The sequence below is a fragment of the Citrobacter sp. Cu233 genome, from assembly GCF_030332225.1.
GTDB lineage: Bacteria > Pseudomonadota > Gammaproteobacteria > Enterobacterales > Enterobacteriaceae > Citrobacter.
This window is the reverse complement of record NZ_JAOWIF010000040.1, coordinates 114996-172666: the sequence shown is the minus strand read 5'-3', so window position 1 is coordinate 172666 and position 57671 is coordinate 114996. Positions and strand designations below refer to the sequence as shown.

Sequence of the window (57671 nt, the reverse complement as noted above, 5' to 3'; positions counted from 1 at the left end):
ACTGACTATCGATTTAATGCCCTTGAAGCCGTACTTCCAGGGGACGGTCAGGCGTATCGGCGCCCCGTTTTGCGGTGGCAAAGCTTTGCCATACACGCCCACGGTTAGCAGTGTTAGCGGGTGCATAGCCTCATCCAAACGCAGACCTTCAACATAGGGATATTTCAACCCTCCGCCAATGAAGCGATCTTTCTGGCCGGGCATTTCATCAGGGGCGTAGCGAGTTTCAAAGGCGACGTATTTGGCGTGACTGGTTGGCTCAACCAGAGCTAATAATTTATGCAAAGGAAAACCCACCCACGGTATAACCATCGACCAGGCCTCAACGCAACGCATCCGGTAAATACGCTCTTCTAATGGAAAACGCGTGGTCAGCGCATCATGATCCAACGTTAAAGGTTTGTTCACCTCACCGCTGATGGTCAACGTCCAGGGATCGGTTTTCAGGCTACCGCCATTGGCGGCTGGATCGGCTTTATCCAGACCAAATTCATAGAAATTGTTGTAGCCCGTCACCTTATCTTCCGGCGTCAGGGACAGATTGTTTTGCCAGCGCTCAGGCTTTATGAACTCGAGCGTTTTGCCCGCCGGTGCAGGCGGACGATCGTTGCCTTTAAACCAATTCAACAAACTGGCCTGTGTCGGGGCAGGCAACGACGCCGCCGCCGCGCCTATCCCAAGGGCTTTGAGGATCTGTCGTCGTTGCATAAAAAATACTGACTCGGCTGTAACATCAGCTTCCCGAAGTGGACGTTTTTTCTGCATAACGTTTCCTTTTTATTTTCATGTTAGGGAAAACAAAGCGGCGTTTCCCTGTTGATGCCTGACGTGTCGATAACAACATACTGCGCGCCTGCGTATCCCTGGATCCTCACGAAAAGTTAAAAATTTTGTGATAACTTCCGCCCCTTGCCTGAGGTAAGCTTTCAGCACGACGAGAGGGGGGATGACACCGATGGCAGGCGCAAAAAAGATATTTTTGGTGGAAGATGACAGTGATATTGCCGCACTTTTGCAACTGAGCCTGAAGGATGAGGGGTACGAAATTATTCATGAGGCTGATGGAGCACGAGCGCTTGAGCAACTTGAGAAGCACGTCTGGGATGCTGTTATCCTCGATTTGATGCTGCCGGGCGTGGACGGTCTGGAGATTTGTCGTCGCATTCGTCAAATGAGTTTCTATCTCCCTGTCATCATTATCAGCGCCCGCACCAGTGAAACTCACCGCGTATTAGGACTGGAAATGGGGGCCGATGATTATTTAGCCAAACCTTTCTCGGTGCTGGAATTGATGGCTCGGGTGAAGGCACTGTTTCGCCGTCAGGCGGCTATGAGTCAGAATTTACGTGTGGAGGCGGGGATTATTACCGTCCATGGCGTGCAGATTGATCCCTTAGCCCGGGAAGTCCGCCAGCATGGTACATCCCTCGATTTAACGCCGCGTGAATTCGATCTGCTCTATTTTTTTGCCCGTCATCCAGGGGAGGTCTTTTCGCGTCAGGCGCTGTTAGATCAGGTGTGGGGTTACCAGCATGAAGGGTATGAGCATACGGTGAACAGTCATATCAATCGCCTGCGGACCAAAATTGAAAAAGATGCTGCGGAGCCGGAAATTATTCTCACGGTTTGGGGACGAGGCTATAAGCTTGCTGCGGTTAACGCGGAGCATCAGCCATGATTTATCGCCTGTCGCTGAGCCAGCGTCTGACCCTTGTTTTTACCGCCATTATGCTGATTTGCGCGGTTGCCGTCAGCGCTGTCCAGATCCGCAGCAGTAAACAGTATGGCGACGCCATGGTGCAAAGGCTCTCGCTGGAACTGGCGAGCAAGATTGTCAAAAGTGAGTCGCTTATTGATGCCCGTGGGCAGGTGAATCGCCAGACGTTAAAAGAACTTTTTAATCACCTGATGACGCTCAACCCAAGCGTGGAGCTGTATCTGGTTTCACCGTCAGGTGAAATACTCGCCGATGCCGCTCCGCCTGGACATATTCAACGCCAGAAAATTAGCGTACAGCCGATCCAGGTTTTCCTTAATTCGGACGAACTTCCCGTATACGGCAACGATCCGCGCAGCAGCCAGCAAAAAGTATTCAGCGCCGCGCCAGTCTTATTTAATGGTGAGCTGCATGGCTATTTGTACATCATTCTGCAGGGCGAAGACGTGAATATGCTGGCGAATACAGCCTGGCAAAAAACGCTCTGGAATACCGTTGCCTGGACGTTAATACTGGTTTTATTAGCCGGTGCAATCGCGGGGGGACTGGTGTGGCGATGGGTGACGAACCCGGTGAAAAGGCTAACTGGTCAGGTGGTCAAGCTGGAGCAGGACAGCATTAGCGTCATCAAACAGCTGGCGCAAAAAAATCCCGAACCGGCCCCGGCGAATGAAATAGCGTTGCTGAACAATGCGTTTATCGAGTTAGCGCAGAAAATTGCACAGCAGTGGGATCTATTGGCTGACAGCGATCGTCAGCGCAGAGAGTTTATAGCCAATATATCGCACGATTTACGTACACCGCTGACTTCACTGCTGGGGTATCTGGAAATGCTGTCGCTGAAAGCCGATACAATGACGCCGGAGGAAAACCGACATTATCTTGGCATCGCGCTGCGCCAGGGACATAAGGTTCGCCATCTGTCACAACAGCTGTTTGAGCTGGCAAGGCTTGAGCATGGCGGTATAAAACCGCAGCGTGAACGATTTGCTATTGGCGAGCTAATCCAGGATGTGGCGCAGAAGTTTGATCTCCCTGTTGCCACGCGTCATTTACAGTTGCACCTTGACGTAATGGGGCCACTACCGTTGGTGAATGCTGATTTATCGATGATGGAAAGAGTTGTGACGAATTTGCTGGATAACGCTATCCGCCATACACCTGACGGGGGCGAAGTGCGGCTAAAAGTCTGGCGTGATGCAGACCGCTTGTTAGCTGAAGTGCAGGACAACGGGCCGGGGGTAGAAGAGGCTGTACGAGAAGTATTATTTCAGCGCCCGACCGCGTTAATTCCCCGTGAGCAGCGGGCTGAGCGAGGCGGACTGGGCTTACTGATTGTGCGCAGAATGCTCGAACTGCATGGGGGAGATATCAGCCTGGTTAATTCAACGGCAGGGGCCTGCTTCCGTTTTTCGTTGCCGCTGATGGATTCTTCACTGAGTCGCTGACCATGATGTTCCGGCGTACAGGGTTTATAACGCTTTCTGGCATTGTAACCCTGGACATGGCGTAAAAATTGGTAGGTTGTCAGTGATAATGAGAATTTTTATCGTATATTGATAATTCATCAACTTATCTTTGATAAGCGTAAGGAGATCGTATGTCACAGGATGCCGACAACCTGTATCTCGTCAGAACCAAAGCGGTTGCTGGCTGTTTTTCAATGTTTTTGCTGATGTTTAGCCTCACGTTCATCCCGTTATTTTTCCCCGCAAGCCAGACTCTGCTTGCCAAAGGGCTACTTTTTCCGCTGCTGTTTATACTGGAATTCGTCGTCCTGGTGCCGTTGTATTACGTTTTCTTTAGAAAAAGAGACGGTCTGGGAAAAGGAACATTCAACGCCCGGTGGTTTGCCATATTGTTTGTTGCGCTGCTGATTGTGCAACTCGTCCTGCCCTGGGTACTGGGGATCAGAAAGACCGAAGAATGGGTGACAAGTCAGGTCTCACTGAACAGCTACGCGCTCTGGTTATCCTGTGTCACGCTGATATTTATTGCACCCGTGTATGAAGAAATCATCTTCAGGGGCTGCCTGTTTAATGCCTTTCAGTACTGGTTCAATAATAAAACCGGATTGTCGTCCGTTATGGTGTCGGCTATTTTCGCCGTGATGCATACACAGTATGTGGATCTGAGAACGCTATTGATGTTGTTTATTGTGTCCCAGGTTTTGATCCTCGCGAGGCTGAAAAGTAACGGTTTACTGATGCCGATGATGCTACATATTTTGATGAACGGTACGGTAATTGCCCTGCAAATTAGCGCCCAGACGTTTATGTTACCGTGAAGTGTTTATGATGCCCGGTTTTCGGGCATCATTGATTATGCGTGCAGACGATGGTGCAAACGGGCACCAACCAATAGCGCCAGCACCAGCATCAATGCGATAAACCCGCCCACGCCGTTCCAGCCATAGCTATGCCAGAAAACACCCCCTAATGTACCGGCAATGCTTGAGCCCAGGTAATAGCTGAACAGGTACAGTGAAGAGGCCTGGCCTTTCGCGCGTTTGGCTCGCGGCCCGATCCAACTACTTGCCACGGAATGCGCCGCAAAAAAGCCGGCTGAAAAAAGCAACATACCGGCAAAAATCAGCCATAACGAGGTAAACAGGGTCATTATTAGCCCGAACAACATCACGCCTGTCGAGAACAACATCACCGGGCCGCGTCCATAACGGGTGGTCATGGAACCGGCTTTGGGTGAGCTCCAGGTCCCGGTTAGATACGCTACGGACAACAGGCCGACCACCGCCTGGCTGAGTTCCCACGGAGAGAGCATCAGACGGTAGCCGATGTAATTAAACAGGGTGACAAACGAACCCATCAGCAAGAATCCTTCTGCGAACAACAGCGGAAGTCCTCTGTCACGCCAGTGCAAACGGAAGTTGATAAACAGCGTTTTAGGCCGTAACGATGTCGGTCTGAAGTGCCGTGATTCCGGTAAGATCTTCCAGAACATTAGCGCGGAGGCAAGGGCAAAGCAGCCAATCGCCGCCAGTGCGATTCGCCAGTTGAAAAAGTCGGTAAACACGCCGCTAATCAAACGACCACTCATACCACCAATCGAGTTCCCGCTGATGTATAAGCCCATTGAAAAGGCAACAAAACTCGGATGAATTTCCTCACTCAAATAGGTCATTCCCACGGCCGCCACGCCGCTGAGCGAAAGGCCTATCAGCGCACGCATGATTAAAATACCGTGCCAGCTGGTCATCATTGTCGAAAGCAACGTACAGCAGGAGGCCAGCAGCAACGCGGTGACCATCACCGGTTTACGGCCTATGGCATCGGAAAGTGGGCCGGTAAACAGTAAGCCGATCGCCAACATGGCCGTTGAGACAGAAAGCGAAATACTACTGCTGGCAGGCGATACGCCAAACTCATGCGACAGCACGGGCAGTATGGGCTGTACGCAATAGAGAAGGGCAAATGTCGCCAGACCGGCAGAAAAAAGCGCCAGCGTGACGCGCATAAAAGGGGATGTACCGCGTTTAATAAAACCATCCGGCGGAGTGACTATCTGTTCATCAACATCGCTCGCCGGGGCGGTATCGACAGTAGTTGTACGGCTCACTTAAAATCCTTGCTCAATCATTTGCATCTATACCCAGCGTTTTTCAAGCCACGTACTGCGACGTGAAATCCATTGGGTCTACAGGACCAGCTTTAAGAGTATGAAAATCACAATATTCTGTCTAATATATTAATAATCTCAAATAATATTTTAAAAGTATGAATATTGAACTGCGTCACCTACGTTACTTTGTGGCAGTTGCGGAAGAGTTGCATTTTGGTCGCGCAGCGGCACGACTGAATATTTCGCAACCGCCGCTGAGTCAGCAGATCCAGATCCTCGAACAGCAGGTTGGTGCACGGCTACTGGCGCGGACTAACCGCAGCGTGGCGCTTACCGCTGCCGGAAAACAGTTTCTGGCGGACAGTCGGCAGATCCTGGGGCTGGTAAATGAGGCTGCCGCCCGTGCCGAGCGATTACACCTGGGAGAGTCGGGGGAACTGCGTATCGGTTTTACGTCATCAGCCCCGTTTATTAAGGCTGTGTCCGATACATTGTCTCTTTTTCGCCAATGCTATCCTGCGGTGCATATGCAAACCCGTGAAATGAATACGCGCGAGCAAATTGCCCCGCTCAACGAGGGAACACTGGATTTAGGGCTCCTGCGCAATACGCAACTTCCGGACACGCTGGCGCGGGAGGTCATTTTGCATGAGCCGCTGATGGCGATGATCCCACGCGCACATTCTCTGGCGCAAAAACCAGTGGTTACGCTGGCGGAGCTGGCAAACGAGCCGTTTGTCTTTTTTGATCCGCATGTTGGAACGGGGTTGTATGACGATATTCTTGGCCTGATGCGCCGTTATGATCTGAAGCCAACCATCGCCCAGGAAGTCGGTGAGGCGATGACCATCATTGGACTGGTGGCCGCAGGATTGGGGGTTTCCATTTTGCCAGCCTCTTTTAAACGGGTGCAATTGTATGAAATGTGTTGGATCCCCATTGCGGAAGACGATGCGGTCTCCGAAATGTGGTTGGTGTGGCCGAAGCATCATGAACAAAGCCACGCAGCGCAACGTTTTCGCCAACAGCTTTTAGCCGCGGTGCAGCGCGGTTAATTTAGTTTAAAAATGGTCGAAAATGTGCAGTAAATCACAAGGCTAAGTAAAAAGTTGACGGAAACCATTGAAGTGCTTCACCATAGTCCACAGATTATTTCGGAGCGCGAAAATAAAGGGAGTAAGTGGTGGTTGCTGATAGTCAGCCTGGGCATATCGATCAAATTAAGCAGACCAATGCGGGCGCGGTTTATCGTCTGATTGATCAGCTGGGACCGGTATCGCGTATTGATCTCTCTCGCCTGGCACAATTGGCGCCTGCCAGTATTACCAAAATTGTCCGAGAAATGCTTGAAGCGCATTTGGTGCAGGAGCTGGAAATAAAAGAAGCCGGTAACCGTGGACGTCCGGCTGTCGGACTGGTGGTTGAAACAGAAGCCTGGCATTACCTGTCTATTCGTATTAGTCGAGGCGAAATTTTCCTGGCGCTGCGCGATCTAAGCAGCAAACTGGTGGTCGAGGATTGTCTTGAAATGGCGCTGGTCAGCGAGACGCCGTTACTTGAACGGGTTGTTGCACAAGTCGATCAGTTTTTTATCCGTCACCAGCAAAAACTCGAACGCTTGACCTCTATCGCGATTACCTTACCCGGCATTATTGATACAGAGAACGGTATCGTACATCGTATGCCGTTCTATGATGACGTCAAAGAGATGCCGCTGGGCGAAACGCTGGAGCGGCATACCGGCGTGCCGGTGTACATTCAGCACGATATCAGCGCCTGGACCATGGCAGAAGCGCTGTTCGGTGCATCACGCGGGGCGCGTGATGTTATTCAGGTGGTCATCGATCACAACGTGGGTGCAGGGGTGATCACTGATGGTCATTTACTGCATGCAGGCAGCAGTAGCCTGGTTGAAATAGGTCATACGCAGGTGGACCCTTACGGCAAACGGTGCTACTGCGGTAACCATGGGTGTCTGGAAACGATCGCCAGCGTCGACAGCGTGCTGGAACTGGCGCAAGTGCGATTGAAGCAGTCAATGAGCTCCTCTCTGCACGGACAACCGTTAACGGTAGACGCACTGTGTCAAGCGGCCATGCAGGGCGATTTATTGGCGAAAGATATTATTAGCGGCGTTGGAACACATGTCGGTCGTATCCTGGCCATCATGGTGAATTTGTTCAACCCGCAAAAGATATTGATAGGATCTCCTCTCAGTAAAGCCGCTGACATTTTGTTTCCGACCATTGCTGACAGCATTCGTCAACAGTCGCTTCCGGCCTACAGCCAGCACATTGTTGTCGAAAGTACGCAATTCTCTAATCAGGGAACGATGGCGGGGGCTGCCCTCGTTAAGGACGCGATGTATAACGGTTCTTTGTTGATTCGTCTATTACAGGGTTAACATTTTTTAACTGTTGTACGAAAAATTGCGCTATCTCAAGCTGGTTCTGGCCGTCATACCTTAGACTTTCTCCACTGTTTTATTTTCCTGACTTATATTTTCATAGCATACGGTGGAGTTAGTGATGCTGAAGCGTTTCTTTATTACAGGTACAGACACTTCTGTTGGGAAGACCGTGGTTTCCCGCGCATTACTACAAGCGTTAGCGTCAGGGGGTAAAAGTGTGGCGGGTTACAAACCCGTCGCCAAAGGCAGCAAAGAGACACCGGAAGGTATGCGCAATAAAGATGCGCTGGTACTGCAAAGCGTGTCATCCATCGAACTGCCGTACGAGGCGGTTAACCCTATCGCGCTGAGCGAAGACGAAAGTAGCGTGGCACATAGCGGTCCGGTTAACTACACCCTGTTATCCAATGGACTTGCAAGCCTGAGTGAGAAGGTTGATCACGTTGTTGTTGAAGGCACTGGTGGCTGGCGTAGTCTGATGAACGATCTGCGTCCGCTATCGGAGTGGGTGGTACAGGAGCAACTCCCGGTTCTGATGGTGGTGGGTATTCAGGAGGGCTGTATTAACCATGCCATTCTTACTGCACAGGCGATTGCCAGTGACGGGCTGCCGTTGATTGGCTGGGTAGCAAACCGTATTAACCCAGGATTGGCGCATTATGCTGAAATCATCGACGTGCTAAGCAAAAAATTACCGGCGCCGTTGATAGGTGAATTGCCTTATTTGCCACGTGCAGAGCAGCGCGAGCTTTCTCAGTATATTCGTCTGTCAATGCTCGGCAGCGTGTTGTCTGTAGATAGAGTCATGGCGTAACGTTCGCGACAGCACTGACGCCACGACGCAAGCAATCAACAGGCCGGGGAGCAGTCGATACTCCCCGGTCATTTCACAGACCATCAATGTCGACATAATGGGGGCATGGGTAGTCGCCGCCAGCAGTGTAGCCATTCCTGTTAAGCCCAACAGTACCGCAATTTCATCCGTACCCGGAAGCCAGAATCCCCATACCCGACCCAGCAACATACCGATCGATAAACCGACGAACAGTGTTGGTGTAAACACGCCGCCGGGTGCACCTGACCCGCTACTGGCGAGTACGGCCAGTAACTTGCAGATGAAAATTCCACTGATGACGGCGAGCAAGGGTGGAGAGAGTAAATACGACTGTACCACGCTGTAGCCGTTGCCCCAGACCGCAGGAGTAAGTAGCGACAACAGGCCAACAATCAGCCCGCCAAGGGCTAACTGGCCTGGTGGTGCGAGTTTTAAGCGCAAAAAACCGTTGTGGCTGGTGGTCATAAGCCACATAAAAAGAGGTCCGCAGAGACCAGCTAACAGGCCAGTGCTGATAATCATCAAGTATTCCAGCACATGCAGTTCCCGTGTCAGATGAACGGTATACAGCAGCGCGTTGCTGTCGCTAAGCGCATTGGTTGTTAACAATGCGACGACGGCGGAGACAACCACCGGTCCTAATGAGGCGAGGATCAACGTGCCAAACAGCACTTCGGCAATAAATAAGCTACCCGCCAACGGAGCGTGATACGCACCAGCCATACCTGCGGCAGCCCCACAGGCAATCCATAATTTCCATTCCGAACGCGGTGTGAAGCGTTGCGCGAAGCACGAGGCCGCCAGTGCTGCCAATAAAATCATTGCGCCTTCACGACCAATGGCGCTGCCGCTTGCCACGACGATCAAAGAGGCCAGTGATTTCACCAGACTTGCGCTGACGTCGAACTGTCCGTCAGTCTGCAGGGCTTCCATATAATCTGTGGGGGCCTGTGGGCGTAAACGATTAAATTTTTGCCAGCCCCAGAGCAAAAGCCCAGCCGCCAGGCCACCGAGCGCAGGTGTCAGCATGCGTCTGAACGGCGGCAGATTTGTCGCGGCGTTGACCAGGCTTCCCGTATCGTTACTCAGGAACAGCCACTCAAGCAATTGCATCGCATGACGAAATCCGGCAACGGCCAGGGCTGCAAGGATACCAATCAGTGCGGCGAACAGTAGACGCCGAAACAGGGTTCGCAGGTCAGGATAAGCATGTAAACGATGCATGGGTTGCCAGACAGGAAAATTCAGACGGCCTATTTTGCGGGTAATTTGCAGCAGAAGCAAAAGCTCAGCATGCGAAACCCAGCGGTAAATGGGCAGGGAATATCCTGCCCATGGGCGAAATTAACGGAACAATGGTTTATCTGCCACCGGAACTAATAACTGTGACTGCCATTGTGCCAGCGTCAGGCGTGCCAGTTTACCCAACGCCTGGTAGAACGGATGGTCTGCCTTCTCGATAAAAACGTCGAGGAAGCGAGTCGACCACGGCAGTAGATGCCAGGCCAGCAATTGCTCACATTCGGTGTGGCGGCCATTTTCGGCAAGCCAGGCTGTCAGCAGTAACAACGAACCAAAGTGATCTTCTGGCTCATTCTGTTGCAGTGCAAACTGAATGCCGTTGTCGCGCATCCATTGACGTAACGCCAGAGTGGATTCACCAAATAACACGTTTTCGCGATCCAGCCAGACCGAACCCCAGGGCGGGGATGGCAATGCGTAGGGACCGATAAATAAACGTTGCCAGGCTTGCGGGAGCGTTTCATCGCTATCCGTTTGCATCAGCGCAGCCAGTGGCGACAACGTAGCTTCCGGCAGCGGCCACTGTGCTTGCCAGCCATCAGCTTTTAACGCACTGACCATCGCAGATGCTTCAGCGCTATCTGGCGCATAGTAGAACAAGGCGCCCAGAACGCGCGCAGCGGTTGAAAAGTTGTCACGTTGTGAAAAATGGGTCATGCAAACAATCCTGAACAGTGCGGGTTGCCCCGCACCCGAGAGTTAACCTGCAACAGCCATTCCGACTGTCATATGCAAACCATAAAACAAACCACGACCAATGATTTCACCGGCCAGGACTAAAATTAAACCTAACGCCAGCCCAGCAGCATGCGGATCTTTACGGCGGATAAGCGGGCATATCCAGCACCCCAGACCCGCGGCCAGTAAGATGATGCGCCACACCTGTAAGCGGCCGTAGTCAGGTACCAGTGCATTGGCGAATTGCACCGAACTGTGGATGGTGCCGAGGGAAAGTCCCTGCAGGACAATCACACCCGCACTAACCAGCAACGCCAGCACACTGATCCCCGCGAACACGTTGGCATTAAAAGAAACACCAGCAGCACGCAGTAGCAGGGCGGCAAAGAGTGGCCCGCTCAGAAGCATGGTCATGAAAAAGGCCACCGTAGTGTAACCATTATACCAGGTCGGTACGGTATCTATCTGGTAGACGTTGGTCATCGCCCAGACAAACACCACGCCCAGCAGTATGCTTACCAGCAGCCATATTTTACCTAATGCAGCAGGCATTTTACCGAGAAAAGCGACCAGCCACCATAAACCACCGACGGCAAAAAACAGCGAACCGCTGGCAATTTCATTACTTAGCGCTGACTCACCGATTCTGTTCAGCGAGTTAAATGCGCGTAACGGAGACCCCAAATGCATAACCGAGGCCAGGAATGCGATGCCCATTACCAGCCAAAGAAAAAACATACTGCGAACAATGCGCTGCCTTATAACATCATCTTTGGCGGTAAACCAACCCAGCCCACTGACGATTAGCGCGCCTGCCACACATTGGCCCAGAACCGTGAACAGTACCAGCGGCCATTCATGCCATCCACTTCCCATTTTAGACCTCCTTCGGATTAGCCAGATAACCCGTGGTATCCCCGGTCGGGCGGCTATTGGCATTTGGTTTGATGACGATGCTCGGTTTGGTAAAGTGCGCGCCAGGTAACGGCGCAACCGCAGCCAGGGTGCCGTGTTTTTTACGCAGTTCCTCTATCGGGCCGAAGTCCAGTGCACGTAGCGGGCAGGATTCGACGCAGATGGGTTTCTTACCCTCAGCAACGCGTTCATGACAGCCATCGCACTTGGTCATGTGTCCTTTGGCCGCATTGTATTGCGGTGCGCCATACGGGCAGGCCATGTGGCAATAGCGGCAGCCAATGCACACGTCTTCATCCACGACCACAAAACCATCTTCACGTTTGTGCATCGCGCCGCTTGGACAAACCTTGGTACAGGCCGGGTCTTCACAGTGGTTACACGCAATGGAGAGGTAGTAGGCGAAAACGTTCTGGTGCCAGACACCGTTATCTTCCTGCCAGTCACCGCCAGCGTATTCGTAAATACGGCGGAAACTGACGTCCGGCGTTAAATTTTTGAAGTCTTTGCAGGCCAGTTCGCAAGTTTTGCAACCAGTGCAACGGGCGGAGTCGATAAAAAATCCGTATTGAGTCGTCATGGGTTACACCTTACGCCTTTTCAACCTGAACGAGATTACTGTGGGATGGATTCCCCTTCGCTAACGGAGAAGGACGATGTGACGTGAGAATGTTAATAGAACCACCGTGATCGATCTGGTCACCAAACATATCAGCATTGAGCCATGCGCCTTGGCCGATGGCTGTCACGCCGGGCAAAATACGCGGTGTGACTTTCGCAGCGATCAGCATCTCACCATTGCTGTTAAACACCCGTACCGTATCGCCGTTATGAATGCCACGTGAACTCGCATCGACGGGGTTAATCCAGATTTCCTGCGGGCATGCCTGTTGTAAAACATCAATGTTGCCGTAGCTTGAGTGAGTTCGCGCCTTATAGTGGAATCCGGTGAGCTGTAGCGGATACGTTTTGCGTTTGGGGTCGTCCCAGCCGTCAAAACCTGGCGCATAAGCCGGTAGCGGATGCACAATCTCGTCTTTTTTGAGTTCCCATGTTTCGGCAATGGTGGCCAGTCTTTCAGAGTAAATCTCAATTTTCCCTGATGGAGTTTTCAACGGGTTTGCAGCAGGATCGTCGCGGAATGAACGGAAGGCGACATAGTGTTCTTCCGGGCATTTTTTCTTGAAAATACCGGTCGTTTTCATCTCTTCGTAATCCGGCATTTCCGGGTTACGTTCTTTGGTTTTAGCATGCAGATATTTCACCCACTCGTGTTGGGTGCGGCCTTCCGTGAATTTTTGATAGACGTCCGGGCCCAGGCGTTTAGCGACTTCACTTAACATCCAGTAGATGGGTTTTCGCTCAAATTTAGGTGAGGTAGCGGGTTGTCCGAGGATCACATAGCCCATATTCCCGGCGGACTCATGTGAAATGAGGTCTTCCTGTTCAGTAGGCATCAGGTCCGGCAGCAGGATGTCGCAGTACTTCGCTGATGCGGTCATAAAATGCTCAATGCCGACAATCATTTCGCATTTACTGTCATCCTGTAAAACGTCATGAGTATGAGCAATATTGCCATGCTGGTTGATGAGCGTATTGCTGGCATAGCACCAGATAAACTTGATAGGCACATCCAGTTTATCTTTGCCGCGTACACCGTCGCGGGTGGCTGTCATTTCTGCGCCATGATCGATAGCATCCGTCCAGGTGAACACCGATATCTGTGTTTTGACCGGGTTCTCTAACATGGAGAACCATTCAACGCCCAGATCCCACGTCCCTTCACGCATACCGGAGTTACCGCCGTTTATTCCCACATTTCCTGTCAAAACAGAGAGCATAGTGATTGCTCGGGCTGTCTGTTCACCATTGGAATGGCGTTGCGGTCCCCAGCCCTGACAGATGTAAGCCGGTTTTGCCGAACCTATTTCACGCGCTAACTGGATGATTTTGTCTGCAGGGATACTGGTAATCTGAGATGCCCATTGCGGTGTTTTGGCCATTCCGTCCGGGCCGTCACCTAATATATAGGCCTTGTAGTGCGCATTACGCGGTGCGCTGGCAGGGAGAGTGGTTTCATCGTAGCCGACGCAGTATTTATCAAGGAAAGGTTTATCAATCAGATCTTCTGTGATCAGCACCCAGGCGATTGCGGCGGCCAGTGCAGCATCCGTTCCTGGGCGAATAGGCAGCCATTCATCTTCACGACCTGCGGCGGTGTCGTTGTAGCGTGGATCGATAACGATCATTCTGGCATTTGACCGCTCACGTGCCTGCTCGACATACCAGGTTACGCCACCGCCGCTCATACGCGTTTCGGCTGGATTATTACCAAACATCACAACCAGCTTTGTGTTGGCGATATCGTCGGGGCTGTTACCGTCGTTAGCACCGAACATATATCCCATGGCGGCGCTGATTTGTGCGGTGCTGTAACTCCCGTAACGGCTTAAATAGCCACCACAGGAATTCATCAAACGGTAGGGGACGTTGGAGTTCGTGATATTACCGCCATCCACACCGGTACCGTAAAGAACGTGAACGGCTTCATTACCGTAATCATGCAAAATACGCTTCAGATTTCCGGCAACGGTATCCAGCGCTTCATCCCAACTGATACGCTCAAATTTACCTTCACCGCGCTTACCAACGCGTTTCATCGGGTATTTGAGGCGGTCAGGGTGATTCATACGACGGCGAATCGAACGACCACGCAAACAGGCGCGAACCTGGTGATTACCGTAGGTATCATCGCCGGTCGTGTCAGATTCAACCCAGTAGACCGTATCATCTTTCACATGCAGACGTAAAAGGCAACGGCTGCCGCAGTTAACCGTACAGGAACTCCAGACAGCTTTATCTTCAACAGGTTGCACTGATTGCTGTACTGCAGCAGCAGCGGCACGAATACCAAAGGGTAGTGACAGGCCTCCGGCAGCAAATGCCAGTGAACCTATAGCCGAGGATTTCACTAACGTCCTGCGGCTAATACCTCCATATTGCTCATCTTCAGACATAACCCACTCCATTGCAATTGTCGTTATATATATTGTTTTATAACGAAATAACTAGCTTGCTAACAATGAAGTTGAGTCTACCTATTTATAGGTAAATCTTATTAATGCATATCAAACAGGAGTGACCCTCCGCGAACGGAGGGTAAAAATTTATTGCGGCTCAGCCACATGACCGTCCTGAGAAGGACTACTGTTCGCGGGAGCGTTACCGCTGTTAGTGCGGGTATAGAGGATTTTGTGTGTATCATTGGCACAATGACCAACCACCAGTGAATCAGGCTGATCGGCCTGGTCATTAGGAACAATATTCAGCGTGAAACTGGATTCCGTGACACCATTATTAATAATGCGCTGTTCGATATCACTCTTCACGCGCTCACATGACGCAGGCGCCGCGAGGATCTGCGGGGAAGCGACCAGTAATAAGCTCGCGGTAATTCCTGTTATGTATTTCATCATCAACTCCTTTCGTGATCGACATAAACTAAGATTAGCATTTCTGGTGTAAATAACTGTATTTGCTAATATGATTGAGAATTATCTTCTTATCCCGGTGAAAAATGTGAAGAAACAGACCCTGTTAGGTTTCCTGTGTATTGTGTTGGTTGGGTGTGATAACGCCAAAGGGCTGGTTTCCTTTACGCCGGAAATGGCCAGCTTCTCCAATGAATTTGATTTCGATCCGCTACGTGGCCCGGTGAAAGATTTTAGTCAGACACTGCTCAATGACAAAGGCGAAGTGACTAAGCGCGTCACAGGTACGCTGTCGCAGGAAGGCTGTTTTGATACGCTGGAATTGCATGATGTCGAAAATAATACTGGAATGGCATTAGTGCTGGATGCGAACTTCTATCGGGACGCCGAAACGCTGGAAAAACGGATCCGCTTACAGGGGAAATGCCAACTGGCGGAACTGCCTTCTGCGGGCGTAGTGTGGGATACCGACGATAACGGTTTTGTTGTGTCCGCTACGGGAAAAGAGATGAAGGTGCAGTACCGGTATGACGCGGAAGGCTACCCGCTCGGCAAAACCACCATCAGTAAGGACAATACGCTGCAGGTTGATGCTAGACCGTCAGGCGATCCATTGAAAAAACTGGATTACACAGCAGTAAGTATGCTGAACGATCACCCTTTAGGTAACGTCAAACAAACCTGTGAGTATGATTCGTATGCTAATCCGGTCAACTGCCAGCTGGTTATCGTTGACGAAAGCGTAAAGCCGGCAGTTGAACATCATTATTCGATTGAAAACACCATTGATTACTACTAACCGTTTTTACTGAGCGGTAGGTTGTAACAGGTTGGAACCCGGTGTTTTGTGATCGGCCAGATATTGCTGTTGGAAGATACACATGCGAATGGTGTTACGGTATTGGCCGTTAATAAAGAACTCATGAATCAGTTCACCTTCCACCATAAAGCCAAGTTTGCGGTAGATGTGAATTGCTTTTTCGTTCTCTTTATCAACGATCAGATACAGCTTATATAAATTAAGCACGGTAAAACCGTAATCCATCGCCAGCTTTGCCGCGCGCGTTGCCAGACCTTTGCCCTGGTAATCCGGGGAAATGATGATCTGAAATTCAGCGCGGCGGTGCACATGGTTAATTTCAACCAGCTCCACCAGCCCGGCTTTCTCACCGTCACACTCGACCACAAAACGGCGTTCACTTTGGTCGTGAATGTGTTTGTCATACAGGTCTGACAGCTCAACAAACGCTTCGTAAGGTTCTTCAAACCAGTAGCGCATGACGCTGGCGTTGTTATCAAGCTGATGGACGAAACGTAAATCTTCACGCTCCAGCGGGCGCAGCTTTACACTGAGGGCGCTTGCCATATCGTATCCTTTCAATATCTTCTGGTGAGCACAATGATTATGGGGCAACGACGCGGCCAGTGCGACGATCGAGACAACGCAGGGTGTTAGGCTCCCAGTACGCGTTCAGGTTAGCGCTTTGTTCGCATTTATCACGGCTATCAAAAGCAGCGTCGGCTTTGTCCCACTCTTTCTCTGTACGCTTGTTGACTTTCTGACGCAACTGACGCGTATCGTTCCATTGTTCCTTTTCCATTGCAGCCTGTTGACGACTTTGCGCACTGTCCCCGGACTCTATGACCAGTTTACTGGTTTCAGCAAATGCGGAAGAGGTGTACACAGCCGCCGCCAGAGTCAGCATCGCCGTCAGGCACAGGCGTTTGGTCAGTGTAATTTTCATGGCGAATTCCTTTAATGAGAAAGGGGAAAAAAACGATAAAACAGGGTTAAATTCTACACTATTCCTGCGCCAGGGCATACCCACTGGGCGCATATGGATACGTTGGACATATTCTGTCGTATCATGGTTAAACCGAAGGTAACTGAATAACTTCAATGCTTAAGACAACATTACTTTTTTTCGTCACCGCGTTATGCGAAATCATTGGCTGCTTTTTACCCTGGCTCTGGCTTAAGCGTGGGGCGACGGCCTGGTTGCTGGTTCCCGCTGGGGTGTCATTAGCTCTGTTCGTCTGGTTGCTGACGCTACATCCGGCGGCGAGCGGGCGGGTATATGCCGCGTATGGTGGCGTCTATGTGGTGACTGCATTGCTATGGTTACGCATTGTAGATGGCGTAAAACTGAGCCTGTACGACTGGTCCGGCGCGTTAGTGGCACTGTGTGGGATGTTGATCATCGTGGCTGGATGGGGGCGCGCATAGCGCCTTTTTTGTGATCAGTGAGCGTTTTTTTGATCTTCATACTTGTATGGTAGTAGCTCAGTTGGGTAAATTTCCTGCATCACAAGAAGAGATGTAAGGATTAAAAAATGAAGATTGTCGGGGCTGAAGTTTTTGTTACCTGTCCAGGACGTAATTTTGTCACGCTGAAAATCACGACAGACGATGGGATCACCGGATTAGGGGATGCCACGCTGAACGGGCGTGAATTATCCGTGGCGTCCTACCTGAAAGATCATGTGTGTCCGCAGCTAATTGGGCGTGATGCGCAGCGAATTGAAGATATCTGGCAGTTTTTCTACAAGGGGGCTTACTGGCGTCGCGGCCCGGTAACGATGTCAGCGATTTCCGCGGTGGATATGGCCCTGTGGGATATCAAAGCGAAAGCGGCGAATATGCCGTTATACCAGTTGCTGGGTGGTGCATCGCGTGAAGGCGTCATGGTGTACTGTCACACAACGGGTCATTCCATTGATGATGTGCTGGAGGATTACGCGCGTCATCAAGAGATGGGGTTTAAAGCGATCCGTGTGCAGTGTGGTGTACCGGGGATGAAGACCACCTACGGTATGTCTAAAGGTAAAGGCCTGGCCTACGAACCTGCGACCAAAGGCCAGTGGCCGGAAGAGCAGCTGTGGTCGACGGAGAAATATCTCGATTTCACACCGAAATTGTTTGAAGCCGTGCGCAACAAATTTGGTTTTGATGAACATCTTCTGCATGACATGCATCACCGCCTGACGCCAATTGAAGCGGCCCGTTTTGGCAAGAGCATTGAACAATACCGTTTATTTTGGATGGAAGATCCTACCCCGGCTGAAAATCAGGCATGTTTCCGCTTGATCCGTCAGCATACGGTTACACCAATTGCAGTAGGGGAAGTCTTCAACAGTATCTGGGACTGCAAGCAGCTTATTGAAGAACAGCTGATTGACTATATTCGCACCACTATTACCCACGCTGGCGGTATCACCGGCATGCGTCGTATTGCTGATTTTGCCTCACTTTATCAGGTACGCACGGGTTCTCATGGACCTTCCGATTTATCGCCAGTTTGCATGGCTGCCGCGCTGCATTTCGATCTGTGGGTACCAAACTTCGGTGTGCAGGAATATATGGGGTACTCAGAACAGATGTTGGAAGTGTTCCCGCATAACTGGACCTTTGATAACGGCTATATGCACCCAGGTGACAAACCCGGGCTCGGTATCGAGTTTGACGAAAAACTTGCCGCGAAATATCCGTACGATCCCGCATATCTGCCGGTCGCCCGTCTTGAAGATGGCACGCTGTGGAACTGGTAAGGAGTGATTTGTTATGAAGAGTATTGTGATTGAAAAACCGAATACGCTTGTTATCGCACAGCGACTGCTACCAGAACCTTCAGCAGGAGAGGTCCGGGTAAAAGTAAAACTGGCGGGGATTTGCGGTTCAGACAGCCATATTTATCGTGGACATAATCCATTTGCGAAATATCCGCGAGTTATTGGCCATGAATTCTTTGGTGTAATTGATGCTGTAGGTGAAGGGGTTGAGCGTTCGCGTATAGGTGAACGTGTGTCCGTTGATCCGGTTATCAGTTGTGGACACTGCTACCCTTGCTCAATTGGTAAACCAAACGTTTGCACATCGCTGGTGGTATTGGGGGTTCATCGTGATGGCGGTTTTAGTGAGTACACCGTTGTACCCGCGAAAAATGCCTGGTTAATCCCTGATGCCGTGAAAGATGAGCACGCTGTTATGGTGGAACCTTTTACCATCGCGGCGAACGTGACCGGACAAGTTAAACCAACAGAGAACGATATCGCACTGATTTACGGGGCTGGCCCGATGGGGCTCACGACTGTTCAGGCACTTAAACATGTCTACAACGTAAAAACGGTAGTGATTGCAGACAGAATTGACGAACGTCTGACGATGGCAAAACAGTGCGGTGCTGACTGGACAGTCAATAATGGGCAGCAATCATTGCAGGATTTTCTTGCTGAGAAGGCGCTGAAACCTACGATTATTGTGGATGCGGCTTGTCATCCATCCATTTTACAGGAGGCTATCACGCTGGCATCACCGGCTGCGCGAATAGTTATAATGGGATTCTCCAGCGAGCCTTGCCAGATTGTACAGCAAGGTATTACAGGGAAAGAGCTTTCAATCTATTCTTCAAGATTAAATGCAAATAAATTCCCGGTTGTTATTGATTGGTTGGTCAAAGGACTTATCGACCCCAATAAACTCATTACCCATACTTTTGACTATCACCACGTTACCGACGCAATTGAATTGTTTGAGAAAGATCAGCAGCACTGCTGCAAAGTTTTACTCACCTTCACTGAATAATATTAATAACTGCGAGTAAGTGGTACGCATCTTACCTCTAGAGATAGCCAATATGAATCAAGAAAAACACGAAAGGTCAACGAAAGATCTGGTGAGAGCAGCCATTTCAGGATGGTTAGGGACAGCTCTCGAATTTATGGATTTTCAATTATATTCACTGGGTGCCGCACTGGTATTTCATGAAATATTTTTCCCGGAACAATCTGCCGCGATGGCGCTCATTCTGGCAATGGGTACATACGGGGCAGGGTATATTGCACGAATAGTTGGAGCATTTATTTTCGGTAAAATGGGGGATAGCATTGGTCGAAAAAAAGTACTGTTTATTACAATAACTATGATGGGGATCTGTACAACATTAATTGGCGTGTTACCGACATATGCGCAAATCGGAATTTTTGCTCCTGTGTTGCTGGTTACGCTGCGTATTGTGCAGGGACTCGGTGCAGGAGCCGAAATCTCTGGGGCTGGTACAATGCTCGCAGAGTACGCACCAAAAGGGAAACGCGGCATCATTTCCTCTCTTGTTGCAATGGGAACTAACTGTGGCACATTAAGTGCTACTGCAATCTGGGCCGTGATGTTCTTTGCCCTTGATCGTGAGGAATTGTTAGCCTGGGGTTGGCGAATTCCGTTCCTGGCGAGTGTAGTGGTTATGATTTTTGCCATCTGGTTGCGAATGAACCTCAAAGAAAGTCCAGTATTTGAGAAAGTTAATGATGAGGAGAATGCGCCCGCATTGAATAATCCGACAGAAAATACGCTGGGTGCAATGTTTACCAGTAAGTCTTTCTGGTTGGCAACCGGCTTACGTTTTGGACAGGCGGGTAACTCAGGTTTAATTCAGACTTTCCTTGCCGGATATTTGGTGCAAACATTGTTGTTTGATAAATCAATACCGACAGATGCCTTAATGATTAGTTCTGTGCTTGGGTTTATTACAATACCTTTGTTAGGGTGGTTGTCAGATAAATTTGGTCGCCGTTTGCCATATATCATTCTGAATATATCTGCAATTATTCTTGCTTATCCAATGCTATCGATTGTTGTAGATAAAACATATAGCCCTGGCGTCATTATGACAGCGCTGATTGTTATTCATAATTTTGCGGTACTGGGATTGTTCGCTCTCGAAAATATTACCATGGCTGAAATGTTCGGCGCGCGTAATCGCTTCACCCGAATGGCAATCTCAAAAGAGGCCGGTGGATTGGTGGCTGTTGGTTTTGGTCCTGTTCTGGCCGGTATTTTCTGCAACATGACTAATTCCTGGTGGCCGATTCTGGTGATGGTTATGGCTTACTCGCTCATTGGTTTGGTTTCAGCACTGCTAATGCCTGAAGTGAAAGACCGTGATTTGAGTGTCCTGGAGGATGCTGCGGAAGTGAGCAAAACCGGGAAGGTTCGTGCTGGAGCCACTCAGGCTGGCTAGTATGGACAGGGTATGGTCAGGCCTGAACTGATGGCCTGATCATGCTATTACACAGCTTTAGATGATGTCATACCAATCATAGAAAGCTTAATGCAAATCAAAACATACAACCATACAGGCGTTACTCTGAGACAGTCCTGATTTCATTGATAAGTAGGTCATACAATGCAAAACAAGCTCTTAGCGGCAAAGGCTGCACTTCCTGGCTACGATCGTACAAAACTGGTTCCACGTATTGTTCACCTCGGGTTCGGTGCTTTCCACCGCGCACACCAGGGGGTATACGCTGACATTCTGGCAGCAGATCACCATAGTGACTGGGGATATTGCGAAGTAAACCTGATTGGCGGAGAGCAGCAGATAGCTGATTTGAAACAGCAAGATAACCTGTATACCGTAGCGGAAATGTCTGCGGATGCCTGGACAGCAAGAGTTGTTGGCGTGGTTAAAAAGGCGTTGCATGCGCAGGTTGATGGTCTGGAAGCTGTACTGGCTGCGCTGTGCGAGCCGCAGGTGGCGATCGTTTCCCTGACCATCACTGAGAAGGGGTATTGCCATTCTCCGGCGACCGGGCAATTGATGTTGGATAACCCGATGATTGCCGCCGACCTGCAAAACCCAAAACAGCCGAAGACCGCGCCGGGTGTGGTGGTTGAAGCACTTGCACGCCGTAAAGCCGCAGGTTTAGCTGCGTTTACCGTGATGTCCTGTGACAACATGCCTGAAAACGGTCATGTGATGCGTAATGTTGTGACTGCATATGCACGCGCGGTGGATGCTGAGCTGGCTGCATGGATCGAACAACATGTGACGTTCCCGTCAACAATGGTTGATCGTATTGTCCCGGCGGTAACCCCAGATACGCTGGACAAAATTGAACAGCTTACCGGGGTACGCGATCCGGCTGGTGTGGCATGCGAACCGTTCCGTCAGTGGGTCATTGAAGATAACTTTGTCGCTGGGCGTCCAGAGTGGGAAAAGGCCGGAGCTGAACTGGTGGCAGATGTTATCCCGTTTGAAGAGATGAAGTTGCGCATGCTCAACGGCAGCCACTCTTTCCTTGCTTACCTCGGCTACCTGGCAGGATATCAACACATCAACGACTGTATGGGGGATGAGAACTATCGTGTCGCCGCCCGCGCGTTGATGCTGCAGGAGCAAGCTCCAACATTGAAAGTGAAAGGGGTGGATCTCCAGCATTACGCCGACATGCTGATTGATCGCTATAGCAACCCGGCGTTGCGCCATCGTACCTGGCAGATTGCCATGGACGGTAGCCAGAAACTGCCGCAACGTATGCTTGACTCTGTGCGCTGGCACATTGTGCACGGTAGTGGTTTTGAGCTGCTTGCACTCGGTGTGGCGGGTTGGATGCGCTATGTCGGGGGCGTGGATGAGCAGGGACAAGCAATTGAAATTAGCGATCCGCTGCTGCCTGTGATCCAGAAAGCGGTACAGAACAGTCACGAAGGTGAAGATCGTGTGCAGGCGCTATTGGCTATTGACGCTATTTTTGGTGACGAATTGCCACAGATTGAACGGTTTAAAAAGCGGGTGACAGAAGCATACCTGACTTTGCTGGCAGAAGGCGCGAAGGCAACGGTTGCGAAATATGCTGCGAAATTACAGTCAGTAAGATAACTCTCTATGTCGCCATCCGGCTTTAACGACAGCCAGATGGCGCATTGTTTTTGGCATTCACACCAATCAGTTCATGCCTAAACGAATCAGTTCGAGGGGGGCATATTTGCCTTCGCATCCTTCGATTTCCACTGTTTTACCGCGGCGGATTTGCTCAGCGGTCAGGCCATCGGTGTCAATGGCTGTAATACGGCCGGTGAGTCCGGTGTCACTAATCATGACGCGGCTGCCAGTGGTGATTGCGTTGCGGTTACGATCGTATGTTTTCATGGTGTTTTCTCCTTTCCAACTTACCGTCAAAGCCCGTGGGCTTTTAGTCCCACGTAACGGGCGCAATATAAATACGCTTCTCGTTAATGATTTTTTTTGTTTTCGATCAAAATCACAGCTTTTTTTATGGGGATATGCAGGAGAGGGGGCAGTACGGGGAAACTCACCTCAGTGAGAGGTGAGTTACGTATTAGTCTTCGCTAAACCAGTCGCTATTTTCCTGACGAATAAGCTGAACAGATTCACTAATTTCCTGTAGATGCAGCATCATTGCATGCTCGACGGCATCGCCATCATGCTTTACCAGCGCCGCAAAGATATCATGGTGCTGACGAAGTAGCATTTCAGGCGGGGAGACGTGATCCAGACTCATATAGCGCACACGGTCAATCGTGGCTTTAATATTCTCGACGGTGTCCCAGGCAAGCTGGCAATCAGCGATTAATGCCAGTTTCTGATGAAACTCATCATCAAGCTGAAAGAAATCGTTGAGCTGCTTACGGTCAATTGCAATGCGTTGCTGATGCAGGTTTTGTTCAAGTTGATAACACTGGTTGTCGGTGATCGTTGAGGCGGCGCGGCGGGCCACGGCACACTCAATGGCCTGACGGACAAAACAGCCATTTTGCACCTGCGACAGCGAGATCTTATTCACGTAACTGCCACGTTGTGGACGGATCTGAATCAAACCGTTTTCTGCCAGTTTGATGAATGCTTCTCGTACCGGCTGGCGAGACACGTTAAAGCGTACGGAAACCTCTTTCTCCGACAATGGCGTACCGGGCGCAATCAGACAATGCACGATATCGCTGCGAAGAATACGGTAAATCTGTTGATTTACCGGCTGTGTAGGATTGAGCTGCGTTTCTACGGTCATTCATTCTTACTTATTAGAGAGTTAACCCGGATATTTTATCACTTATCGAGCGCTTTCTATACCCGGCACAAGGCCGGGTATCTCATTTAGCTTCGATGCACGCTGAGCCCGGCAAAAGACTGGGTGACAGGCATCATCTCAAGGGTATTGATGTTGACATGAGCCGGTAACGAAGCTACCCACCATACGGCTTCAGTGACATCCTGCGGAGTCAGTGCAGTTGTATTTTCGTAGGTTTTACCTGCTTTATCATCATCGCCTTTGAAACGCACATTAGAGAACTCGGTACCGCCAACCAGTCCGGGTTCAATGTCGGTAACGCGGATCGCTGTGCCGTGTAAGTCTGTTCGCAGGTTCAGACTAAACTGACGAACAAACGCTTTGGTTGCACCATACACGTTCCCGCCAGCGTACGGCCAACTACCGGCGGTAGAGCCGATATTAATAATGTGGCCGCGGTTACGCTCGACCATGCCAGGCAGAACGGCACGAGTCATATAAATCAGGCCTTTGTTGTTAGTATCGATCATGGTTTCCCAGTCATCGACATTCGCTTTGTGGGCTGGTTCAAGACCCAGCGCCAGACCGGCATTGTTGACCAGGATATCGATATTGCGCCATTCGGCAGGCAGGGCGTCCAGCATCTCTTCAATGGATGCGCGATTGCGTACGTCAAGCTGGGCGATATACAGATTGTTACCCAGTTCATCTTTCAGTTCCTGCAGACGTTCCTGGCGGCGTCCGGTGGCAATAACTTTATGCCCATTCTCAATAAAACGACGCGTAATGCACTCACCAAAACCTGCTGTTGCTCCGGTTACTAAAACGATCATCTCACTGTTCCTCAACGCTTTTTATGTAGTACTACCATAGCACGTCATTTCTGTTCAGAGCTATTCCTGCTTAACGAGATTGCGGTCGAATCCTGGTAGGCCTACTCTATGAAACAAATCGTTTTCAGGAGGAAAAGATGTCGTTAACAAATCCTTTTTTGCACCACAGCACATTACCTTACCAGGCACCGCAATTTGATCAGATTGAAGATTGCCATTATCGGCCCGCGTTTGATGAAGGTGTGAAACAAAAACGCGCTGAAATAGCGGCGATTGTGCAAAACCAACAGGCTCCTGATTTCACAAATACGTTGCTGGCGCTTGAGCAAAGTGGGGCGTTGTTGACGCGCGTCACCAGCGTTTTCTTTGCGATGACAGCCGCGCATACCAACGATGAACTTCAGCGTCTTGACGAGGCGTTCTCCGCCGAACTGGCCGCGCTGGCCAATGATATCTACCTTAATGACGCACTTTTTGCGCGTATAGATGCCGTCTGGCAGCAACGCGCTTCGCTGGAGCTGGAAGGTGAATCATTGCGTCTGTTGGAGGTGGTTCACCAACGCTTTGTGTTGGCAGGTGCGCGTCTTAATGACGCCGACAAAGCGCGCCTGAAAGCGCTAAATACGGAGTCGGCAACGTTAACCAGCCAGTTCAATCAGCGTCTGCTGGCGGCGAACAAAGCGGGTGCACTGGTCGTGGATGATGTCCGGCAACTTGACGGATTCAGCGCAGAGGAAATTGCCGTTGCGGCGGAAGCCGCCAGCAACAAAGGACTTGAGGTACGCTGGGTTATTTCACTATTGAACACCACACAACAACCGGCACTTGCTGCGTTACGCGATCGACAGACACGAGAAAACCTGTTTACCCAGGCATGGACGCGGGCGGAAAAAAATGATGCCAACGATACCCGCGCCATAATTAAACGGCTGGTGGAGATCCGCAGAGAGCAGGCAACATTACTGGGCTTTGCGAATTTTGCGGCCTGGAAAATTGCCGATCAGATGGCGAAAACGCCAGAAGCGGCACTTTCATTTATGCGGGAGATCGTGCCCGCTGCACGTCAACGCGCGCTGAATGAGCAGACTGAAATTCAGAAAGCGATTGATCAGCAACAGGGCGAATTCGAGGTTGAGGCCTGGGACTGGGCATTTTATGCCGAGCAGGTGCGTCGTGAAAAATATGCGCTTGATGAAGCTCTGCTTAAACCTTACTTTGCCCTGGACACGGTGCTGAATGAAGGTGTTTTCTGGACAGCAAACCAACTGTTTGGCATTAAATTCATCGAGCGCTTTGACATCCCTGTTTATCATCCGGATGTACGGGTTTGGGAGATTTTCGATCATGATGGCGTAGGACTGGCGCTATTTTATGGTGATTTCTTTGCCCGTGAATCAAAAAGCGGTGGTGCCTGGATGGGGAATTTTGTTGAGCAATCGCTGCAAAATGAAACCAGACCGGTAATTTACAACGTCTGTAACTATCAGAAACCTGCTCAGGGCCAAGCCGCCTTGCTGCTGTGGGATGATGTTATCACGTTGTTCCATGAGTTCGGACACACGCTACATGGTCTGTTTGCCAGCCAACGGTATGCAACGCTGTCAGGCACGAATACCCCGCGTGATTTCGTCGAGTTCCCGTCGCAGATTAACGAACACTGGGCGAGTAATCCGCAGGTTTTCGCGCGTTATGCTCGTCATGTTGAAACGGGTGAAAAAATGCCCCAGTCATTGCTGGAGAAGATGCAACGGGCCAGCTTATTTAACAAAGGTTATGATATGACGGAGCTTCTCAGTGCCGCATTGCTGGATATGCGCTGGCACAGCCTGGAGCAGAGTGTGTCATCGCTGTCAGTCGATGAATTTGAGCGGCAGGCCCTGGCTGCGGAAGGACTGGATCTGCAGGCTGTACCACCGCGTTATCGCAGTAGCTATTTTGCCCATATCTTCGGCGGTGGCTATGCCGCAGGATATTACGCCTATTTGTGGACGCAAATGCTGGCCGACGACGGATATCAGTGGTTTGTAGAGCAGGGGGGATTGACCCGTGAAAACGGGCAGAAATTCCGCGACGCGATTTTGTCCCGTGGTAACAGCACTGATTTAGCTGAACTTTATTGCCAATGGAGTGGCCGCGCTCCCAAAATGGAGCCAATGCTTAAACATCGTGGTTTGAGCGCTTAAGACATTGTCAGCGAAAAAAACTGAACCGGGCGTGATGCCCGGTTTTTAGCTGGATTTTTTCTTCCTCAAAATGTGTAATGGACGAATGCTGGTATGGGCGGGCAGATTCTTTTGGCGGTATTTTTTATTTTTAGGTTTACGGGAATTTCCGCTACGTCAGGGATCACTTTCACCACGATGTTCATGGCCGGTGTGTTTTTTAATTTGGAAACCATAGCAGTAATTTCGACATGACTCCGTCAAGGTGGTGGTTGATTCTTAATCACATGTCATGCGGATAATATTATCGTCTTTCTTGCGATTTAACTCAGCAGTGTTTTGTTTCATTTAATATAAAACAAGAATAATTACATCAACTCTATCGTATTGATTATCATGACCATTTTAACTTAATAATAATTTATTACCATGCGAAGTAATCTTTGGTAGCTTTCCATAATATTAATTACTATTAAAAAGTTTACATAAATTTTCCTTTTTGGCGATAAAATACCCGTGTCTAAATGTTCATACAGGGAAGGAAACCGAGATGATCAGAAGAACAAAGGAAATAGATGCAATTTTAATCGAACTTAACAAATCAATTGATGCTCATTATAAGTGGCTAGTGAAAATGTTCCGCTGTGTCGTGTCATCAGACGTTACTCAGCCTGATATTACGGGCGATGACGCTCACTTTGTTTGTCAATTTGGGCAGTGGCTTAAAGACCATCCACAGCACGATGATGATGAATGTCGTTATGTCAGCAAGATTAACGCGACACATGAGAAAATGCATTTGTTAGGCAAGGAATTGCTATTGGCAATCGTGGAAGCGCGTAGCCATTCATGGCATTTCGACAGTTTCCAGGATGCGTTACTGGCATTTACGTCTGCGGTCATGGACTACAAAATTTATTTACTGACTATTCGCAGTAATATTGATGTCTTAACAGGTTTGCCTGGCAGAAGAATGCTTGATGAGACGTTTGACCAGCAGTTACTCGATGCTGAGCCGCTTAACCTGTACATATTGTTGCTGGATATCGACCGTTTTAAACATGTTAATGATACCTACGGACATCTGGTTGGCGACATGGTGTTGCGTAGCCTGGCGTCAAATTTATTATCATGGACTCGATATGATGAGGTTGCCTATCGCTATGGTGGTGAGGAATTTATTGTCATCATCCGAACCAAAACGGACGAGCAGGCCTGCCAGGCGGGGTTGCGTCTTTGTCATCTGATTGGCCAGAAAAAAATCCCTTTTCCAGAAGGCGAAATAGGCATAACGGTAACGGCAGGCATTACCAGAGTTCAACAGGGTGAAACGCTGGACAACGGTCTTGGACGTGCTGACAGAGCCATGTATGAGGGAAAACAGACCGGCAGGAATCGCTGCATGTTTATGGGTGAAAAAGAGAAAATCACGTTAGTTGGCACCAATGATCAACTTACAACGCGCGTCAGAGCGTGAATTTTATCAGCGCAGAACGGCTGTAGTTACGTTTCGTTTAACTTCCATTGGGGTTGTCGATGATATGTTAGCCGACTATTCGTTATCTTCGCAGGGAATTGCCAGATAACGTATAAAGCAAAACACAAATCTATCCATGCAAGCATTTACCGCTGGTTTCTCCGGCGGTTTTTTTTACCTGTAATTCAGAGAAATGATTCAGGGAAGGGAAGCAGGTAAAAAAATGGCCCCTTGTGCAGTTACGCTACAAGGGGCCGGTTCGGTGCAGGACTATCTCCGTTCATCAATCATCCCATCTGTGGCTAAAATACGCGGCCAGGAAACCGGAAAATAAAATAATTCCCAGAACAGCCATAAAAATATTCATATTACCCAGCATAGTAAATGCTCCTTTATCTATGAGTTTCCTCTCTTACCTTAATTTCACCTCGTCAATGACTATAGTAGCAATTCGAACTTAAACAAAGAGTGAACTGTGTGATTATTTCGTCTGAAATGTAAAGTTTTGGCTTTTTCACGTCGAAGAAAATAAATAATAGTGACGAAACAGGCGGCCCCATCTGCAAATAATCATAATTTTATCCTGTAATCCGTTGCAGTTATCGGGTTGGCCGGACACAAGATGTTGCACGTTTATAATGCAACACCGTGTCATGGTGGTTCATTTCTTCTCTCTTGCCGTCATGACGACGCATTATTTTTACCTGCATTTCTTTGGTGTTATTTATAACTTATTGAATTTAAATAATGTTTTATAACTGGCACTGTTTTTGCCTTATCACTTCTGAACACCCTTAATTTGCACCGTTTTGTCTGCCCGGTTGCACCGGAGCTTTCAGCAAGTCTATTTTCAGGAGTGAAACTATGCAGCGTCGCACATTATTAAAAGCCTTTACTCTTTCAGCCTCTGTTGTGGCTATGGGGATGAGTTTTAGCGTTCAGGCTGCCGACACCATTAAAGTTGGCATCATGCATTCGTTGTCCGGGACAATGGCTATTTCTGAAACACCGCTAAAAGATGTGGCGTTGATGACCATTGATGAGATCAACGCCAAAGGCGGTGTACTGGGGAAAAAACTGGAGCCGGTAGTGGTCGATCCGGCATCAAACTGGCCGCTGTTTGCCGAAAAAGCCCGTCAGTTGCTAAGCCAGGACAAAGTGGCGGTGGTTTTTGGTTGCTGGACATCGGTTTCGCGCAAATCTGTACTGCCGGTATTTGAAGAGTTAAACGGCCTGTTGTTTTATCCCGTGCAGTACGAAGGTGAAGAGATGTCACCTAACGTTTTCTATACCGGCGCCGCGCCCAACCAGCAGGCCATTCCGGCGGTTGAGTATCTGATGAGTGAAGACGGTGGCAGTGCAAAACGTTTCTTCCTGCTGGGCACCGACTACGTCTATCCGCGAACAACCAATAAAATTCTCCGTGCCTGGCTGCATTCAAAAGGTGTTGCGGATAAAGACATTGAAGAGGTTTATACCCCGTTTGGCCACAGCGATTACCAGACCATCGTCGCCAGCATCAAAAAATTCTCCGCAGGGGGGAAAACGGCGGTGGTATCAACCATTAATGGCGACTCTAACGTTCCGTTCTATAAAGAGTTGGCAAACCAGGGCCTGAAAGCGACCGATGTTCCGGTCGTTGCGTTCTCTGTTGGAGAAGAGGAGTTGCGCGGTATTGATACCAAACCCCTGGTAGGCAATCTTGCGGCCTGGAACTATTTTGAATCCGTTGATAATGCCACCAATAAGCAATTTATCGCGGATTACCGCGCCTACGCGAAAACGCACAAACTGCCGAATGCTGATTCTGTGGTCACGAACGATCCGATGGAAGCAACGTATGTTGGCCTGCATATGTGGGCGCAGGCCGTTGAAAAAGCCGGGACGACGGATGTGGATAAAGTTCGCGCAGCCATGGCGGGGCAATCATTCGCTGCACCTTCTGGCTTTACGTTGACAATGGATGCAACGAACCACCACCTGCATAAACCCGTCATGATTGGCGAAATCGAAAGCAACGGTCAGTTTAACGTGGTATGGCAAACGGATGCCACGGTCCGTGCCCAACCGTGGAGTCCGTATATCGCCGGGAATGATAAAAAATCTGAGCAGCCCGTCAAAACCGCCAGCAACTGATCTTACGCCCTCCTGTGGGAGGGCCCAATTTTGGAGAACGCTATCATGAAAGCCATGCGCTTTATTCGTGGTGTGTTGCTGCTGACGTGGCTTTTGCCGTGGATAGCGCAGGCAACAGATGCCGATACCTTCGCTGCGTCCAGTCGGGCACAGCAGGCGACATTACTGGAACAATGGGCGATTAACCCCGATGTTCAGCGTTTACCTTTGCTTAATGCCCTGAGTGGTGAAAACCTGCTGGCCGATGACGCTAAAAATGCGTTCACGATGAATGGCTCACGTGTGCAATCACTGGGGGCGTCCGGCTTTCCCAGTGGCGAATTAAAAAAAATCCGCTTGACTAACCGCCTGCGTAATCTGGTGGCTGGCACATTGGCTATTCATCAACTTTTAAGTGACAGTGTCACTTTAAGGATGACTGCCGCGAAGACATTACAACGTGAAGCACTGCCAGTGATGCTGCCATTTTTGCAGCAAAGGCTGCTGCAGGAGACGGATGCTGGCGTGAAATCCACCCTCGCGGCTGCACTGGCAAACCTGCAACTGAACAGTACTTCGCCCGACGTCAGGCGTCAGGCCATCGAATTGCTGGGCGCATCCAATGATCCTGAAACACAAGCGCGATTACAGCCTTTCACCCACGTGGAACATGAACCCGATGCGCGCGTACGCGCTGCCGCCAGCGAAAGCCTGAATACCATCGGACATCGAATGAAGGTTGGAGAGCTGCTTGGCCAGGCGTTTATGGGGTTATCGCTGGGGTCTATTTTATTGCTGGCGGCGCTGGGGCTTGCCATCACCTACGGGCTACTCGGCGTCATTAATATGGCACACGGTGAAATGCTGATGCTTGGCGCTTACTGTACCTGGATAGTGCAACAGCTGATGAGCCAGTTTTTCCCACAGTGGTTAGCTTTTTATCCGCTGGTTGCGCTGCCGGTTGCCTTCTTGCTGACCGCCGCTATTGGAATGCTGCTGGAACGCGGAGTGATCCGCCATTTGTACGGACGCCCACTTGAAACGCTACTGGCAACATGGGGGATTAGCCTGATGCTGATCCAGTTGGTGCGTATGACCTTTGGTGCGCAAAACCTGGAGGTCGCTAACCCGGCGTGGCTGTCGGGTGGTATTCAGGTCTATGCCAATCTGATTTTGCCCTGGAACCGGATTGTGGTGCTGGGATTTGCCATTCTGGTGCTGTTCTTCACCTGGCTGTTGCTGAATAAAACCCGTCTGGGTATGCGCGTGCGTGCGGTGACGCAAAACCGCAGCATGGCGGATTGCTGCGGGGTTCCCACGGGGCGCGTGGATATGTTGGCATTTGGGCTCGGCTCCGGCATTGCCGGACTTGGGGGCGTGGCGCTATCGCAGTTGGGCAACGTGGGACCAGAACTGGGGCAAAGCTACATCATTGATTCATTTTTGGTGGTGGTACTGGGGGGGGTTGGCCAGCTTGCCGGGAGCGTCGCGGCGGCGTTTGGTTTGGGGATTTTCAACAAAATTCTCGAACCGCAGGTTGGGGCCGTTCTCGGTAAAATTATGATACTGGTGCTGATTATTCTGTTTATTCAAAAACGTCCGCAGGGGCTGTTTGCGCTAAAAGGGAGGGTCATTGACTGATGACGATGCCAATGACATTAACACTGGCGCGCAAAGCGCCGCGTATTACCTGTGTGCTGGGACTGACTTTACTGCTGGCGCTGATTATTCTGCCATTTCTCGCGCTGCTGCCTGTGGATCATCCTCTGGCGATATCTGTCTGGACATTGACACTGGTCGGGAAAATTCTCTGTTATGCCATTGTGGCCGTTGCTCTGGATCTGGTGTGGGGATATGCCGGAATGCTGTCGCTGGGCCACGGTATTTTCTTTGCGCTGGGCGGTTATGCGATGGGGATGTACCTGATGCGCCAGGCATCTGGTGAAGGGGTTCCCGCTTTTATGTCGTTCCTGTCGTGGACTGAACTGCCGTGGTTCTGGTGGGGAACGCAGTATTTTCTTTGGGCGATGGTGCTGGTTGTTATGGTGCCTGGTTTGCTGGCGTTGGTGTTTGGCTGGTTTGCCTTCCGCTCAAAAATCAAAGGCGTCTATTTCTCCATCATGACGCAGGCGCTCACCTTTGCCGGAATGCTGTTGTTCTTCCGTAACGAAACCGGGTTTGGCGGTAATAACGGATTTACCGGTTTTACCACCATTCTGGGATTTTCGGTGACGGCGACCACGACACGTATCGCGTTGTTCCTGGCGACAGTGCTGCTGCTGGTTCTGGCGCTGTGGATCGGGTGGGCGCTGGCTCGCAGTAAATTTGGCCGTATTTTGACGGCCGTTCGCGACGCTGAAAATCGGTTGATGTTCTGCGGATATGACCCTAAGGGCTTCAAACTACTGGTGTGGACGCTCTCTGCCGTCCTGTGCGGGCTGGCGGGGGCGTTGTATGTTCCGCAGGTGGGCATCATTAACCCCAGTGAAATGTCACCGACCAACTCAATTGAAGCCGCAATTTGGGTCGCACTGGGTGGGCGCGGTACGTTGATTGGCCCGGTGTTTGGCGCGGTGCTGGTGAACGGCGCTAAAAGTTGGTTTACCGTCATCATGCCGGAATACTGGCAGCTGTTTCTCGGCCTGATTTTTATTGGTGTTACGCTGTTTTTGCCTCGCGGCGTGATTGGTCTGTTTCGCAAGGGAGACAAATAATGCAGCCAGATGAAGGGCTTTTTACCCGCCAGATGCCAGGCGATCGTTTTCGCAATCAAACCGATCCTGTGCTCCAACTGGAAAAAATAAACGTTAACTTTGATGGTTTCCAGGCGCTAACGGATTTGACGCTTAATATTGGGGTTGGAGAGTTACGCTGCGTTATTGGACCCAATGGCGCGGGAAAAACCACGTTGATGGATGTCATCACCGGGAAAACGAAGCCGCAAAGTGGGCAGGCGATTTACGATCAATCCATTGATTTAACATCACTCGACGCCATCGCCATTGCTCGCCAGGGCATTGGTCGCAAATTTCAGAAACCGACCGTATTTGAAGCGCTGACGGTGGAAGAGAACCTCGAGTTGGCGATGAAAAATGATAAGTCTGTTTGGGGTTCCTTACGGGCGTGTTTGTCGGGAGAACAGCGGGATCGCATCGATGACATGTTGACGCTGTTGCGACTGAGTAATGAACGCGCCCGTCGTGCCGGACTCCTTTCCCATGGACAGAAACAATTTCTGGAGATTGGAATGTTGCTGGTGCAGGAGCCGCATTTGCTGCTACTGGATGAACCGGCTGCCGGGATGACGGATGCCGAGACGGAATACACCGCTGAACTGTTTCGCCAGCTTGCCGGAAAACATTCTCTGATGGTGGTTGAGCACGATATGGGATTTGTTGAGAGCATTGCCGATCACGTCACGGTATTGCACCAGGGGCGGGTGCTGGCCGAGGGAAGCCTGCGCGATGTTCAGGCCAATGAGCAGGTGATTGAAGTGTATCTCGGACGCTAAGGAGTGCTGATGCTACAGGTAAATGAACTAAATCAATACTATGGCGGCAGCCATATCCTGCGCGGCGTGAGTTTTGAGGCGCGTATCGGTGAAGTAACATGTCTGCTGGGGCGTAATGGGGTTGGCAAAACAACACTGCTGAAGTGCCTGATGGGGCTGATTCCAACCCGCAGCGGCAGCGTTATCTGGCAGGGTAAGAACATTACTCACCGTAAGCCACATCAGCGGGTGCAGGCGGGGGTAGCGTATGTGCCGCAGGGCCGCGATATTTTTCCTCGCCTGACGGTGGAAGAGAATCTGTTGCTGGGACTCTCCCGGTTTTCAGCACAAGAGGCAAAGCGTGTACCGGATGAAATTTATGCGTTGTTTCCGGTATTGCAGGAGATGAAATACCGACGGGGCGGTGATTTATCAGGCGGGCAACAACAACAGTTAGCGATTGGCCGGGCGCTGGCCAGTCGCCCGCAGTTGTTGATCCTCGATGAACCAACAGAGGGGATCCAGCCTTCGGTGATTAAGGAGATTGGCCTGGTTATCAGCCAACTGGCTCATCGTGGTGATATGGCTATATTGCTGGTGGAGCAGTTTTATGACTTTGCCGAACAGCTGGCGGACAAATACCTGTTAATGTCGCGAGGAAGCATTATTCAACGCGGATCAGGAGAAAACATGGCAGCTGAAGGCGTGCGTGGGTTGGTTGCCATCTGAATCAGGAGACAGTGCCGTTATGGCACTGTCGACGTCATTTTCAGCAGACTGCAGGCTGGCTCCAGGGTTTGGTGCGCATGCCTTTTATCATTAACGCCCAGGCAAGGACAATCGCCACCATCAGTGCGACAAACAGCGACCATGGGGGCAGTGTGGTCAGGATGACCCCGCTGACTAATGGGTTAGCCGCCGCGCCAAGCCAGCCCAGTGACTGGGCGGAAAAGTAACTGGCTTTCATGCCCGCCGGAGCAATGTTATCGATCAGCATGTATTCACCTGGCGCATAGATGACCTCGCCAATGGTGAAAAAGGCGGCTGAAATCCCCCAGAACAGCAGACTGTTGCCTGAGAATGTAAAACCGACCAGACCGATAACAAAAAAAAGTGTACCCGCAGCCATCAGCGGGCGGATGTTTGCAGACGTCAGCCTGCGCCCGACAGCATATTGCAGCGATACCACAATTGCCGCGTTGACGGGCAGAACGACCGCCACCACTTTCTCAGCAAAATCGCCATTGGCAACCACCATCACGTACTGAGAAATACAGGATGCAAATGCGCCACCAACAAACGAGGCCAGAAAAGCAGACAACGTAAACCAGCATAGTGCTTTATCGCGCAGCAGAACCGAGGGTGACCATACTGCCGCGTTCAAACTTTCGGAGGGGGTTGCGGAGCGTTTTACCCATGTCTGGATAAACACCAACGGGAAGGCTGAACATACGGCCGCCAACCAAAACGGCAGGTTGATGCTTTGCATTACCAGCAGCGTGCCCAACGGCGGGCCAACGGTCCATCCGATGTTCAACACGGTGTAGTTAAGTGAGAAAATCTTTGTTTTATTAGTGGCTGAGAGGTTATCGGCAAACCAGGCTTTCAGCACTGTTGCAAATACGGAGTAGGCGCAGTTGATCAGTGCGAAGAGCAGAACCACCACCACTACGTTATGCACCAAAGGAATCGCGATGAAGCCGGATGCAAAACCCGCGATCGCCAGCAGCATAAAGCGTTTTTTTTCAAATTTATCGGCCAGAATACCGAATCCAAGGCTGAAAACGACGCCAATAGTCAGTGCTACCGTCATTGCATAACCGATCAGATCGACACCCAGACCATACTGGCGACTGAGGTAAATCGTCATGAATGGCAGCGTGGCTCCGCGCCCAATGGTTAATAGTAATGATGACGCAAGTAATGCAAGGGTCGACCTTCTCAGCGAGATATTCATTTTTTTGCCCGACAGTGCATGTTGTTATGTTTTTTTTAGATATCAGAAACAAATAGCATGCTAAAAGTGTGATGTACACTCAATAAGTTGTCTGAAAATGCCTGTGTGGCCTACCTGAATTAATGATCTGTTACGGTACAACGATTTCCGTTACCTTAACTTGTTTACAAAAATTTAATATTTGCAGGGGCGGTGGTATGTCGCGTAAAGATGGGTTGTTGGCGTTACTGGTCGTCGTGGTATGGGGGCTCAACTTTGTCGTCATCAAAGTGGGCTTGCACAATATGCCGCCGTTGATGCTGGCAGGCTTGCGCTTTTTACTGGTGGCGTTTCCCGCAATTTTTTTTGTTGCCCGCCCGAAGATCCCGCTCTCGCTGTTACTCGGTTACGGCCTGACCATCAGCTTCGGTCAGTTCGCTTTCCTGTTCAGCGCCATCAAGTTTGGGATGCCTGCTGGTCTGGCATCGCTGGTTTTACAGGCGCAAGCATTTTTCACCATCGTGCTGGGCGCATTCGCCTTTGGCGAGCGTTTGCAGGGGAAACAACTGGTCGGTATCGCGCTGGCGGTGTTTGGTGTACTGGTATTGATTGAGGCAAGTCTCAATGGCCAACATGTCGGTATGCTTGGCTTTATGCTGACGCTGGCGGCTGCACTGAGCTGGGCCTGCGGCAATATCTTTAATAAGAAAATTATGCAGCATACTTCGCGTCCAGCGGTCATGTCGCTGGTGGTGTGGAGCGCATTAATTCCTGTCGTTCCGTTTTTTCTGGCATCGGCATTTCTTGATGGTCCAGCGCAAATCGTGCAGAGTCTTGTGGCGATCGATATGACGACTATCTTGTCCCTGGTGTATCTGGCCTTTGTGGCGACCATTGTGGGCTACGGCATTTGGGGTTCTCTGCTGGGGCGCTATGAAACCTGGCGTGTTGCGCCACTGTCGTTGCTGGTACCCGTGGTGGGGTTGGCCAGTGCCGCCGTGCTGCTGGATGAAACGTTAACCGGGCTGCAACTGCTCGGTGCGTTGTTGATCATGGCGGGGTTGTATATCAATGTGTTCGGTTTTCGACTGCGCAAGATTGCACAGGCGAGGGGCTAAAAAAAAGCCCCGCAGTGACGGGGCAAAAAATTACAGGCTGTGCATATTGTAATAAGGCACGCCTAACTCATCGGATTTATCGCTGCCTGCACCCATATGATTAAAATCGAACGGTGACCGATCGTGCGCAGGGGGCATAATCATCGCGTCGCGATTATTTTGCGTTGTCGGTTGCGGGGTCTGTTCCGCCATGCTCTGGCCCGACACAACAAGCAGCAGGGCCAGCATCGCATAAGACAGAAGTTTCATTATTTCCTCGGTTACGTCGTTAACTGGCGATTAGCAATTGCATTGATTGAGCGGTAGTAAATACCGGGATTCGCCATGCATATTCGTCATCCGATATTTATGCGGCGGTACATCAAAATAGTTCTTGAAGGTCCGGGTCAGCGTTTGCTGAGACTCAAAACCGTAACGCTCTGCAAGATAGAGGATCGGTTCGTTACTCTCTTTCAATTTTTGCGCTATTTCAGTCATTTTACGGCTACGGATGTATTGACCTAATGAATGACCGGTTTCTTTTTTGAACATCCGCTGCAGGTGCCATTTGGAGTAACCTGAACGCTCAGACACTTTTTCCAGCGAGAGTGGCGATTCAAGGTTATTTTCGATCCAGTCCAAAATGCTATGAATAGTGATTGTGTCAGTATTGCGTCTGGACATCGTCATACCTCTTTCTGTTTACGGCAGGATTCGCTTAAGCAAATGCTCAAGTGTTGCTACTTCTTCCGCCGTTAAGTTTTTTGTTAGTTCCTGGTGCAGGTCTTGCCCTACTAATTGATGACACTGCTCGCAAATCGCTGCGCCGTCTTCGGTGAGTTTCACCAGCACGCCGCGCTTGTCATGTGGATTCGGAAGCCTTTCAATCCAGCCTTTACAGGCCAGTCTGTCCAGCATCCGTGTCAGGGCGCCGAGATCGACAGACAGCACTTTTTTCAATTCGACAGGGGTAATGCACACCGCACAACGGATGGAGCAGAGCACCTTAAACTGCGATGCCGTGATATCCAGCGGTGACAAATAGTCGTTTAATAAACGATCTTTTTTCTGATTAACCATGTAGATCAAACGACCCAGTGGGATGATTTCATTGAACAGATCACTGGTGCTTTTCACAATGGTTGCCCTGGCAAGTAGTTAGTCACGGCTGATATTATTGCTCAGGCAAATATAAGTCAAATGAATGAGTCGCCGCATGCCACGTTTTGCTAAAACGCCAGACTCCCGTTCACTGCACTTTCTTTTCAAGATTTTGATAATACTGGTTTATGGATAAAGGCGAAAAATGAATCCTTACATCGCGAAAATGGCTTAACACGATGGTTTCACCGTATACTTGCCGCTGACGATTAACGCACAGGAAAGATGACATTATGATGGATTTGTTTAAGGCCATAGGTCTGGGACTGGTAGTCCTGTTACCGCTGGCAAACCCGTTAACTACCGTGGCGTTGTTCCTCGGGTTAGCCGGCAACATGAACAGCGCAGAGCGTAACCGTCAGTCATTAATGGCATCTGTTTACGTGTTTGCCATCATGATGGTGGCGTACTATGCCGGGCAACTGGTGATGAATACTTTCGGGATTTCGATTCCCGGATTGCGTATTGCGGGCGGGTTAATCGTTGCGTTTATCGGCTTTCGTATGCTGTTCCCTCAGCAGAAAGCGCATGAGTCTCCGGAAGCGAGAAGCAAATCCGAAGAACTGGAAGACGAACCGACGGCTAATATTGCTTTTGTTCCGCTGGCAATGCCGAGTACTGCCGGGCCGGGGACGATTGCAATGATCATCAGTTCGGCCTCCACCGTGCGTCACGGCTCCGAATTCCCGGACTGGGTGATCATGGTGGCGCCACCCATTATTTTTGCCGTCGTCGGGATTATCCTGTGGGGATGTCTGCGCAGTTCTGGCGGAATTATGCGGCTGGTGGGGAAAGGGGGAATCGAAGCTATTTCCCGTCTGATGGGCTTCCTGCTGGTGTGTATGGGTGTGCAGTTTATTATTAACGGCGTGTTGGAAATCATCCAAACCTACCATTAAACAACGGGCCCGGTATGTCTACCGGGCCATTTTATTATTGCTGCTGTGGTTGCTCTTCCAGCGTTACCGGCCATTTGCGGAATATAATCACTGACCAGAATAACGCGGCAACGGCAGGGAGCGCACCGACGTAACCAATCGTCGACATCGACCAGTGCAGACTTACCTGATTTCCCACCAGCGCCCCCGCGCCAATACCAATATTAAAGATACCGGAGAACAGCGCCATCGCGACATCAGTGGCATCCGGAGCCAGCGCCAGTACTTTCACCTGCATTCCCAGACCGATCACCATAATGGCAATACCCCAGAAAATACTCAGGATCGCAAGGTGCATTTCGCTATCAGCAGCAGGCAATAGCAGCACCAGGCACAGGGTCAAAAGAGCGATAGCCGCGCTTATCAACACCGAGGCGTACTGATTACCCAGCTTGCCAAAAATAACGCTGCCAATAATACCTGCTCCACCGAGAACCAGAAGCAGCATGGTGGCAAAGTTAGCGCTCAGCCCGGCGACCGTCTGGACAAACGGTTCGATATAGCTGTAAGCCGTGTAGTGTGCGGTCACCACGATCACCGTTAACAAATACAAACTCATCAGCGCAGGGCGACGGAACAACAGTGGCAGGCTTTTTAATGAGCCTGAATGCTCGCTTGGCAGTTTAGGCAACAGCTTAATCAGGCAAAGAAGCGTTATTAACGCCCCCATACCGATGACAAAAAAGGTGGTACGCCAGCCAAAATATTGCCCAACAATACGCCCGATAGGCAAGCCTAATACCATCGCCAGCGCGGTACCGGTGGCAATCAGGCTCAACGCCTGTGCGCGTTTCCCGGCAGGGGCCATGCGAATAGCCAGTGACGCGGTAATTGACCAGAAGATGGCATGGGCAAAGGCAATCCCAATGCGACTAATGACCAGTACAGTGAAGCTCCATGCGAGGAAAGAGAGAACATGGCTGGCAATAAACACCACAAACAGACAGATCAGAAGCTTACGTCGTTCCATCTGACTGGTGAGCAGCATAAATGGCAGCGACATCAGGGCCACCACCCAGGCGTAGATCGTCAACATGATCCCAACCTGCGCGGTTTGCATATTAAAACTTTGCGCGATGTCGGACAGCAAACCGACCGGGACAAACTCAGTGGTATTGAAAATAAAACCGGCAATAGCAAGCGTAACTACCCGTAGCCACGCGATCCTGCGGGAAACAGTGTTTGTTGTCATATGTATAAATCGGGTTAGCTGCAAAAAGGAGAGGTGGCGATCTTAAAACGTTTACTGGTGAAAATACAATCATTTCGTGATTAAGATCACGCAATTTTGCGGATGATAAGGCGGTGCGTTACGACAAAAAATAAAGCCGGTCAGTACTACTGACTGACCGGAGTAGACAGTTACCAGAGCGAGTTTAGTGCTGCTGCACTTCTTTCATGCACAACGCTTCATGCTCGCTATCGATGATTGGCTCAACTTTGCCCATCAAGAATAGATAGTTCAAAATTCCCAGAACCACCAGTGCGGCAGAGAACACCAGCGCCCAGGTAAAGGAGCCCGTGGCCGCAACAATGGCACCGGTAATAATCGGTCCTACCGCGCCCCCCATATTGGAGACGGTGTTCTGTAACCCTGCAACAATCGATACGCTGTTTTTAGGTGCAACGTCACCCGGTAGTGCCCAGACCTGCGAGGCGGCAACCGTGGTGCCTGATTTCGCCACACACAGTAAAAACACGGTCATAAATACGGAATCAGTGAAAGGGGCAAAACCAATACATAAAGCCATTAACAGACCGATTGTCAGAAATAATTTTCTTGTGGCAGTCAGTGACAGGACCCGCTTATGTACCATACGGTCAGAGGCCCAGCCGGCAAAGACTTCTATCACCATCCCACATAATAATGGCAAGGCGGCAACCATCCCCATTTTGATAAAATCCATTCCTTTGTCTTTTACCAGATAAGTGGGCAACCAGGTAATAAAGAAATAGGATGTATAGTTGATGGTAAAGAAACCGATACACATTGCCCAAATATTCCGGTAGCGCAACAGTTTATACCAACGCATCGGTAACACGGATTTATCGCCGTGTTTTTGCTTTTGCCCTTCGCGAATGTGTTTAATTTCGCTTGTACTGATCCTTTTGTGATCTTCCGGGTTTTCTGTATAAATAAAATACCAGGCAATGACCCAAAAAATGCCTACGCCGCCAATAATCAGAAATGTCATCCGCCAGTCAAACTGGTAGATCATCCAGACAATAAGCGGCATCGCGACGGCACCACCAAATTTAGAGGCACTATCAAACAATCCTGAGACGGTGGCTCTCTCCCGATCCGGGAACCAGCGCGCAGCGATACCCGCATTGCTTGGATAGGCGGCGGCTTCACCAACGCCCAGAGCAAGTCTCAATGCGAGTAGAGATTTAAATCCAGTGGCTAAACCCATCATTGAGGTGGCGATTGACCACCACGCAACGGCAAAACCCAGACCTTTTTTCTGACCAAAACGGTCTGCAAACCAACCAGCCGGTATTTGCAATAAAGAATATGACCAAAAGAACGCCGCCATAATAAACCCCATCATTTCAGGATCGAGTTTTAGCTCATCAATGAGGTGAGGTGCAGCAGCAGATAATACCGTCCGGTCAATATAGTTAATTGCAATAGCAAGCCACATTAATCCCGCAATCCACCAACGAATTCGTGATTTTTCTGCAAAATTATTCATATATCTGGCCCATGGTAGATGTTCATTTTTATTATTGTGGAAAGGGTAGGGGTATCTCCACAATGTTATAATCCGTTCATGATGTTTTTAGGCTTACGCTGATGAATGACATGTTCAATGATGTTATAAACGCATTGCTCGCCTATATTGCTGATCGCACCCTCGGTATAACCTGCAATATGTGCCGTAGGTATGAAATTATCGAGCGAAAATAAAGGATGTGAATTGCACGGCTCTTGTAAAAAGACATCGGCGGCAGCGCCCTTAATGATACCCTGCGTCAGAGCCAGAAAGAGATCCTCTTCATTAACGACACCACCGCGTGAAACGTTAATGAGATAACTACTGCTCTTCATTTTTTTCATATGCGCTAAATCAAAGAGATCTTTGGTTTCTGACGTCAGCGGAGTGTGTAACGTGATGAAATCACTGTGTTCTGTTAGTTCATCGAGCGAAACGTATTCAATGTGATTATCTGCGGCGAACTGTGCATCCTGCCATGCGTCGTGAGCCAGCACGCGCATGTTAAAGCCGCGGGCTCGCAGTGCAACCTGTTTACCGATGTTACCTAACCCAATAATGCCAATAGTTTTCCCATATACATCGGAGGCGAAGATCCGTGGCCAGTTTCCTGCGCGGGTTTGTTCAATCGCGTAGGGGAGCTGACGTGCGCAGTTAAGGATCAGGGAAAACGCAAAGTCTGCGACGGCATGCTTATTGGCATCCGGCACATTGGTAACAAAAATACCTTTTTCACGCGTAATATTAAGGTCGATATTATCGACGCCCACGCCGTGTTTGCAGACGATTTTCAGATTTGGTGCCGCAGCGATTAGTTCGGCATTAACATCGGTAAAAGCGACGATCATTGCCACTGTCTGTTCCAGATGAGGTGCAAGCGCTTCTAAGCCGGCATCTGCAGGTAGCATGATTAATTCAAGCTCTGCGTCGTTAAGCAGTTTGATCGGTTGCTGATCGTATTTTGCAAATGAAGGTGATGTACAGATGACGTTCATAACACAATCCTGTTGGTTAAGCGGCGTTGCCGCCGCTGTAAAAGTGTCTATCGCAAATAGTTATTGATAATTTGCTGAATCTGGCGTTCCTGGTGTGCATCAAACGTGACAGCGTAACGGCTTGAGCCAACATCATGGCCCATGATTTGTAATGCTTTTTTTACCGCAGCCGGAGAGAAGGCCACTTTATAGAGATCGGTGCGCAGGCCGGTGACGCTCTCCTGAGCCTGATGCGATCCGGCAACGTCGCCCGCGTTAAATCGGGACCAGATAGCGTTGATTTCTTTTGGTGCGACGTTAGCCAACCCCGAAATACAGGCGGAACAGCCATCAACAAACCCCTGATGAATGAGTGAATCTGGTCCATTCAGCACATCAAATCCCTCGATATCTTTCACTGCATCCAGGAACCTGCTAAGACTTTCATAACTGCCGGCACTGTCTTTGATCCCGATAATGTTCGGGTGTGCTGCCAGCACTCTGGCTGTTTCAGGCTCAATGGTGTTCCCCGTACGCGCCGGAATGTTATAGAGAAATACCGGGACGGAGAGCGCATCGGCAATCGCGGTGTAATGGGCAATGAGCTCAGGTTGCTTCAGAGGAACAAAGTACGGGGTAATTACCGACACCGCATCGACACCCAGCTTTTCAATTTGCTTACCCAGTCGAATGGTTTCACGGGTAGATATTTCGCCAATGTGTGCCACTACATGTGCCCGACCCGCCACTTCCTCTACACAGGTCCGCGTGACTGCGATTTTTTCATCTTCGTTAAGTACAAAGAATTCGCCGTTGGTACCGCCGCAGAAAATGCCGTTTCCGGCAGTTAACTGGCGGTTTACCTGGTTTCTCAGTTCGTTAAGGTTAAGCCCGCCGTCGTGGTCGAACGGCGTAACGATTGCAGTCAGTACTCCTCGGATTTTGCTACTCATTATTCACTCCTTGGTCATCAGTTCTGGAAACAGAGTTTGATAAATGGCCTGAATATCGTCATGGCTCACCTCACAGGGAGCATTATTCATCAGGCGCTTTACGTTCAGTGCGGCATCGGCCAGTGCGGGAATATCAGTAGACGGCACACCAAGCGTTGCCAGGTTATCGGGCAGGTTCAGGCGTTTCACGAGTGTGGAGAAGTACTCCACAAGGGCGCAGGATTTTTCTTCGGCACTGAGTGTGCGATCGGCCTCAGGTAGCAGATCCCATACCAGGGCAAACTTGTCGACCACAAAAGGGCGAATCACTTTCATGCAGGGTGCTAACAGAATGGCGTTAGCGACACCATGTGGGAGATGGTATCGACCGCCGAGCGGGTAAGAGAGCGCGTGGACCAGGTGAGTACCGGCATGATTAATCGCCACACCGCCGTAATACGATGCCCACAGCATCTCCAGTTTGGCCAGCAGATTTTCAGGCTCATTGACGGAGGTTTCGATATTGTTGAGTAGCTTACGCAGACCAATGAGCGCAGCGTTATCGCTTACCGGATTGGCGACGGTAGCGGTAAAGCATTCAATCAGATGACATAACGCGTCAATTCCAGTGGATGAGGCAATATGCGCCGGCATGCTGGTGGTGAGTTCTGGCAACAGGGCCACGTAATCCGGTAACAGCACCGGGGAGATGATACCGACTTTGGTGTTTTGCTCCGGGATAGCCAGAATGGCATTCGGGGTTGCTTCAGACCCTGTACCCGCCGTGGCGGGGATTAGCACAGAAGCAACACGTTGCAGCGGTTTTTCTCCCGCCAGCATGGCGTCAAGCGTCGGAGATTCAGGATGGCATAAGACGGAGAGCAGTTTCGCCACATCCAGTACGCTGCCACCGCCGATACCGATCACCATTTCCACGTTGATACCTTGTACGTTTGTTAATAATGCGCTGACATCGTGATGCCCGGGTTCTGCAGGCACATTGTCAATCAGGGCCACATGACGTCCATCGTTGGCCAGTAAGTTACGGATCTGTATTACCGCATCCAGTCCAACAATATTGCTATCCGTCACCAGTAACAGCTGGTGTTTCCCCGCCAGTAATGGTTCCAGTGCGGGGATGGCATTCGAACCACTAATCACTGTGCTATTGATTGTTGCCACAACATTCTCCTGTTATTCGAGTGATTGAATTCGCTCACTGAGATTCAGGAACGATTGCATCATGGGCTAAATTTATAATTTATCTCCGAGCTGAATAACTTGAGCTTGCTCACATTTAATCAAATGTGATTGAATATAATCATTATCAACATACAACAACCCGGAGCATGGATGAGTAGACAGGTAGCAAGGCCACAGGTACTAGTGATTGCCGACGACTTTACTGGTGGTAATGATGCTGGGGTAAGTCTGGCGTTGACGGGAATGACGGTGAATGTCGCTTTCACCTTGCCCTGTGCCGATGACGCAGATGTGCTGGTCATCAACACGGATAGTCGTGCGCTGGAGGCTGAGCAGGCCGCCGCCAGGGTAAGAGAGTTGGCTATTGCCAGTCAGGCCGGTCCTCAGACGCAGTGGCTCAAGAAAATGGATTCAACATTGCGCGGAAACCCAGGGGCCGAACTGGACGCGTTAATGCGGATTACAGGTAAAAAGCGGGCCGTCGTGGCACTGGCTTGTCCCTCAGCCGGGCGTACCACTGAGCAGGGGCAGTGCCTCGTTAACGGTATTCCCGTGACGCAGACTGAATTTGCCAGCGATCCGAAAACGCCGGTTATTAGCGCCGATATCTGTGAGGTGTTACAGGCGCAAACCGCCATTGCGTGTAGGGCAATGTCTCTGAGCAACTATCTGCAGCACCTCAGAGAGCCTGTTGCGAAAACGCCACAAATCTGGGTGGTGGATGCCCGCACGCAGACCGATCTTGATGTTATTGCTACGGAAGCGCTGATGCAGGAGGAACTGCCGCTGCTGGTGGGGTCTGCCGGGATCTGTGACGCGCTGGCCCGCCATGTCCGGACACCGTCCTCACAGTGTTTACTGGCGGTAGTGGGTTCAATGAGTGAAATCGCTCAACAGCAGATTGCTGTAGTTTGCCAGGACCCGCAGGTGGAGACTGTATTCATTGATATCGAAAATATCCTCAGTGGCAGCCTGACAGATTATGTGCAGCGTATTGCCAGGGTTCTCATCTCAGGTAAACACTGCATCGTTCACACCTGTCCCGACAGCGAAGCACGCCATCATATTCCAATGCTGTGTGCGCACCTGCAGATGAGCCGCGCGCAGCTCGGCGAAACAATCTGCCAGTTTCTTGGACAACTTACCCGCCAGGTGCTGCACGAAGTATCACCTGGGGCACTGTATCTTTCCGGCGGTGATGTCGCGATGGCGATCGCGGATGCGCTGGAGGCAACAGGATTCCGTATTACCGACCGTGTGGCCCAGTGTGTGCCGTACGGTCATCTTGCCGGTAGCTACTGGCAACGCCCGGTTATGACAAAAGCAGGGGGATTCGGCGACGAAACCACTCTGCGTCAGGTTTTGAATTATATCGAGGAGAAAATGAGTGAATAACACTATTGCGGTAACCATGGGCGACCCGGCAGGTATTGGACCGGAGATCATTATTAAATCGTTAGCGGAAGGAGAGCTGGCTGGCTCGCCGGTCGTGGTCGTGGGCTGTGCGCAAACGCTGAAGCGCATCCAGGCATTAAATGTCACGCCGCCTGTGGAACTCCGGGTGATCGATAACGTAACCCAGGCACAATTCGCCCCCGGTGTTATCAATGTAATTGATGAACCCCTTGCCGATCCCGCTGCACTTGAACCTGGTGTGGTCCAGGCACAGGCCGGTGATCTGGCATACCGCTGTATTAAACGCGCCACCGCGCTGGCGCTCAGCGGGGAAGTGAAAGCCATTGCCACTGCGCCGCTGAATAAAGAAGCACTGCACATGGCGGGACATCATTATCCCGGCCATACCGAATTACTGGCGCAACTGACTAACAGCAAAGACTACGCAATGGTGTTGTATACCGAACAGCTTAAAGTGATTCATGTCACTACACATATTGCACTGCGTAAATTCCTTGATACGCTCAGTGAACAGCGTGTGAAAACAGTCATTCGGGTCGCGGATGATTTCCTGCGTCGTGTCGGGTTTGATAATCCACGTATTGCGGTAGCGGGCGTTAATCCTCATGCCGGGGAAAACGGTCTGTTTGGTGATGAAGAGATGACCATAGTCGGGCCCGCGGTACAGGCTATGCGGGAGCAGGGGCTGAATGTCACCGGGCCTTGCCCACCGGATACTGTCTTTATGCAGTGCCACGAAGGTATGTATGACATGGTGGTGGCGATGTATCACGATCAGGGCCATATTCCGCTAAAATTGCTGGGATTCTATGATGGGGTGAATATTACCGCTGGATTGCCATTTATTCGCACTTCTGCAGACCACGGTACGGCGTTTGATATTGCCTGGACAGGTAAAGCCAAGTCTGAGAGCATGGCCGTGTCCATCCAGTTAGCAATGCAAATTACGCGGGATTAAAATGAAGGGATATAATCGGTTAGAACAGATTATGGATTATCTGAAAGGGCATAATCTGGCGACGGTAGAACAGCTTGTTGCTGTGACTCAGGCCTCTCCGGCGACCATTCGCCGCGACCTGATTAAACTCGATCAGGAAGGTGTTATCAGCCGTACTCACGGCGGTGTGACGCTCAACCGGTTTATCCCTTCACAACCAACCACACATGAGAAAATGCAGCGTAGCCTGATGGAAAAACAGGCTATTGCCAGCGCGGCGGCAAGCCTGGTGAAAGCCGGGGATGCCATTGTCCTGGATGCGGGAACGACGATGATTGAACTGGCGCGCCAGCTTACCCATCTGCCGTTGCGCGTCATCACCAGCGATCTGCACATTGCGCTATTTCTTTCTGAGTTCAAGCAAATTGAAGTGACGATCATCGGTGGGCGTATTGATGACTCCAGCCAGTCATGTATCGGCGAACACGGGCGTAAACTGTTGCAAAACGTGTGGCCGGATATCGCGTTTTTAAGCTGTAACGGCTGGGACCTGGCCCGCGGGATCACCGCGCCGACGGAAGAAAAGGCCGGTCTGAAGCGTGACCTGATTGCGAATGCAGGGCGGCGGGTTCTGCTGGCCGACAGCTCAAAATACGGTGCATGGTCACTTTTCAACGTTACGCATCTGGATGCGTTGACGGATATCGTGACCGATGCCCGACTCAATGAACAGGTACGGCAGCAGCTTGAGCAACTGCCTTGCCATCTGACGTTCGCCAGTTAATCCGCATTCTGCGACAGCTGAGGTTCCAGTACCTCAATAAATGCTTCCAGCTGTCGCGTCATCGCCCCCCGACGCCAGACCAGCCACGTATTTAACCAACGCCAGTTTTCGCTCAGCGGCCAGGCATTGACCTGATGGTGGCCCGGCATGCTTTCCAGCATAGAACGCGGAATCAGCGCGATTCCGGCGCCGGCAATCACACAGGCCAGCATACCGTGGTAGGACTCCATTTCGTGGATCGTGCCCGGCATCGCGCGATCGGCGTGAAACCAGCTTTCAAAATGGCGGCGATATGAACAGTTGGCGCGAAAGGCATAGATATTGTAACCATTCACATCGCTGGCCCGTTTTATGGGCGGGTGCCCGTGTGGGGCGACAATCATCATCTCTTCACGGTACACCGGCATTCCTTCAAGACCTGGATGGGTAATAGGGCCATCAGCAAAAGCGGCGTTCAGCGTACCGTCCAGCACACCGTCCAGCATGGTACCGGACGGTCCTGTTGCCAGTGCAAACTGGATTTTAGGGTAGCGCTGATTATATTCGGCAAGAGTGGCCGGAATACGCACGGCGGCTGTACTTTCCAGCGACCCCAGAGAGAACAATCCCTGTGGTTCATCTCCTGCGACCACCATCCGCGCTTCTTCTACCAGCGCCAGGATCCGCTGGCTGTAACGCAAAAAATTGTGCCCGGATGGAGAAAGTCGCAGACGTTGATTTTCACGAATAAACAGAGAGACGCCAAGGTCCGCTTCAAGCTGGCGAATACGCGTGGTGAGGTTGGACGGCACGCGATGCACCTTCGCAGCTGCTTGCGTGATGCTGCCGGTCTCTGCTACGGCATTGAACATTTCCAGTTGCGTCAGGTCCATAATTTTCTCTATTCGTGAATGGTATGGTTAATATTATTCATTTTTCAGAAAGAGTAAACCTGCGCATGATATAACCATACCTTGCGAGAAAGAGAGGCACTTATGACCATCACAGCAGCAACACATGCTATTTCCGTTGACCCTACCTGTGGCGAAATGCTGACGGCAATGCCGTGGGCCCGCGCCGATGAGATTACACATGCGCTGAATCTGGCGGCGACTGGATTCAATGAATGGAAACGCACGACCGTCGCCCATCGTGCACAGATGTTGCGCCGGGTCGGACAGGCGCTGCGTGAACGCGCCGAAGAGATGGCGCAGTGTATCTCGCGTGAAATGGGTAAGCCTGTCAGGCAGGCTCGTGCGGAAGTGGCAAAGTCTGCGGCATTATGTGACTGGTACGCCGAACATGGGCCAGCGATGCTTAATACTGAGGCAACGCAGGTTGAGGATAACCAGGCCGTGATTGAGTACCGCCCCCTGGGGACTATCCTGGCGATCATGCCGTGGAACTTCCCGCTCTGGCAGGTTATGCGGGGTGCCGTACCGATTTTGCTGGCCGGAAATGGCTATCTGTTAAAGCATGCACCGAATGTGACCGGGTGCGCCGCGATTATCGCCCAGGTGTTTACCGATGCGGAAATACCGGCTGGGGTATATGGCTGGGTTAATGCCGATAACGCCGGGGTTAGCCAGATGATTAATGACCCGCGTGTCGCAGCGATAACCGTGACGGGCAGCGTGCGGGCAGGGGCTGCGATTGGCGCTCAGGCCGGTGCTGCGCTGAAGAAATGCGTGCTTGAGTTAGGGGGTTCCGATCCGTTTATCGTGCTGAAGGATGCAGACCTGGATTTAGCCGTCAAAGCAGCAGTGGCAGGGCGTTATCAGAATACCGGGCAGGTTTGTGCCGCAGCGAAACGCTTTATTATTGAACAGGGCATTGCCGCAGAATTCACCCAACGTTTTGTCGCGGCAGCCAGCGCACTGAAAATGGGTGACCCGCTAAATGAAGAGAACGATCTTGGCCCAATGGCACGTTTTGATCTGCGGGATGAACTGCATCAGCAGGTTGAAGCCTCACTGGCTCAAGGGGCGCGCTTACTCCTCGGCGGGGAAAAGATCGCCGGTCAGGGTAATTACTATGCCGTGACGGTACTGGGTGATGTTACGCCGGAAATGACGGCATTTCGTCAGGAGTTGTTTGGCCCGGTTGCGGCAATTACCGTCGCGAAGGATGCTGAGCACGCATTAGCACTGGCTAATGACAGCGAGTTTGGCTTGTCGGCCACGTTGTTTACCGCGGATGAGGCACTGGCGCAAAATATGGCGGCCCGTCTGGAGTGTGGTGGCGTGTTTATTAATGGTTACAGTGCCAGTGATGCTCGCGTTGCTTTTGGCGGCGTGAAGAAAAGTGGGTTTGGTCGTGAACTTTCTCACTTTGGTCTGCATGAGTTTTGCAATGTGCAAACCGTCTGGAAAAACCGTCTCTGATAGCCCGGGTGCCTCTGCAGGGGCACCCGTCTTATTTCTGCAATAAATTTGTCATTTACTCTGCGTACACTCGCGTCTAACGCTTTGATACAGAAGAGTAATATGAACATAACGCAAATTTTTCGTCGTCTAAATCCTCGTCAGTTTGGGCTGTTAACCGGCATTATTTGTATTATTGCGCTGTTCTCTGTTTTGCAGATTGCATCCTCAGTTATGCTCTCAACCTCTGTCAGGGACGCGCAGATTAATGAACAGCATAATCAGCAGGTGCTTTTGCAACAGTCGAAGATTGATGAAGCAAGGGTGGCGTTGTTATCTGCCAGCGACTTACTTAATCGTGCCGGCGTTTACTTTATGCAGGATGCGGCTACCGGCTCGGAAGGGAGCTGGCGTCCGTTAATGGAAGAGGCTCAGCATGCGTTAACGCAGTCAAAAACGGCATGGGATGCCTGGCTTGCAATGGAGCCTCATCAGGCTCCCGACTTGATGGAGAGCTATCAGCGTTTTTATAGCGGTGTTCAGGAGCAGGCAGATGGATTAATGCAATCTAATAGCATTGATGCTTTTTTTGCCGTGCCTGTACAGGCGTTTCAGACAGACTTTAATGAAAATTATGCACGCTTTCAGCAAGACAGTGGCCAGCAGGCGGAAAAGGGGCGAGAGCAGCTGTTGACCAGTCTTGAACGTTTACAGCAGCTCTTTTTATTTATTCCTCTTGTGCTGGTGGTGATTGCGGTACTGGTCTGGCGCAGTATGTCCCGCTGGGTAATCGCGCCACTGAGACAATTGATCGATCATATTGATGTGTTAGCGGCTGGCGATCTTTCCCGTCCAGCCCCCCAGGTGAGTCAGTTTAATCGTGAAGTGACACAACTGAGCTCACGTATCGACGCGATGCAGCAGGGGCTATGTATGCTGGTGCAGCAGGTGAATGACGCTACTACCTCAATGGTGGGGAATATCACTCAGCTTACGCAAAGCAATAAACAGTTGTATCAGCAATCTGCGAAACAGAGCGATGAGCTAAATACGGTGACATCACATATTTCGTTTCTGGAAACACATGTTGAAGATAACAGTGGGTTTGCTCAACTGGCAAATCAACGCGCCGTTCAGGCGCGGGATATTGCTGCGGGTGGCGACCGGATGATGGCAACGGTAAATGCGTCGATGCAGGCGATTGTTGCCCGTTCATCAGAGATGCGCGGGATCATCTCACTGATTGACAGCATCGCGTTTCAGACCAATATTCTGGCGTTAAATGCGGCGATCGAAGCTGCGCATGCCGGTGAACAAGGGCGTGGATTTGCGGTTGTAGCAAAAGAAGTCGGGTTGTTGGCGAGAAAAAGCAGTCAGTCCACGCAGAATATTCAGGCGTTGATTCATCATTCCTTAGCGGGTATTGATGAGGGCTTTCATGCGGTGAACGGACTAGATGACAACTTACACCAGGTTATATCGCTGGTGGAAAATCTGGGTGCCTTATTGAATGACATTTCTGCTGCGACGATGAATCAAGGAACCCGTATTCACGAGTTGACCAGTCAGCTTCAGGCGCTGAATAACGAAGCCCGACAGACCAGCGATCTGGTGAACGCCGCGTCTGATTCTTCCCTACAGTTACATCATGAGTCTCATCAGCTTCTGCAGGCCGTTGCCCGATTCCGTCTTCCGACCTGACGCTGTGTATTCAGCTCTGTTATACTCGCAGGCCTTTCATACCTGCGAGCAAGGAGCATGTTGTGGCCAGGGCCATGGACAATTCAATTTTAGAGACCATTGTGCAGCAGGTTCGTCCGCTGATTGGTCAGGGAAAAGTCGCCGATTATATTCCTGCATTAGCCTCCGTCGATGGCTCAAAACTGGGTATTGCCATTTGCACCGTTGATGGTCAGCACTATCAGGCGGGGGATGCGCAAGAACGTTTTTCTATTCAGTCGATTTCAAAGGTGCTTAGCCTGGTTGTCGCAATGCGTCATTACCAGGAAGACGAGATCTGGCAACGTGTTGGCAAAGATCCTTCCGGTCATCCGTTTAACTCGCTGGTTCAGCTGGAAATGGAGCAGGGTATACCGCGTAATCCTTTTATAAATGCCGGGGCATTGGTGGTATGCGATATGCTGCAAGGTCGGCTGAGCGCGCCACGGCAACGAATGCTAGAAGTGGTACGTGCATTAAGCGGCGTTTCAGATATCGCTTATGATGCGACGGTTGCTCGCTCTGAGTTTGAGCATTCCGCCCGCAACGCGGCAATCGCCTGGCTGATGAAGTCCTTTGGCAATTTTCATCACGATGTGACGACCGTTCTGCAAAATTATTTTCACTACTGCGCGCTGAAAATGAGTTGCGTGGAATTGGCGCGGACCTTCGTGTTTCTGGCTAATCAAGGGAACGCATTCCATCTCACCGAGCCGGTGGTCACGCCGATGCAGGCGCGGCAGATTAACGCGTTAATGGCGACCAGCGGTATGTATCAAAATGCCGGGGAGTTTGCCTGGCGGGTAGGTCTGCCGGCGAAATCGGGTGTGGGTGGTGGCATTGTGGCAATCGTGCCGCATGAGATGGCGATTGCGGTCTGGAGTCCGGAGCTGGATCCCGCAGGGAACTCGCTGGCGGGTATTGCGGTACTGGAACAATTAACGCAACAGTTAGGGCGCTCGGTTTACTGATGAACACACTCGACCCGCTTTTTGCCCGACTGGCGAAATCGACTTTTCGATCGCGGTTTCGTCTCGGTCAGAAAGAGAGACAATATTGTCTGGAAAAAGGTGCGCCGGTCATTGAACAACACGCGGCCGATTTTATTGCTAAGCGATTGGCTCCCGCGTTCCCGGCCAATGACGGAAAGCAAACGCCGATGCGTGGACATCCGGTATTTATCGCTCAACATGCTACGGCGACGTGCTGTAGGGGATGTCTGGCCAAATGGCATGATATACCTCAGGGGCAACCGCTGAGCGAGCAACAGCAACGTTACGTTGTCACTGTTATCTACCACTGGTTAGTGCTGCAAATGAATAAGCCATAGATAACATAATCCTATGATCCGACTCCTTGTGTTGTGTAATTGTTAATTGCAGTATGAAGGGGTCAATCTAAGGAGACCAAATGGCTACCCACACACCCTGCTTTATACTGAGCGCGGGACAGATCCTGTCGAGAATCGACGAGCTGAGTGATGTCCTTGAACAGTGCGTGAATGATGGCGCATCTGTCAGTTTTATGCTCCCTTTTAACCGCGATAAGTCACGGCCTTTCTGGACGCGTGTTGCACAAAGTGTCTCTTGTGGAGAACGCATTGTTCTGGGGGCTGAAAATGCACAAGGGACGCTTGTCGGGACCGTTCAGCTCATTATCGATCAACCCGAAAACCAGCCTCATCGTGCAGATGTTGCCAAACTCCTGGTTCATACCTCTGCACGGCGGTGTGGGATCGCCCGGGAATTGATGAATGCACTGGAAATTTGCGCACATCATGAAGGGAAAACCCTCCTGGTTCTTGATACGTCTACAGGCAGCGCCGCCGAGTTGTTCTACCACAATTGTGGATGGCAAAAAGCAGGGGTAATCCCTGACTATGCAAAAATGCCTGATGGAACACTGGCCGGGACCACACTTTTTTATAAAACGCTCTAATTTGTCACCGGGGATTGATCAAAACAGGGTTTCATTGTATTAAAGTTTGCTAACCTATTGGACCAATTCAATCAGGTTGTATGACTAATCAAAAAGGGAACCCATTGTGCAAACACTAAATCGTCGCGATTTTCCCGGTGCTCACTATCCTGAACGCATTATTCAGTTTGGTGAAGGAAACTTCCTGCGCGCCTTTGTTGACTGGCAAGTTGATCTGCTGAATGAACATACCGATCTGAACGCTGGTGTGGTCATTGTTCGTCCTATCGAAAGTACCTTCCCGCCGTCACTGAGTACCCAGGATGGTCTCTATACCACCATCATTCGTGGTTTGAATGAAAAGGGCGAGGCCGTCAGCGATGCCCGTTTAATTCGTTCGGTTAACCGTGAAATCAGCGTCTATAGCGAATACGATGAGTTCCTGAAGCTGGCGCATAATCCTGAAATGCGTTTTGTTTTCTCTAACACCACGGAAGCGGGTATCAGTTACCACGCGGGAGATAAGTTTGATGATGCGCCGGCGGTGAGTTATCCGGCCAAACTGACCCGACTGCTGTTCGAACGCTATAGCCATTTCAACGGTGCGCTTGATAAAGGCTGGATTATCATTCCTTGCGAGCTGATTGATTACAATGGTGAAGCGCTACATGAACTGGTTCTGCGTTATGCTCAGGAATGGGCGTTGCCGGAAGCATTCGTACAGTGGCTGGACCAGGCAAACGCATTTTGTTCTACGCTGGTGGACCGTATTGTTACCGGCTACCCACGTGACGAAGTTGCGAAGCTTGAGGCTGAACTGGGTTATCATGATGCGTTCCTTGATACTGCAGAACACTTCTATCTGTTTGTTATTCAGGGGCCAAAATCATTAGCCACTGAACTTCGCCTCGATAAATACCCGCTGAATGTTCTGATTGTCGATGACATCAAGCCGTATAAAGAGCGTAAAGTCGCCATTCTCAACGGTGCGCACACTGCACTGGTACCGGTCGCCTGGCAGGCAGGGCTTGATACCGTGGGTGAGGCAATGAATGATGCAGAAATCCGCGCCTTCGTTGAGAAAGCTATCTATGAAGAGATTATCCCTGTGCTGGATCTGCCGCGTGATGAATTGGCTTCATTTGCCAGTGCGGTGACCGGCCGATTCTGCAACCCGTACATTAAGCATCAGCTATTGTCGATTGCGCTCAATGGCATGACCAAATTCCGTACCCGTATTTTGCCGCAGCTGTTGGCAGGGCAGAAAGCCAGCGGCCAACTGCCGCCGCGTCTGACATTCGCCCTGGCGGCCTTGATTGCTTTCTACCGCGGTGAGCGTAACGGTGAATCTTATCCGGTTCAGGATGATGCGCACTGGATGGAGCGTTTCCAGGTGTTGTGGGCTCAGCATCGTGACCACCAGATGACTACTGAAGCGCTGGTCAACGCGGTATTGGCCGTAAAAGAGCACTGGGAACAGGATCTGACACAGGTTTCCGGCCTGGTAGAACAGGTCACTGCAGACCTGGATTCTATTCTGGCGAAAGGCATGCGCGTAGCTGTTAAGCCACTGTGCTAATAGGTTAACCCGGTTCAGGCCGGGTTTTTCACCGTCTTTATTTAGTTACAACATACAATATATCTATTTTTAAATACCATCATCTGTAGCTTCAGTGCACGCCAGGGTCGACAGGAAAAGATGTTTAGATTGTGTTGCTATAAGCTTGCAACATTGATCGCGATCACGTTTAATATTCCGGCTTTCACATTTTCCGAAGATAACCATGATCGTTCGCCCCCAACAACACTGGTTACGCCTGATATTCGTCTGGCATGGCTCAGTTTTATCCAAAATCTTTTCACGCTTGTTGCTGAATTTCCTGCTCTCCATTGCCGTCATCATCATGCTGCCATGGTATACGATGCTGGGTATCAAATTTACCCTCGCACCGTTCAGCATTCTCGGTGTCGCAATTGCAATTTTCTTAGGCTTTCGCAACAACGCCTGTTATTCGCGCTATGTTGAAGCCCGACATTTGTGGGGGCAGTTGATGATTGCTTCCCGTTCACTTCTGCGCGAGGTGAAAACGACCTTACCAAATGATGCTGAACTGGGGCAGTTCGTTCGTCTGCAAATCGCATTTGCCCATTGCCTGCGTATGACTTTACGTCGACAACCGCAAGCAGAACCCCTGGCGAAATACCTCAGCGAGAGCGATTTACAGACCGTTTTTGCGTCTCAATCACCGGCCAACCGCATTCTGCTGCTGATGGGGGAATGGCTGGCCGTTCGCAGACGAAATGGGCAGCTATCTGATATATTATTTCACAGTTTAAACAACAGGTTAAATGATATGTCGGCAGTGCTGGCAGGTTGTGAGCGTATTGCGAACACGCCAGTCCCGTTTGCTTACACCTTAATCCTTCATCGCACGGTATATCTGTTTTGTATTATGTTGCCGTTCGCGTTAGTGGTGGATTTACACTATATGACACCGTTCATCTCGGTGCTTATTTCCTATACCTTTATCTCGCTCGATACGCTAGCCGAAGAGCTCGAAGATCCGTTTGGTACAGAGAATAATGATCTGCCACTCGATGCGATTTGTAATGCAATTGAAATCGATTTGCTGCAGATGAATGATGAAACCGTTGTTCCGGTGAAACATATGCCCGATAAGCATTACCAGCTGACATAACATCCGGTAGAGCTGGTAGCACGACCAGCTCTCATTGTTTCACTGAAGGAATAGGTAAGACTTGATACGCCAGGTAGTGCGGCTTTAGCCGAATTCTTTTTGCCACCATGCAGGTTGCATATCGGTAAATGAATGAGACTCGGGGGCCAGATCTTCATCATTGGGATCATCAAAAACGCCTGTCAATAGCGCAATTACCGGAGCATCATCAATGGCACCAACAGAACTTCCACATTGAGGGCAAAAAGCGCGACTGGAAGTTTCTGAAGAACGCCAGGTAGTCGGTTTACCCGCTTTTCCCGTCCACTCTACATTTTCAGCATTAAATTCAATCCAGACGACGGTCGGTGCACCGGTATGCTTGCGGCAAATATCGCACGAGCAGGTATGCGAATTATTAGGGCTCGTCGCGGCAAAGCGAATAGAGCCACACAGACAACCGCCAATGTAGACTTTAGACATGACAACCCCCGTCAGTAAACGTTCTCAGACACTAGCAGATGACTGGCTTTATCACTAGATCCTCATCGTAAAAAGGCGAGGGCGCGCATGGAGAATTCACAATAATTATCAGCCCCGGATACAAAGAGGCTGATAATTGGAGGTCAGTGCTTAAGAATTGTGTTTAGCAACAATAAACAACCGCGGAAACGCCAGTAGTATTTTCCCATTTTCTTGCAGCGGATATTGCTCCTGCAGCAAAGCATGGTAGCGCGCCAGATAGCGATGTTGTTCGCTTTCACTCAGGTCCTGCAACCATGGACGCAACCCCGTCGAACTCACCCAGTCGATAATTGACTGGTGTGAATCCATAACGTGATAGTAAGTTGTACGCCAGATATCAACATCGCAGCCCATGTCAGTCAAAATATCATAATATGCATGCACTCCGGGAAGAGGCGAGCGGCCGCGATCGGGGTAACCCAGTTCATAGGCGACTTCACGCATCAGAACATGCGTTGGCTCCAGCCAGTTATCCGGCATTTGTACGGCCAGTACGCCATCTCTCCCTAGCAGAGAGACCAGGTGGGGAAACAGCTGATAGTGATCGGGAACCCATTGCAAAGATGCGTTTGCATACAGCAGATCTACA

The 57671-nt window shown here is 50.5% G+C and carries 58 protein-coding genes (2 of these 58 cut by a window edge); 31 read left to right on the top strand and 27 right to left on the bottom strand.

The window, feature by feature from the left end:
* On the bottom strand, positions 1-765 hold the 5' portion of the coding sequence (gene msrP, locus OGX95_RS17165) for a protein-methionine-sulfoxide reductase catalytic subunit MsrP (protein WP_286630321.1). Its footprint begins 240 nt before the window's first position; only the first 765 of its 1005 coding nucleotides appear in the window; its start codon is at positions 763-765; its stop codon lies off the left edge, out of view.
* Positions 766-955: 190 nt separating this feature from the next.
* On the opposite strand from msrP, the gene OGX95_RS17160 reads away from it, so the two are divergent.
* From OGX95_RS17160 to OGX95_RS17150, 3 genes are all read left to right on the top strand, one after another.
* On the top strand, positions 956-1678 hold the full coding sequence (locus OGX95_RS17160) for a winged helix-turn-helix domain-containing protein (protein ID WP_286630320.1): 723 nt from the start codon (positions 956-958) through the stop codon (positions 1676-1678).
* Positions 1675-3165: a sensor histidine kinase gene (locus OGX95_RS17155; protein WP_286630319.1), complete on the top strand. Its 1491-nt coding sequence runs from the start codon at positions 1675-1677 to the stop codon at positions 3163-3165. Before OGX95_RS17160 ends, OGX95_RS17155 begins: the two co-directional genes overlap by 4 nt.
* A gap of 152 nt (positions 3166-3317) precedes the next feature.
* Positions 3318-4004 (top strand): CPBP family intramembrane glutamic endopeptidase, encoded by a 687-nt coding sequence (locus OGX95_RS17150; protein WP_286630318.1) that lies wholly within the window; start codon positions 3318-3320, stop codon positions 4002-4004.
* A gap of 35 nt (positions 4005-4039) precedes the next feature.
* Here the strand turns inward: OGX95_RS17150 and ynfM are convergent, their stop codons facing one another.
* Positions 4040-5293, bottom strand: a complete 1254-nt coding sequence (ynfM, locus tag OGX95_RS17145) for a multidrug efflux MFS transporter YnfM/SxtP(Kp) (protein ID WP_286630317.1) — start codon at positions 5291-5293, stop codon at positions 4040-4042.
* Between the two features lie 158 nt (positions 5294-5451).
* Here ynfM and ynfL point away from each other — a divergent pair, with 158 nt between their 5' ends.
* From ynfL to bioD, 3 genes are all read left to right on the top strand, one after another.
* On the top strand, positions 5452-6351 hold the full coding sequence (gene ynfL, locus OGX95_RS17140) for a multidrug efflux transcriptional activator YnfL/SxtR(Kp) (protein WP_286630316.1): 900 nt from the start codon (positions 5452-5454) through the stop codon (positions 6349-6351).
* Between the two features lie 128 nt (positions 6352-6479).
* Entirely contained in the window at positions 6480-7700 is a 1221-nt protein-coding gene (mlc, locus tag OGX95_RS17135; RefSeq protein WP_286630315.1) for a sugar metabolism global transcriptional regulator Mlc, read from the top strand.
* A gap of 124 nt (positions 7701-7824) precedes the next feature.
* Positions 7825-8520 (top strand): dethiobiotin synthase, encoded by a 696-nt coding sequence (bioD, locus tag OGX95_RS17130; protein ID WP_271440541.1) that lies wholly within the window; start codon positions 7825-7827, stop codon positions 8518-8520.
* On the opposite strand, the gene clcB is transcribed toward bioD, so the two are convergent.
* From clcB to OGX95_RS17100, 6 genes are all read right to left on the bottom strand, one after another.
* Positions 8476-9765: a voltage-gated ClC-type chloride channel ClcB gene (gene clcB, locus OGX95_RS17125; RefSeq protein ID WP_286630314.1), complete on the bottom strand. Its 1290-nt coding sequence runs from the start codon at positions 9763-9765 to the stop codon at positions 8476-8478. The genes bioD and clcB overlap by 45 nt on opposite strands.
* Before the next feature lie 120 nt (positions 9766-9885).
* Entirely contained in the window at positions 9886-10500 is a 615-nt protein-coding gene (gene dmsD, locus OGX95_RS17120; RefSeq protein ID WP_286630313.1) for a Tat proofreading chaperone DmsD, read from the bottom strand.
* Positions 10501-10542: 42 nt separating this feature from the next.
* A complete protein-coding gene (locus OGX95_RS17115; protein WP_286630312.1) occupies positions 10543-11397 on the bottom strand; it encodes a dimethyl sulfoxide reductase anchor subunit family protein in 855 nt (284 codons plus the stop codon).
* 1 nt (position 11398) lies between these two features.
* The gene (locus OGX95_RS17110) at positions 11399-12016 is read right to left on the bottom strand and encodes a DMSO/selenate family reductase complex B subunit (protein WP_048211714.1); all 618 of its coding nucleotides are present in this window, start codon (positions 12014-12016) and stop codon (positions 11399-11401) included.
* 10 nt (positions 12017-12026) lie between these two features.
* Complete coding sequence (gene ynfF, locus OGX95_RS17105; protein WP_286630311.1) at positions 12027-14465, bottom strand: selenate/tellurate reductase subunit YnfF; 2439 nt, start codon at positions 14463-14465, stop codon at positions 12027-12029.
* A gap of 138 nt (positions 14466-14603) precedes the next feature.
* Entirely contained in the window at positions 14604-14912 is a 309-nt protein-coding gene (locus tag OGX95_RS17100) for a DUF1161 domain-containing protein (RefSeq protein WP_286630310.1), read from the bottom strand.
* A gap of 103 nt (positions 14913-15015) precedes the next feature.
* Here OGX95_RS17100 and OGX95_RS17095 point away from each other — a divergent pair, with 103 nt between their 5' ends.
* Complete coding sequence (locus tag OGX95_RS17095; protein WP_286630309.1) at positions 15016-15726, top strand: YnfC family lipoprotein; 711 nt, start codon at positions 15016-15018, stop codon at positions 15724-15726.
* A 6-nt stretch (positions 15727-15732) separates the two neighbouring features.
* Here OGX95_RS17095 and speG read toward each other — a convergent pair whose 3' ends face one another.
* Positions 15733-16293 (bottom strand): spermidine N1-acetyltransferase, encoded by a 561-nt coding sequence (gene speG, locus OGX95_RS17090; protein ID WP_101743063.1) that lies wholly within the window; start codon positions 16291-16293, stop codon positions 15733-15735.
* A gap of 37 nt (positions 16294-16330) precedes the next feature.
* Positions 16331-16672 carry a DUF1283 family protein gene (locus OGX95_RS17085; RefSeq protein ID WP_286630308.1) on the bottom strand — a complete coding sequence of 114 codons (342 nt, stop codon included), beginning with the start codon at positions 16670-16672 and terminating at the stop codon, positions 16331-16333.
* 155 nt (positions 16673-16827) lie between these two features.
* Here OGX95_RS17085 and OGX95_RS17080 point away from each other — a divergent pair, with 155 nt between their 5' ends.
* From OGX95_RS17080 to OGX95_RS17060, 5 genes are all read left to right on the top strand, one after another.
* On the top strand, positions 16828-17154 hold the full coding sequence (locus OGX95_RS17080; RefSeq protein WP_005121149.1) for a YnfA family protein: 327 nt from the start codon (positions 16828-16830) through the stop codon (positions 17152-17154).
* Between the two features lie 107 nt (positions 17155-17261).
* Complete coding sequence (gene rspA, locus OGX95_RS17075) at positions 17262-18476, top strand: starvation-sensing protein RspA (RefSeq protein ID WP_286630307.1); 1215 nt, start codon at positions 17262-17264, stop codon at positions 18474-18476.
* Between the two features lie 13 nt (positions 18477-18489).
* The gene (locus OGX95_RS17070) at positions 18490-19509 is read left to right on the top strand and encodes a Zn-dependent oxidoreductase (RefSeq protein WP_286630306.1); all 1020 of its coding nucleotides are present in this window, start codon (positions 18490-18492) and stop codon (positions 19507-19509) included.
* A gap of 52 nt (positions 19510-19561) precedes the next feature.
* On the top strand, positions 19562-20941 hold the full coding sequence (locus tag OGX95_RS17065) for an MFS transporter (RefSeq protein WP_286630305.1): 1380 nt from the start codon (positions 19562-19564) through the stop codon (positions 20939-20941).
* A gap of 165 nt (positions 20942-21106) precedes the next feature.
* Positions 21107-22582 (top strand): mannitol dehydrogenase family protein, encoded by a 1476-nt coding sequence (locus OGX95_RS17060; protein ID WP_286630304.1) that lies wholly within the window; start codon positions 21107-21109, stop codon positions 22580-22582.
* A gap of 66 nt (positions 22583-22648) precedes the next feature.
* On the opposite strand, the gene ydfZ is transcribed toward OGX95_RS17060, so the two are convergent.
* The 3 genes from ydfZ to ydfG form a co-directional block, all read right to left on the bottom strand.
* Positions 22649-22852, bottom strand: coding sequence for a putative selenium delivery protein YdfZ (gene ydfZ, locus OGX95_RS17055; RefSeq protein ID WP_003032393.1), 204 nt, complete (start codon positions 22850-22852; stop codon positions 22649-22651).
* 190 nt (positions 22853-23042) lie between these two features.
* Positions 23043-23729, bottom strand: coding sequence for a GntR family transcriptional regulator (locus OGX95_RS17050; RefSeq protein ID WP_286630303.1), 687 nt, complete (start codon positions 23727-23729; stop codon positions 23043-23045).
* An 86-nt stretch (positions 23730-23815) separates the two neighbouring features.
* Positions 23816-24562, bottom strand: coding sequence for a bifunctional NADP-dependent 3-hydroxy acid dehydrogenase/3-hydroxypropionate dehydrogenase YdfG (gene ydfG / locus OGX95_RS17045; RefSeq protein ID WP_048211705.1), 747 nt, complete (start codon positions 24560-24562; stop codon positions 23816-23818).
* Positions 24563-24699: 137 nt separating this feature from the next.
* On the opposite strand from ydfG, the gene dcp reads away from it, so the two are divergent.
* A complete protein-coding gene (gene dcp / locus OGX95_RS17040) occupies positions 24700-26745 on the top strand; it encodes a peptidyl-dipeptidase Dcp (protein WP_286630302.1) in 2046 nt (681 codons plus the stop codon).
* A gap of 529 nt (positions 26746-27274) precedes the next feature.
* Positions 27275-28201, top strand: coding sequence for a diguanylate cyclase (locus OGX95_RS17035; protein ID WP_286630301.1), 927 nt, complete (start codon positions 27275-27277; stop codon positions 28199-28201).
* Between the two features lie 239 nt (positions 28202-28440).
* On the opposite strand, the gene OGX95_RS23035 is transcribed toward OGX95_RS17035, so the two are convergent.
* Entirely contained in the window at positions 28441-28485 is a 45-nt protein-coding gene (locus tag OGX95_RS23035; RefSeq protein ID WP_424953288.1) for a hypothetical protein, read from the bottom strand.
* Positions 28485-28580 carry a protein MgtS gene (mgtS, locus tag OGX95_RS17030; RefSeq protein ID WP_003032406.1) on the bottom strand — a complete coding sequence of 32 codons (96 nt, stop codon included), beginning with the start codon at positions 28578-28580 and terminating at the stop codon, positions 28485-28487. Before mgtS ends, OGX95_RS23035 begins: the two co-directional genes overlap by 1 nt.
* A 485-nt stretch (positions 28581-29065) precedes the next feature.
* On the opposite strand from mgtS, the gene urtA reads away from it, so the two are divergent.
* From urtA to urtE, 5 genes are read left to right on the top strand one after another with little or no spacing between them, the layout of a single operon-like run.
* Entirely contained in the window at positions 29066-30337 is a 1272-nt protein-coding gene (gene urtA / locus OGX95_RS17025) for an urea ABC transporter substrate-binding protein (RefSeq protein WP_286630300.1), read from the top strand.
* 45 nt (positions 30338-30382) lie between these two features.
* Positions 30383-31957 (top strand): urea ABC transporter permease subunit UrtB, encoded by a 1575-nt coding sequence (urtB, locus tag OGX95_RS17020; RefSeq protein ID WP_286630423.1) that lies wholly within the window; start codon positions 30383-30385, stop codon positions 31955-31957.
* Positions 31957-33030, top strand: a complete 1074-nt coding sequence (gene urtC / locus OGX95_RS17015; protein WP_286630299.1) for an urea ABC transporter permease subunit UrtC — start codon at positions 31957-31959, stop codon at positions 33028-33030. The genes urtB and urtC overlap by 1 nt, the downstream gene beginning before the upstream one ends.
* The gene (gene urtD / locus OGX95_RS17010) at positions 33030-33827 is read left to right on the top strand and encodes an urea ABC transporter ATP-binding protein UrtD (protein ID WP_286630298.1); all 798 of its coding nucleotides are present in this window, start codon (positions 33030-33032) and stop codon (positions 33825-33827) included. Before urtC ends, urtD begins: the two co-directional genes overlap by 1 nt.
* A 9-nt stretch (positions 33828-33836) precedes the next feature.
* On the top strand, positions 33837-34535 hold the full coding sequence (gene urtE, locus OGX95_RS17005) for an urea ABC transporter ATP-binding subunit UrtE (RefSeq protein WP_286630297.1): 699 nt from the start codon (positions 33837-33839) through the stop codon (positions 34533-34535).
* A 40-nt stretch (positions 34536-34575) separates the two neighbouring features.
* Here urtE and ydeE read toward each other — a convergent pair whose 3' ends face one another.
* Positions 34576-35763: an efflux MFS transporter YdeE gene (gene ydeE, locus OGX95_RS17000; protein WP_286630296.1), complete on the bottom strand. Its 1188-nt coding sequence runs from the start codon at positions 35761-35763 to the stop codon at positions 34576-34578.
* A gap of 197 nt (positions 35764-35960) precedes the next feature.
* Here ydeE and eamA point away from each other — a divergent pair, with 197 nt between their 5' ends.
* Positions 35961-36860: an O-acetylserine/cysteine exporter gene (eamA, locus tag OGX95_RS16995; RefSeq protein ID WP_286630295.1), complete on the top strand. Its 900-nt coding sequence runs from the start codon at positions 35961-35963 to the stop codon at positions 36858-36860.
* A 30-nt stretch (positions 36861-36890) separates the two neighbouring features.
* On the opposite strand, the gene marB is transcribed toward eamA, so the two are convergent.
* The 3 genes from marB to marR are packed head-to-tail and all read right to left on the bottom strand — an operon-like array spanning position 36891 to position 37976.
* Positions 36891-37109 (bottom strand): multiple antibiotic resistance protein MarB, encoded by a 219-nt coding sequence (marB, locus tag OGX95_RS16990; protein WP_286630294.1) that lies wholly within the window; start codon positions 37107-37109, stop codon positions 36891-36893.
* Between the two features lie 30 nt (positions 37110-37139).
* Positions 37140-37523 carry an MDR efflux pump AcrAB transcriptional activator MarA gene (gene marA, locus OGX95_RS16985; protein ID WP_003032424.1) on the bottom strand — a complete coding sequence of 128 codons (384 nt, stop codon included), beginning with the start codon at positions 37521-37523 and terminating at the stop codon, positions 37140-37142.
* Between the two features lie 18 nt (positions 37524-37541).
* Positions 37542-37976 carry a multiple antibiotic resistance transcriptional regulator MarR gene (marR, locus tag OGX95_RS16980; protein ID WP_137383096.1) on the bottom strand — a complete coding sequence of 145 codons (435 nt, stop codon included), beginning with the start codon at positions 37974-37976 and terminating at the stop codon, positions 37542-37544.
* 257 nt (positions 37977-38233) lie between these two features.
* Between marR and OGX95_RS16975 the strand changes: the two genes are divergently transcribed.
* On the top strand, positions 38234-38899 hold the full coding sequence (locus OGX95_RS16975) for a MarC family NAAT transporter (RefSeq protein WP_137383095.1): 666 nt from the start codon (positions 38234-38236) through the stop codon (positions 38897-38899).
* Positions 38900-38933: 34 nt separating this feature from the next.
* Here OGX95_RS16975 and OGX95_RS16970 read toward each other — a convergent pair whose 3' ends face one another.
* From OGX95_RS16970 to OGX95_RS16950, 5 genes are all read right to left on the bottom strand, one after another.
* Positions 38934-40130, bottom strand: a complete 1197-nt coding sequence (locus OGX95_RS16970) for a sugar transporter (RefSeq protein ID WP_286630293.1) — start codon at positions 40128-40130, stop codon at positions 38934-38936.
* Positions 40131-40314: 184 nt separating this feature from the next.
* A complete protein-coding gene (locus OGX95_RS16965) occupies positions 40315-41634 on the bottom strand; it encodes an MFS transporter (RefSeq protein WP_286630292.1) in 1320 nt (439 codons plus the stop codon).
* Positions 41635-41699: 65 nt separating this feature from the next.
* Positions 41700-42650, bottom strand: coding sequence for a phosphoglycerate dehydrogenase (locus OGX95_RS16960; protein ID WP_286630291.1), 951 nt, complete (start codon positions 42648-42650; stop codon positions 41700-41702).
* Positions 42651-42697: 47 nt separating this feature from the next.
* Positions 42698-43582, bottom strand: a complete 885-nt coding sequence (locus tag OGX95_RS16955) for a dihydrodipicolinate synthase family protein (protein WP_286630290.1) — start codon at positions 43580-43582, stop codon at positions 42698-42700.
* A 3-nt stretch (positions 43583-43585) separates the two neighbouring features.
* Positions 43586-44743 (bottom strand): iron-containing alcohol dehydrogenase, encoded by a 1158-nt coding sequence (locus OGX95_RS16950; protein ID WP_286630289.1) that lies wholly within the window; start codon positions 44741-44743, stop codon positions 43586-43588.
* Between the two features lie 171 nt (positions 44744-44914).
* Between OGX95_RS16950 and dtnK the strand changes: the two genes are divergently transcribed.
* Genes dtnK through OGX95_RS16935 form a run of 3 tightly spaced genes read left to right on the top strand, consistent with a single transcriptional unit; the run spans position 44915 to position 47901 of the window.
* Positions 44915-46159, top strand: a complete 1245-nt coding sequence (dtnK, locus tag OGX95_RS16945) for a D-threonate kinase (RefSeq protein WP_286630288.1) — start codon at positions 44915-44917, stop codon at positions 46157-46159.
* Entirely contained in the window at positions 46152-47138 is a 987-nt protein-coding gene (locus OGX95_RS16940) for a D-threonate 4-phosphate dehydrogenase (protein ID WP_286630287.1), read from the top strand. Before dtnK ends, OGX95_RS16940 begins: the two co-directional genes overlap by 8 nt.
* 1 nt (position 47139) lies before the next feature.
* Entirely contained in the window at positions 47140-47901 is a 762-nt protein-coding gene (locus OGX95_RS16935) for a DeoR/GlpR family DNA-binding transcription regulator (RefSeq protein WP_286630286.1), read from the top strand.
* On the opposite strand, the gene ptrR is transcribed toward OGX95_RS16935, so the two are convergent.
* Positions 47898-48773, bottom strand: a complete 876-nt coding sequence (ptrR, locus tag OGX95_RS16930; RefSeq protein ID WP_286630285.1) for a putrescine utilization regulator PtrR — start codon at positions 48771-48773, stop codon at positions 47898-47900. The two genes, OGX95_RS16935 and ptrR, sit on opposite strands and share 4 nt — an antisense overlap.
* A 102-nt stretch (positions 48774-48875) precedes the next feature.
* Between ptrR and sad the strand changes: the two genes are divergently transcribed.
* From sad to OGX95_RS16895, 7 genes are all read left to right on the top strand, one after another.
* Positions 48876-50264 carry a succinate-semialdehyde dehydrogenase gene (sad, locus tag OGX95_RS16925; protein ID WP_286630284.1) on the top strand — a complete coding sequence of 463 codons (1389 nt, stop codon included), beginning with the start codon at positions 48876-48878 and terminating at the stop codon, positions 50262-50264.
* Positions 50265-50366: 102 nt separating this feature from the next.
* On the top strand, positions 50367-51944 hold the full coding sequence (locus tag OGX95_RS16920) for a methyl-accepting chemotaxis protein (RefSeq protein ID WP_286630283.1): 1578 nt from the start codon (positions 50367-50369) through the stop codon (positions 51942-51944).
* Positions 51945-52006: 62 nt separating this feature from the next.
* The gene (glsB, locus tag OGX95_RS16915) at positions 52007-52933 is read left to right on the top strand and encodes a glutaminase B (protein ID WP_137383084.1); all 927 of its coding nucleotides are present in this window, start codon (positions 52007-52009) and stop codon (positions 52931-52933) included.
* A complete protein-coding gene (locus tag OGX95_RS16910) occupies positions 52933-53292 on the top strand; it encodes a DUF4186 domain-containing protein (protein WP_005122713.1) in 360 nt (119 codons plus the stop codon). The genes glsB and OGX95_RS16910 overlap by 1 nt, the downstream gene beginning before the upstream one ends.
* 80 nt (positions 53293-53372) lie before the next feature.
* Positions 53373-53900 carry a GNAT family N-acetyltransferase gene (locus OGX95_RS16905; RefSeq protein WP_286630282.1) on the top strand — a complete coding sequence of 176 codons (528 nt, stop codon included), beginning with the start codon at positions 53373-53375 and terminating at the stop codon, positions 53898-53900.
* A 106-nt stretch (positions 53901-54006) separates the two neighbouring features.
* Positions 54007-55458, top strand: a complete 1452-nt coding sequence (locus OGX95_RS16900) for a tagaturonate reductase (protein WP_286630281.1) — start codon at positions 54007-54009, stop codon at positions 55456-55458.
* A 205-nt stretch (positions 55459-55663) separates the two neighbouring features.
* Entirely contained in the window at positions 55664-56578 is a 915-nt protein-coding gene (locus OGX95_RS16895) for a bestrophin family protein (RefSeq protein ID WP_286630280.1), read from the top strand.
* Positions 56579-56662: 84 nt separating this feature from the next.
* Here OGX95_RS16895 and OGX95_RS16890 read toward each other — a convergent pair whose 3' ends face one another.
* Together OGX95_RS16890 and tam are read right to left on the bottom strand one after the other, a co-directional pair.
* A complete protein-coding gene (locus tag OGX95_RS16890; protein WP_286630279.1) occupies positions 56663-57040 on the bottom strand; it encodes a GFA family protein in 378 nt (125 codons plus the stop codon).
* Between the two features lie 150 nt (positions 57041-57190).
* Positions 57191-57671: the 3' portion of a trans-aconitate 2-methyltransferase gene (tam, locus tag OGX95_RS16885; RefSeq protein WP_286630278.1), read on the bottom strand. It continues 278 nt past the right edge of the window; only the last 481 of its 759 coding nucleotides appear in the window; the start codon falls outside the window, past its right edge; the stop codon is at positions 57191-57193.

Coding starts and splice junctions, on each gene's coding strand:
- urtC (WP_286630299.1), top strand. CDS start 31,957: ATGACGATGCCAATGACATTAACACTGGCGCGCAAAGCGCCGCGTATT.
- OGX95_RS17100 (WP_286630310.1), bottom strand. CDS start 14,912: ATGATGAAATACATAACAGGAATTACCGCGAGCTTATTACTGGTCGCT.
- marB (WP_286630294.1), bottom strand. CDS start 37,109: ATGAAACTTCTGTCTTATGCGATGCTGGCCCTGCTGCTTGTTGTGTCG.
- ydeE (WP_286630296.1), bottom strand. CDS start 35,763: ATGAATATCTCGCTGAGAAGGTCGACCCTTGCATTACTTGCGTCATCA.
- bioD (WP_271440541.1), top strand. CDS start 7,825: ATGCTGAAGCGTTTCTTTATTACAGGTACAGACACTTCTGTTGGGAAG.
- OGX95_RS16960 (WP_286630291.1), bottom strand. CDS start 42,650: ATGAACGTCATCTGTACATCACCTTCATTTGCAAAATACGATCAGCAA.
- ynfF (WP_286630311.1), bottom strand. CDS start 14,465: ATGGAGTGGGTTATGTCTGAAGATGAGCAATATGGAGGTATTAGCCGC.
- sad (WP_286630284.1), top strand. CDS start 48,876: ATGACCATCACAGCAGCAACACATGCTATTTCCGTTGACCCTACCTGT.
- OGX95_RS16970 (WP_286630293.1), bottom strand. CDS start 40,130: ATGACAACAAACACTGTTTCCCGCAGGATCGCGTGGCTACGGGTAGTT.
- dcp (WP_286630302.1), top strand. CDS start 24,700: ATGTCGTTAACAAATCCTTTTTTGCACCACAGCACATTACCTTACCAG.
- OGX95_RS16955 (WP_286630290.1), bottom strand. CDS start 43,582: ATGAGTAGCAAAATCCGAGGAGTACTGACTGCAATCGTTACGCCGTTC.
- urtB (WP_286630423.1), top strand. CDS start 30,383: ATGAAAGCCATGCGCTTTATTCGTGGTGTGTTGCTGCTGACGTGGCTT.
- OGX95_RS17160 (WP_286630320.1), top strand. CDS start 956: ATGGCAGGCGCAAAAAAGATATTTTTGGTGGAAGATGACAGTGATATT.
- OGX95_RS17150 (WP_286630318.1), top strand. CDS start 3,318: ATGTCACAGGATGCCGACAACCTGTATCTCGTCAGAACCAAAGCGGTT.
- OGX95_RS17065 (WP_286630305.1), top strand. CDS start 19,562: ATGAATCAAGAAAAACACGAAAGGTCAACGAAAGATCTGGTGAGAGCA.
- urtE (WP_286630297.1), top strand. CDS start 33,837: ATGCTACAGGTAAATGAACTAAATCAATACTATGGCGGCAGCCATATC.
- ydfZ (WP_003032393.1), bottom strand. CDS start 22,852: ATGAAAACATACGATCGTAACCGCAACGCAATCACCACTGGCAGCCGC.
- OGX95_RS17035 (WP_286630301.1), top strand. CDS start 27,275: ATGATCAGAAGAACAAAGGAAATAGATGCAATTTTAATCGAACTTAAC.
- OGX95_RS17115 (WP_286630312.1), bottom strand. CDS start 11,397: ATGGGAAGTGGATGGCATGAATGGCCGCTGGTACTGTTCACGGTTCTG.
- OGX95_RS16895 (WP_286630280.1), top strand. CDS start 55,664: ATGATCGTTCGCCCCCAACAACACTGGTTACGCCTGATATTCGTCTGG.
- OGX95_RS16935 (WP_286630286.1), top strand. CDS start 47,140: ATGAAGGGATATAATCGGTTAGAACAGATTATGGATTATCTGAAAGGG.
- dtnK (WP_286630288.1), top strand. CDS start 44,915: ATGAGTAGACAGGTAGCAAGGCCACAGGTACTAGTGATTGCCGACGAC.
- OGX95_RS17085 (WP_286630308.1), bottom strand. CDS start 16,672: ATGAAAATTACACTGACCAAACGCCTGTGCCTGACGGCGATGCTGACT.
- OGX95_RS16905 (WP_286630282.1), top strand. CDS start 53,373: ATGGCTACCCACACACCCTGCTTTATACTGAGCGCGGGACAGATCCTG.
- OGX95_RS17110 (WP_048211714.1), bottom strand. CDS start 12,016: ATGACGACTCAATACGGATTTTTTATCGACTCCGCCCGTTGCACTGGT.
- marA (WP_003032424.1), bottom strand. CDS start 37,523: ATGTCCAGACGCAATACTGACACAATCACTATTCATAGCATTTTGGAC.
- OGX95_RS16920 (WP_286630283.1), top strand. CDS start 50,367: ATGAACATAACGCAAATTTTTCGTCGTCTAAATCCTCGTCAGTTTGGG.
- ynfL (WP_286630316.1), top strand. CDS start 5,452: ATGAATATTGAACTGCGTCACCTACGTTACTTTGTGGCAGTTGCGGAA.
- OGX95_RS16965 (WP_286630292.1), bottom strand. CDS start 41,634: ATGAATAATTTTGCAGAAAAATCACGAATTCGTTGGTGGATTGCGGGA.
- OGX95_RS17070 (WP_286630306.1), top strand. CDS start 18,490: ATGAAGAGTATTGTGATTGAAAAACCGAATACGCTTGTTATCGCACAG.
- ydfG (WP_048211705.1), bottom strand. CDS start 24,562: ATGATCGTTTTAGTAACCGGAGCAACAGCAGGTTTTGGTGAGTGCATT.
- OGX95_RS17050 (WP_286630303.1), bottom strand. CDS start 23,729: ATGACCGTAGAAACGCAGCTCAATCCTACACAGCCGGTAAATCAACAG.
- rspA (WP_286630307.1), top strand. CDS start 17,262: ATGAAGATTGTCGGGGCTGAAGTTTTTGTTACCTGTCCAGGACGTAAT.
- ptrR (WP_286630285.1), bottom strand. CDS start 48,773: ATGGACCTGACGCAACTGGAAATGTTCAATGCCGTAGCAGAGACCGGC.
- OGX95_RS16975 (WP_137383095.1), top strand. CDS start 38,234: ATGATGGATTTGTTTAAGGCCATAGGTCTGGGACTGGTAGTCCTGTTA.
- clcB (WP_286630314.1), bottom strand. CDS start 9,765: ATGCATCGTTTACATGCTTATCCTGACCTGCGAACCCTGTTTCGGCGT.
- eamA (WP_286630295.1), top strand. CDS start 35,961: ATGTCGCGTAAAGATGGGTTGTTGGCGTTACTGGTCGTCGTGGTATGG.
- mgtS (WP_003032406.1), bottom strand. CDS start 28,580: ATGCTGGGTAATATGAATATTTTTATGGCTGTTCTGGGAATTATTTTA.
- OGX95_RS17155 (WP_286630319.1), top strand. CDS start 1,675: ATGATTTATCGCCTGTCGCTGAGCCAGCGTCTGACCCTTGTTTTTACC.
- speG (WP_101743063.1), bottom strand. CDS start 16,293: ATGGCAAGCGCCCTCAGTGTAAAGCTGCGCCCGCTGGAGCGTGAAGAT.
- dmsD (WP_286630313.1), bottom strand. CDS start 10,500: ATGACCCATTTTTCACAACGTGACAACTTTTCAACCGCTGCGCGCGTT.
- OGX95_RS17060 (WP_286630304.1), top strand. CDS start 21,107: ATGCAAAACAAGCTCTTAGCGGCAAAGGCTGCACTTCCTGGCTACGAT.
- OGX95_RS16890 (WP_286630279.1), bottom strand. CDS start 57,040: ATGTCTAAAGTCTACATTGGCGGTTGTCTGTGTGGCTCTATTCGCTTT.
- OGX95_RS16910 (WP_005122713.1), top strand. CDS start 52,933: ATGAACACACTCGACCCGCTTTTTGCCCGACTGGCGAAATCGACTTTT.
- urtA (WP_286630300.1), top strand. CDS start 29,066: ATGCAGCGTCGCACATTATTAAAAGCCTTTACTCTTTCAGCCTCTGTT.
- urtD (WP_286630298.1), top strand. CDS start 33,030: ATGCAGCCAGATGAAGGGCTTTTTACCCGCCAGATGCCAGGCGATCGT.
- OGX95_RS17080 (WP_005121149.1), top strand. CDS start 16,828: ATGCTTAAGACAACATTACTTTTTTTCGTCACCGCGTTATGCGAAATC.